The organism is Nonomuraea sp. NPDC003201 (genome assembly GCF_053590415.1).
The window spans coordinates 1-54,022 of the sequence record NZ_JBSFTC010000044.1; the positions used below are offsets into that span (position 1 = coordinate 1).

The 54,022-nt window shown below is 68.8% G+C and carries 49 protein-coding genes and 1 pseudogene; 25 read left to right on the forward strand and 25 right to left on the reverse strand.

What is annotated here, in order from left to right; genetic code table 11:
- The first annotated feature begins 318 nt into the window (after nucleotides 1-318).
- Nucleotides 319-567, forward strand: coding sequence for a hypothetical protein (locus ACWDX9_RS18620; protein ID WP_449955229.1), 249 nt, complete (start codon nucleotides 319-321; stop codon nucleotides 565-567).
- Between the two features lie 170 nt (nucleotides 568-737).
- On the opposite strand, the gene ACWDX9_RS18625 is transcribed toward ACWDX9_RS18620, so the two are convergent.
- Nucleotides 738-1,265, reverse strand: coding sequence for a hypothetical protein (locus ACWDX9_RS18625; RefSeq protein WP_449955232.1), 528 nt, complete (start codon nucleotides 1,263-1,265; stop codon nucleotides 738-740).
- Between the two features lie 159 nt (nucleotides 1,266-1,424).
- On the reverse strand, nucleotides 1,425-7,343 hold the full coding sequence (locus tag ACWDX9_RS18630; RefSeq protein ID WP_449955235.1) for a DNRLRE domain-containing protein: 5,919 nt from the start codon (nucleotides 7,341-7,343) through the stop codon (nucleotides 1,425-1,427).
- Nucleotides 7,344-8,072: 729 nt separating this feature from the next.
- Between ACWDX9_RS18630 and ACWDX9_RS18635 the strand changes: the two genes are divergently transcribed.
- A complete protein-coding gene (locus tag ACWDX9_RS18635; RefSeq protein WP_449955239.1) occupies nucleotides 8,073-8,318 on the forward strand; it encodes a hypothetical protein in 246 nt (81 codons plus the stop codon).
- Nucleotides 8,319-8,330: 12 nt separating this feature from the next.
- On the opposite strand, the gene ACWDX9_RS18640 is transcribed toward ACWDX9_RS18635, so the two are convergent.
- Nucleotides 8,331-8,918 carry a site-specific integrase gene (locus ACWDX9_RS18640; RefSeq protein ID WP_449955352.1) on the reverse strand — a complete coding sequence of 196 codons (588 nt, stop codon included), beginning with the start codon at nucleotides 8,916-8,918 and terminating at the stop codon, nucleotides 8,331-8,333.
- 75 nt (nucleotides 8,919-8,993) lie between these two features.
- The gene (locus tag ACWDX9_RS18645; RefSeq protein ID WP_449955242.1) at nucleotides 8,994-9,650 is read right to left on the reverse strand and encodes a GntR family transcriptional regulator; all 657 of its coding nucleotides are present in this window, start codon (nucleotides 9,648-9,650) and stop codon (nucleotides 8,994-8,996) included.
- 108 nt (nucleotides 9,651-9,758) lie between these two features.
- Here ACWDX9_RS18645 and ACWDX9_RS18650 point away from each other — a divergent pair, with 108 nt between their 5' ends.
- The 5 genes from ACWDX9_RS18650 to ACWDX9_RS18670 are packed head-to-tail and all read left to right on the forward strand — an operon-like array spanning nucleotide 9,759 to nucleotide 15,060.
- Nucleotides 9,759-11,051 carry an extracellular solute-binding protein gene (locus ACWDX9_RS18650; RefSeq protein WP_449955245.1) on the forward strand — a complete coding sequence of 431 codons (1,293 nt, stop codon included), beginning with the start codon at nucleotides 9,759-9,761 and terminating at the stop codon, nucleotides 11,049-11,051.
- Nucleotides 11,038-11,883 (forward strand): carbohydrate ABC transporter permease, encoded by an 846-nt coding sequence (locus ACWDX9_RS18655; protein WP_350727271.1) that lies wholly within the window; start codon nucleotides 11,038-11,040, stop codon nucleotides 11,881-11,883. Before ACWDX9_RS18650 ends, ACWDX9_RS18655 begins: the two co-directional genes overlap by 14 nt.
- Nucleotides 11,880-12,764: a carbohydrate ABC transporter permease gene (locus ACWDX9_RS18660; protein WP_350727272.1), complete on the forward strand. Its 885-nt coding sequence runs from the start codon at nucleotides 11,880-11,882 to the stop codon at nucleotides 12,762-12,764. The genes ACWDX9_RS18655 and ACWDX9_RS18660 overlap by 4 nt, the downstream gene beginning before the upstream one ends.
- A 16-nt stretch (nucleotides 12,765-12,780) precedes the next feature.
- A complete protein-coding gene (locus ACWDX9_RS18665; protein ID WP_355199997.1) occupies nucleotides 12,781-13,866 on the forward strand; it encodes an enolase C-terminal domain-like protein in 1,086 nt (361 codons plus the stop codon).
- A 27-nt stretch (nucleotides 13,867-13,893) separates the two neighbouring features.
- On the forward strand, nucleotides 13,894-15,060 hold the full coding sequence (locus ACWDX9_RS18670) for a hypothetical protein (protein ID WP_366317353.1): 1,167 nt from the start codon (nucleotides 13,894-13,896) through the stop codon (nucleotides 15,058-15,060).
- A gap of 269 nt (nucleotides 15,061-15,329) precedes the next feature.
- On the opposite strand, the gene ACWDX9_RS18675 is transcribed toward ACWDX9_RS18670, so the two are convergent.
- Complete coding sequence (locus tag ACWDX9_RS18675) at nucleotides 15,330-15,707, reverse strand: tyrosine-type recombinase/integrase (RefSeq protein ID WP_449955355.1); 378 nt, start codon at nucleotides 15,705-15,707, stop codon at nucleotides 15,330-15,332.
- Nucleotides 15,620-15,859: a hypothetical protein gene (locus ACWDX9_RS18680; RefSeq protein ID WP_449955360.1), complete on the reverse strand. Its 240-nt coding sequence runs from the start codon at nucleotides 15,857-15,859 to the stop codon at nucleotides 15,620-15,622. Before ACWDX9_RS18680 ends, ACWDX9_RS18675 begins: the two co-directional genes overlap by 88 nt.
- Nucleotides 15,860-15,936: 77 nt before the next feature.
- Here ACWDX9_RS18680 and ACWDX9_RS18685 point away from each other — a divergent pair, with 77 nt between their 5' ends.
- The 6 genes from ACWDX9_RS18685 to ACWDX9_RS18710 all read left to right on the forward strand — a co-directional run bounded on the left by ACWDX9_RS18685 (nucleotide 15,937) and on the right by ACWDX9_RS18710 (nucleotide 26,014).
- On the forward strand, nucleotides 15,937-16,632 hold the full coding sequence (locus ACWDX9_RS18685; RefSeq protein WP_449955250.1) for an NUDIX hydrolase: 696 nt from the start codon (nucleotides 15,937-15,939) through the stop codon (nucleotides 16,630-16,632).
- Nucleotides 16,633-16,639: 7 nt separating this feature from the next.
- Complete coding sequence (locus ACWDX9_RS18690; protein WP_449955252.1) at nucleotides 16,640-17,788, forward strand: 5'-methylthioadenosine/S-adenosylhomocysteine nucleosidase family protein; 1,149 nt, start codon at nucleotides 16,640-16,642, stop codon at nucleotides 17,786-17,788.
- Nucleotides 17,785-19,776, forward strand: coding sequence for a hypothetical protein (locus tag ACWDX9_RS18695; RefSeq protein ID WP_449955255.1), 1,992 nt, complete (start codon nucleotides 17,785-17,787; stop codon nucleotides 19,774-19,776). The genes ACWDX9_RS18690 and ACWDX9_RS18695 overlap by 4 nt, the downstream gene beginning before the upstream one ends.
- Nucleotides 19,777-20,092: 316 nt before the next feature.
- The gene (locus ACWDX9_RS18700) at nucleotides 20,093-23,302 is read left to right on the forward strand and encodes a tetratricopeptide repeat protein (protein WP_449955258.1); all 3,210 of its coding nucleotides are present in this window, start codon (nucleotides 20,093-20,095) and stop codon (nucleotides 23,300-23,302) included.
- Between the two features lie 835 nt (nucleotides 23,303-24,137).
- Nucleotides 24,138-25,445 (forward strand): aspartyl protease family protein, encoded by a 1,308-nt coding sequence (locus ACWDX9_RS18705; protein ID WP_449955260.1) that lies wholly within the window; start codon nucleotides 24,138-24,140, stop codon nucleotides 25,443-25,445.
- A 218-nt stretch (nucleotides 25,446-25,663) separates the two neighbouring features.
- Nucleotides 25,664-26,014: a hypothetical protein gene (locus tag ACWDX9_RS18710; RefSeq protein WP_449955263.1), complete on the forward strand. Its 351-nt coding sequence runs from the start codon at nucleotides 25,664-25,666 to the stop codon at nucleotides 26,012-26,014.
- Here ACWDX9_RS18710 and ACWDX9_RS18715 read toward each other — a convergent pair.
- Nucleotides 25,950-26,393 (reverse strand): tyrosine-type recombinase/integrase, encoded by a 444-nt coding sequence (locus ACWDX9_RS18715; RefSeq protein ID WP_449955266.1) that lies wholly within the window; start codon nucleotides 26,391-26,393, stop codon nucleotides 25,950-25,952. The genes ACWDX9_RS18710 and ACWDX9_RS18715 overlap by 65 nt on opposite strands.
- On the opposite strand from ACWDX9_RS18715, the gene ACWDX9_RS18720 reads away from it, so the two are divergent.
- The gene (locus ACWDX9_RS18720) at nucleotides 26,304-26,816 is read left to right on the forward strand and encodes an NUDIX hydrolase (protein ID WP_449955269.1); all 513 of its coding nucleotides are present in this window, start codon (nucleotides 26,304-26,306) and stop codon (nucleotides 26,814-26,816) included. The genes ACWDX9_RS18715 and ACWDX9_RS18720 overlap by 90 nt on opposite strands.
- 386 nt (nucleotides 26,817-27,202) lie before the next feature.
- Here ACWDX9_RS18720 and ACWDX9_RS18725 read toward each other — a convergent pair whose 3' ends face one another.
- Nucleotides 27,203-27,421: a hypothetical protein gene (locus ACWDX9_RS18725; protein ID WP_449955272.1), complete on the reverse strand. Its 219-nt coding sequence runs from the start codon at nucleotides 27,419-27,421 to the stop codon at nucleotides 27,203-27,205.
- 11 nt (nucleotides 27,422-27,432) lie between these two features.
- Between ACWDX9_RS18725 and ACWDX9_RS18730 the strand changes: the two genes are divergently transcribed.
- Complete coding sequence (locus ACWDX9_RS18730; protein WP_449955275.1) at nucleotides 27,433-27,564, forward strand: hypothetical protein; 132 nt, start codon at nucleotides 27,433-27,435, stop codon at nucleotides 27,562-27,564.
- A gap of 198 nt (nucleotides 27,565-27,762) precedes the next feature.
- Here ACWDX9_RS18730 and ACWDX9_RS18735 read toward each other — a convergent pair whose 3' ends face one another.
- The 3 genes from ACWDX9_RS18735 to ACWDX9_RS18745 all read right to left on the reverse strand — a co-directional run bounded on the left by ACWDX9_RS18735 (nucleotide 27,763) and on the right by ACWDX9_RS18745 (nucleotide 32,624).
- The gene (locus ACWDX9_RS18735) at nucleotides 27,763-29,145 is read right to left on the reverse strand and encodes an FAD-dependent oxidoreductase (RefSeq protein ID WP_449955278.1); all 1,383 of its coding nucleotides are present in this window, start codon (nucleotides 29,143-29,145) and stop codon (nucleotides 27,763-27,765) included.
- 96 nt (nucleotides 29,146-29,241) lie between these two features.
- Entirely contained in the window at nucleotides 29,242-31,233 is a 1,992-nt protein-coding gene (locus ACWDX9_RS18740) for an FHA domain-containing protein (RefSeq protein ID WP_449955281.1), read from the reverse strand.
- A 518-nt stretch (nucleotides 31,234-31,751) separates the two neighbouring features.
- Nucleotides 31,752-32,624, reverse strand: a complete 873-nt coding sequence (locus tag ACWDX9_RS18745) for an NADP-dependent oxidoreductase (protein WP_449955284.1) — start codon at nucleotides 32,622-32,624, stop codon at nucleotides 31,752-31,754.
- Between the two features lie 465 nt (nucleotides 32,625-33,089).
- On the opposite strand from ACWDX9_RS18745, the gene ACWDX9_RS18750 reads away from it, so the two are divergent.
- Nucleotides 33,090-33,725, forward strand: coding sequence for an MATE family efflux transporter (locus tag ACWDX9_RS18750; protein WP_449955287.1), 636 nt, complete (start codon nucleotides 33,090-33,092; stop codon nucleotides 33,723-33,725).
- A 7-nt stretch (nucleotides 33,726-33,732) separates the two neighbouring features.
- On the opposite strand, the gene ACWDX9_RS18755 is transcribed toward ACWDX9_RS18750, so the two are convergent.
- The 6 genes from ACWDX9_RS18755 to ACWDX9_RS18780 form a co-directional block, all read right to left on the reverse strand.
- The gene (locus tag ACWDX9_RS18755) at nucleotides 33,733-34,332 is read right to left on the reverse strand and encodes a TetR/AcrR family transcriptional regulator (protein WP_449955290.1); all 600 of its coding nucleotides are present in this window, start codon (nucleotides 34,330-34,332) and stop codon (nucleotides 33,733-33,735) included.
- A 197-nt stretch (nucleotides 34,333-34,529) separates the two neighbouring features.
- Complete coding sequence (locus tag ACWDX9_RS18760) at nucleotides 34,530-35,387, reverse strand: carbohydrate ABC transporter permease (protein ID WP_449955292.1); 858 nt, start codon at nucleotides 35,385-35,387, stop codon at nucleotides 34,530-34,532.
- Nucleotides 35,384-36,319: a carbohydrate ABC transporter permease gene (locus ACWDX9_RS18765; RefSeq protein ID WP_449955295.1), complete on the reverse strand. Its 936-nt coding sequence runs from the start codon at nucleotides 36,317-36,319 to the stop codon at nucleotides 35,384-35,386. Before ACWDX9_RS18765 ends, ACWDX9_RS18760 begins: the two co-directional genes overlap by 4 nt.
- On the reverse strand, nucleotides 36,316-37,608 hold the full coding sequence (locus tag ACWDX9_RS18770; protein ID WP_449955298.1) for an ABC transporter substrate-binding protein: 1,293 nt from the start codon (nucleotides 37,606-37,608) through the stop codon (nucleotides 36,316-36,318). The genes ACWDX9_RS18765 and ACWDX9_RS18770 overlap by 4 nt, the downstream gene beginning before the upstream one ends.
- Before the next feature lie 141 nt (nucleotides 37,609-37,749).
- Complete coding sequence (locus ACWDX9_RS18775) at nucleotides 37,750-39,900, reverse strand: hypothetical protein (protein WP_449955301.1); 2,151 nt, start codon at nucleotides 39,898-39,900, stop codon at nucleotides 37,750-37,752.
- Between the two features lie 43 nt (nucleotides 39,901-39,943).
- Nucleotides 39,944-40,285, reverse strand: coding sequence for a family 1 glycosylhydrolase (locus ACWDX9_RS18780; RefSeq protein WP_449955304.1), 342 nt, complete (start codon nucleotides 40,283-40,285; stop codon nucleotides 39,944-39,946).
- Between the two features lie 15 nt (nucleotides 40,286-40,300).
- On the opposite strand from ACWDX9_RS18780, the gene ACWDX9_RS18785 reads away from it, so the two are divergent.
- The 8 genes and pseudogenes from ACWDX9_RS18785 (at nucleotide 40,301) to ACWDX9_RS18820 (ending at nucleotide 49,743) form a co-directional block, all read left to right on the forward strand.
- Nucleotides 40,301-40,795 carry a hypothetical protein gene (locus ACWDX9_RS18785; protein ID WP_449955307.1) on the forward strand — a complete coding sequence of 165 codons (495 nt, stop codon included), beginning with the start codon at nucleotides 40,301-40,303 and terminating at the stop codon, nucleotides 40,793-40,795.
- Nucleotides 40,796-41,014: 219 nt separating this feature from the next.
- Nucleotides 41,015-42,046, forward strand: coding sequence for a LacI family DNA-binding transcriptional regulator (locus ACWDX9_RS18790; RefSeq protein WP_449955310.1), 1,032 nt, complete (start codon nucleotides 41,015-41,017; stop codon nucleotides 42,044-42,046).
- Nucleotides 42,047-42,100: 54 nt separating this feature from the next.
- Nucleotides 42,101-42,550: a hypothetical protein gene (locus ACWDX9_RS18795; protein ID WP_449955313.1), complete on the forward strand. Its 450-nt coding sequence runs from the start codon at nucleotides 42,101-42,103 to the stop codon at nucleotides 42,548-42,550.
- 41 nt (nucleotides 42,551-42,591) lie between these two features.
- Nucleotides 42,592-42,831: pseudogene (locus ACWDX9_RS18800) on the forward strand (glycoside hydrolase family 3 C-terminal domain-containing protein); the annotation flags it as partial.
- Nucleotides 42,832-42,942: 111 nt separating this feature from the next.
- Complete coding sequence (locus ACWDX9_RS18805; protein ID WP_449955358.1) at nucleotides 42,943-43,479, forward strand: fibronectin type III-like domain-contianing protein; 537 nt, start codon at nucleotides 42,943-42,945, stop codon at nucleotides 43,477-43,479.
- On the forward strand, nucleotides 43,367-45,667 hold the full coding sequence (locus tag ACWDX9_RS18810; RefSeq protein ID WP_449955316.1) for a glycoside hydrolase family 2 TIM barrel-domain containing protein: 2,301 nt from the start codon (nucleotides 43,367-43,369) through the stop codon (nucleotides 45,665-45,667). The genes ACWDX9_RS18805 and ACWDX9_RS18810 overlap by 113 nt, the downstream gene beginning before the upstream one ends.
- 315 nt (nucleotides 45,668-45,982) lie before the next feature.
- Complete coding sequence (locus tag ACWDX9_RS18815; protein WP_449955319.1) at nucleotides 45,983-46,954, forward strand: hypothetical protein; 972 nt, start codon at nucleotides 45,983-45,985, stop codon at nucleotides 46,952-46,954.
- Nucleotides 46,955-46,956: 2 nt separating this feature from the next.
- Nucleotides 46,957-49,743, forward strand: coding sequence for an outer membrane protein assembly factor BamB family protein (locus ACWDX9_RS18820; protein ID WP_449955322.1), 2,787 nt, complete (start codon nucleotides 46,957-46,959; stop codon nucleotides 49,741-49,743).
- A gap of 260 nt (nucleotides 49,744-50,003) precedes the next feature.
- Here ACWDX9_RS18820 and ACWDX9_RS18825 read toward each other — a convergent pair whose 3' ends face one another.
- The 7 genes from ACWDX9_RS18825 to ACWDX9_RS18855 all read right to left on the reverse strand — a co-directional run bounded on the left by ACWDX9_RS18825 (nucleotide 50,004) and on the right by ACWDX9_RS18855 (nucleotide 53,156).
- The gene (locus ACWDX9_RS18825) at nucleotides 50,004-50,411 is read right to left on the reverse strand and encodes an RNA-binding S4 domain-containing protein (protein ID WP_449955325.1); all 408 of its coding nucleotides are present in this window, start codon (nucleotides 50,409-50,411) and stop codon (nucleotides 50,004-50,006) included.
- A 52-nt stretch (nucleotides 50,412-50,463) separates the two neighbouring features.
- Nucleotides 50,464-50,772, reverse strand: a complete 309-nt coding sequence (locus ACWDX9_RS18830; protein WP_449955328.1) for a hypothetical protein — start codon at nucleotides 50,770-50,772, stop codon at nucleotides 50,464-50,466.
- 25 nt (nucleotides 50,773-50,797) lie between these two features.
- Complete coding sequence (locus tag ACWDX9_RS18835) at nucleotides 50,798-51,028, reverse strand: hypothetical protein (protein WP_449955331.1); 231 nt, start codon at nucleotides 51,026-51,028, stop codon at nucleotides 50,798-50,800.
- A 41-nt stretch (nucleotides 51,029-51,069) separates the two neighbouring features.
- Entirely contained in the window at nucleotides 51,070-51,363 is a 294-nt protein-coding gene (locus ACWDX9_RS18840; protein ID WP_449955334.1) for an SET domain-containing protein-lysine N-methyltransferase, read from the reverse strand.
- 77 nt (nucleotides 51,364-51,440) lie between these two features.
- The gene (locus tag ACWDX9_RS18845; RefSeq protein ID WP_449955337.1) at nucleotides 51,441-52,049 is read right to left on the reverse strand and encodes a TetR/AcrR family transcriptional regulator; all 609 of its coding nucleotides are present in this window, start codon (nucleotides 52,047-52,049) and stop codon (nucleotides 51,441-51,443) included.
- Nucleotides 52,050-52,098: 49 nt separating this feature from the next.
- Nucleotides 52,099-52,821 (reverse strand): sulfotransferase family protein, encoded by a 723-nt coding sequence (locus ACWDX9_RS18850; protein WP_449955340.1) that lies wholly within the window; start codon nucleotides 52,819-52,821, stop codon nucleotides 52,099-52,101.
- A 41-nt stretch (nucleotides 52,822-52,862) separates the two neighbouring features.
- Entirely contained in the window at nucleotides 52,863-53,156 is a 294-nt protein-coding gene (locus ACWDX9_RS18855) for a hypothetical protein (protein WP_449955343.1), read from the reverse strand.
- Between ACWDX9_RS18855 and ACWDX9_RS18860 the strand changes: the two genes are divergently transcribed.
- Complete coding sequence (locus tag ACWDX9_RS18860; protein ID WP_449955346.1) at nucleotides 53,146-53,379, forward strand: hypothetical protein; 234 nt, start codon at nucleotides 53,146-53,148, stop codon at nucleotides 53,377-53,379. The genes ACWDX9_RS18855 and ACWDX9_RS18860 overlap by 11 nt on opposite strands.
- A 9-nt stretch (nucleotides 53,380-53,388) precedes the next feature.
- Here the strand turns inward: ACWDX9_RS18860 and ACWDX9_RS18865 are convergent.
- A partial coding sequence (locus ACWDX9_RS18865; protein ID WP_449955349.1) for a helix-turn-helix transcriptional regulator occupies nucleotides 53,389-54,022 on the reverse strand: 634 nt, incomplete at its 5' end.

Genomic DNA, 54,022 nt, shown 5'->3' on the forward strand with positions numbered 1-54,022 from the left:
CCTTCATCGCGGCCCAATCGGTCGGGTAGTTCGGCCGGATCTCCGCGACCATACGGACCGCACGCTCACGAAGCTCGGGAGGGTAGGGGGACGGAGGTGCCATGACTCGATCCTCTCAAGGAATCGAGTCTCCATCAGACCCGGAGCGGTTCACTGCCGCCGTTGAAGATGGTGGGGCTCGTGACCCGGCCGGATCCCGCCTGGATCAGGGATACGTCGCCGTAGTAGGTCGGCTGGTTCGGCAGTTTGACCGTCCCGCCAGTTCGTCCATTTGATGATGCCGGCGAACAGCTCGGCTGCTCGCCGGTAGGACGGGGGTTGAGGAGGAACTCCTCAACCCCCGATCCGGCGTGGGCGAAACCCGGCCACGCCTCGTCCCGGGAGCTCGCCGTCGCCACGGCCGACATCGGCTGCAGGCGGGCAACCGGGCTGGTCGCCGCCCGGTCCGCCGCTGACAAGGCCGTTCAGCTCGACGCCATCGCCGCCCACCGCCGGGACTTCGACCGGTTCCGGCGTGCCCGCGACGCCGAGCTGCGCGTGGCCCGGCAGGTCATCGGGAACGGATAGCGGCTGCTGCCGCCGGGCTCTGCCGGAAAATAGCCGACCCAGGTGTCAGCAGGGGTGATCGCCGCTGGTCACCGCGCTGCACCGCGATCTTCACCGGTACCAAGCCGGCCGCCCACCCCACCATCTCCCTGGCCCGTGGGCGGGCATGGCGGCTCCAGCGCCCGCGAGGCTCAGTCGATCTCCAGGGAGGGCTGAGGATGATCGAGCCATTCCCTCTCCAGCCGGACGTTCGTCCGTTGCTCCACGATCGCCATGGCCTTCGCCCGGACAGTGAACGCGTCCCGGGTGCCACCGAGCAGAGCCGCCTCTTCCCGGAGAGCCTCGGCGTTCGTGCCGTGAATCCCTTTCGGATCGAAGTCGCGGACCTCGGCCACGACCCCGCCGTCGGCGGCATAGAGCAGCCTGCGGGCTCCGGTGATGTTCCACTGCACATGCCAGACCTGCGCGCCCGAACTGACGCGCCCCAGCATCGGCTGCTCCCCGACAGGCGTGAAACCCTCGGCTTGGAAGAGCATCACCGACGTTCCGGACCGCCGGAAGGCCGTCAGGTCCGCGTAACCGGGCTCGTACTCCTGGAACTGCGGAGTCGCGCCACCGGTGACTCGGCGCCCCACCTCGTCGAGAGAAAGGCTTCCGGACTCCGGCACGATCACCGTCCATGCCATCCCTTCGCCCATCCATGCCACCTCTTTCAACAAGCTTCGATAGCGCCGCACTGACTCTTGGAAATCTGAAGGATTCAAGCGGGGTTCCCTCCTATATGCGCCTCCGTCGCCGTGCGGCAGGCTGGCTGCCGTACGGCGACGGAGGCTGCTTCTCATGAACGCTGATTCTGCGACACGCGCGTCACGTCCCGGTTATGGCCACTTCGTGTATCCGCCCACAGCAGGTTTCCAGCAGTTGGAATCCATCGACGGGTTGGACGGTGTGGCCGGATAGGGGAGTAGCTTGGAGGCGAACCGCGAGAACCATGGATCGTCCTTGTACAGGAGCCGGTCCCGATTGTAGAAGCGCGTCATGGCCTTGCCGGCTTTACCGTTGGGGCCGGCCGCCGTGCCCGGCATGGCGCACACCGACAAGTTCCTTGCCTTGTCCCCGGCCGGTGTCCGCTCCACGGCGGATGCCGGCGGAAACTCATCGCACTCCATGTGGACCATGGGAGGTACGGGAGTGCCGTAGTTCGGCCAGAGACTTCTGCATCTGGTGGTGGCTCGTCCGCGGTTCCGATCGATCTCCGGCTGGCCTATCCGATGCAGGTAGTTCTGTGCTCCGGGGTTCTCGTTGGCCGAGGTCGCGCAGCCCTTGATGATCTTGTCGGGCCTCTTGGGGTAGGTGTCGCCCTTGTCGTAACAGGCCTTCCAGTAATGGATGTAGGCTTCGTCGTAACCAGCCCCGAGCTCCCATTTGATGGACGCTGCCGCGGGCATCACACACCCTCCCGGAAACTGCTTCGAGATGTATGTGGCGGAGTCGCACCGGATGGTGAACTGCTGCGGCGTGGCGCCATGGCCCCATTCGAACTTGATGGGATCTGCCCACTCGTCGCTGTCGGTCTTGATCCATGGGCTGAAGTTGCAGTTCGAGATGAGATCGGCTCCGCTCGTGTCTCCGGGAGCGGCGCGGAACCGCCAGGTGGCGAGCTTGGGCCACTTGTCGTCGATCGGATTGCTGAGGGCCCGCAGCTCGTCGCCTTCTTTGGTGATGTTGTTGTGCTGTGCGCTCCCGTTCCATGAGGTGATGTGACGGCACGCCGTCTGCCCTCGTGCCGGGCTCAGGCCGAGCGTATAGTTCGCGTCCAGGAAATCGTAGTCAGTGAACCTGAACTCATTGACATAGACGTCGAAGTACATGTCCCGGCTGGTTCCGCCGGAGGGAACTCCGTCCGGACCGTTGAAGGTGCTGGCGACGAGCATCAGGTAGAACTGCCCGGTATCCGCGCCGTCACCGGCGAATTTGATGCTGTGCACCTGACATCCGCTGAAGCGGTTCTTCCGCCAGGTCGCTTTGTATCTGTCGTTGTCCTCGAATTTCTTCCAGCATTCTTCCGGGTCGACGCGATCGTAGGTCATGGGTTGCGGAGCGGCCATGGCTGTCGTGGACCGTCTGTCACCCTGGCCGGCGAGCGGAGCGAACTCCTCGGAACTGCTGCCGTCCACCAGCTCAGCGATCTCCGAGTGGGACAGGGCGCGATCGTAGGCCCACACCTCGTCGAGAGTGCCGTTCATGCTGGTGCCGAGGGTGAGCGGCCCGGTGGAATTCCAGGTCGGGAAACTGATCGGCGCGCTTGCCGACACCTCCGTGTCTTCTTGGCTCTCGTCCAGCACCGGCAACCCGATGGTGTTGCCGTTGAGGTAGAGAGTCGCAGTGCTGCTCTGCTTGTCGTACACGGCCGCGATGTGGAACCAGGAGTTCGCGGGAGCTTTGACGCCTGACACGACGCCTTCCGATCTCGCGTCGGCGGCATCAGACGACGTCAAGCTGAAGGTCAGGCCGTCTTCCGGGTCGTTTCCCAGCCGGAATGGCGCCGTATTTACGCCATTTTGTCCAACAATGGTGTACGCGCCGTTCTGGTCGTCCCACCTCACCCATGCCGCGACGGTGAAACTTTGATCGGTGCGTAGCACCGGCCCGGCCGTTCGCGCCATCGGTCCTGGTCCGGCTTGAGTCAGATCGAGCGTGACGTAGTGCCACGCGGCCCAGCCGCTCGGCACCTCTCCGGCGATCGCCCTGGCACGCCACCGGATGGTCCATCCGTCCGACAACTCTCCGTGGGGCACCGTGATGCTCGCCTGCGTGCCCGATGCGAGGCCGTCGACGGATCCAGCCCAGATCTGCCCAGTGCCTTGCCCGGTGGTGTCCGGGTCGTGCTCGACTTCGAACTCGGCCCGGACCGTTTGCCCGGCGGGCCCGGTCACAGTCGCCTTGAGCGTCGGGCTCAGTACGTTCGTGATCGTTTGGCCGTCTATGACCGTTGACGGGGTGAGGACGAGATCGGCCACGGCCGGCTTGGGCACTGCGACAGTGGCCGAGTGCCACTCAGACCAGGGAGAACTCGTTTCTCCCGCAACGGCACGAGCACGCCAGCGCACCTTCCACCCGTCGGTCAGTACCCCGGCGGGGACATTGACGGTGGCCTGCGCGCCGGAGGCCACGTTGTCGACGGCTCCATCCCAGATGGGGCCGCTGCCTTGCTCCGTGGCTTCTGGATCGTGTTCCACCACGAACTCGGCACGAAGGGTTCCACCGATCGGGTTGCCGACCTCGGCGCGGAGCGTCGGAGTGAGCGTGGTGACGATGGTGGTGCCGTTCACCTGCTCTGACGGAGAGATCTGCAGAGCTCCGATCGCGGGCTCGGAAGCGGGCGGCGGAACGTCGACGCTCAGGCTCTGCCAGCCGGACCACGGTGAGCTGACCGTGGTGGCGGAGTTGATCGCGCGGACCCGCCACCGGACGTTCCAGCCATCGGTCAGCTTGCCCGCAGGAACGGTGAGCGCGGCCTGGGTCCCGGAGGCGACGTTGTCGACGCCACCGGCCCAGATCTGCCCGGTACCCTGCCCCGCCGAGGCCGGGTCGTGTTCGACATCGAACTCCGCGCGAACCGGTTGACCCGCCGGGTCGCTCACCATGGTATGCAGGGTGGGCGTCAGGCTGCTCGTGACCGTCTGACCGTCGACTACCTGTGACGGCGTGACGCCGAAAGGGCCGACGCTGGGATTCGGCACGTCCACGGTGGCCGTCTGCCACTCCGACCACGCAGAGGTGGTGGAGGCGGCGGCGTTGGCCGCGCGGGCTCGCCAGCGGATCTTCCAGCCGTCGGCCAGCTTCCCGGCGGGGACGCTGACAGTGGCCTGGCCGCCGGAGGTGACCGTCTGCGAGGCGCCGGTCCAGATCTGGCCGGTGCCCTGCCCAGGCGCAGCCGGGTCGTGCTCGACCTCGAACTGGCCGGTGAGGTTGCCGCCGGCGGGGTCGGCGACGGTCGCGGCGAGCTGCGGGGTGAGCGAGCCGGTCACGGTGACACCGTCCACGGTCTGCGCCGGTGTGATGGCCGGGGCGGAGACGGCCGGTTGCGAGGCCGGTCCGCTGGTGGTGATGGTCAGCGTGGGCGGCTGGTTGAAGTCGGTGTCTTCGGAGGAGGTGAACACCCGGTAGTTGTTGATGTTCGCCTCGCCGGGCGACTTGAGCACGAGGCCGTGGTTGGCGGCGCCGGCGGCCCAGTCTTGTGTGATGCCGGTGACGTTCCAGTCCATGCTGTCCGGCCAGGTGGCGCAGTCGGAGTTGACGCCCTTGAAGTTGGTGGAGGCGTCCTCGGTGGTGAAGGCAGGCTTGGTGGCCCAGTACAGGTTGTCCGGGTCCCATGCGCTGGTCAGCCGGGCGACCTGGATGCCGTTGGTGAGTGCGGTGCCGCAGTTGTGGCTGTCGATGGTGTTCATCGACAGCTTGGCGTCGGTCACCGTGCTGCCCTGCAGGCCCGTGGTGTCGAACTTCAGGTGCGTCCGAATCTTCATCCCGCCGGTCATGGTGCCGGCCAGGAGGTTCGGGCCGCTCGGGTAGGCGGGCGAGTCCACGTCGAGCGTGCTGACATCGACGTCGGCGCCGACGGGCAGCGTGACGGCCGCGGCCACCCGCACCGGGTAGGTGGTGCCGGCGTCGGCCAGGAACGCCTGGTCGAGCTTGACCACCAGGTCCGTGCGGCCGTCCTTGGTGACCACGTCCGTGCCGGCCTCGGCGCGCTTGGCCAGTGGGCCCTTGGCGCTGCCGTCCGACACGATCGGCCGTGTTCCTGCGGCGACCAGCTTCTTGCCCTTGCCCTTCAGCAGCAGCCGGCCGCCCTTGCCCTCGGTCAGGGTCAGGCCCTCGTCATCTACGCCGATCCGCAGCTCCAGCGGCTTCGACGGCCGCTGGCGCAGCACCACCTCATACCGGAACCCGGTCGACAATGCCGTCACCACCAGGTCGGCGCCCACTCCGGCGGCGTCGGTGTAGGTGGCCACACTGCCCTTGACGGTCGGCTTGGGCAGCGGCGTCGGCCAGCGCAGCGCGTACGAGTGCCCGTCGACCTTCATCTTGACGAAGGCGTCCTCGCCGCCATTGGAGATCTCCACGACGGCGCCCTGGGCCATTGCCTTCGGCTTCAGCTTTCCGGCCTGCTCGACGAGCGTCGGGTCGATCGGGATCCACGTGCCATCCCGCTTGACTCGGACCGGCTTCGCGTGGGCTTCGGTCGTGAACCGCGTTCCGTCCGGTTGTGCGTAGGTGACGCTCATCTCAGTGGTCGCTTCAACGACCTCTACCGGCTTGCCCGCGGCGACCGCCCTTCGCGCCGCGGATCGCAGCGCCGGCGCCAGGCTCTGGATGGCAGTGGTCTCGCCCGCTGAGTCGCCGGCTCCTGTGTTCGTCAGCGCGGAGTTCGTCACGCCAGGTGTCCAGGTGGCGCCGTCGCCGACGGCCGCATCGTGCCCGCTCCCGGAAGAATCCGCGGCGGTGCTGCCGGTTCCTTCAGTGAACGACCAGCGGGCCGCCACTCCGTCGACGGGTGGCGGCAGCGGCGATTGGAGCTCATCAGCGGACGTCACGCTGTCGTCCACGGCGTTCGCCAGCTCCGCCTGCATCGCTGCAGGAGTGATCGGCTCCGGCGACGGAACCGTCGCTTGCAGCCGCCCCTGTGCGGCGAACGCTTCCAACTCCTCCGCGGTGCGCGGTGTCGGCTCGCCGGGGGCCAGGATCACGACCGCTCGTGCCGGCTTCACTTTGGGCTCGAAATCGACCGTGAGCCTGGGGCCGTGGGCGGGGTAGCCGCTGGTCTGCTCGCGGCTGCGGTAGCGGCGCCAGTTCCGCAATTCGGATTCGTCACCGGCGCGGAGTTGGAACCCGTAGTTCGTTTCCCCGTCCGCCCAGTCCTGGACGATGGTGTCGACCGAGTGGATGAGGTCGTGCTCGTAGTTCATCGAGCCGGCGCAGTCGGGGCTGTACGCCCCGTACTCGGTGTCCGCGCCCACGTTGGTGACCGATGGCTGGTCGCCCCATGCCAGGGTCAGATGGTCCCAGTCGGAGGTGACCCGCCGGGCGGTGATTCCGGAGCCGACGAACTCGCCGCAGTCGTTGGACAGGTAGTTCCACAACTCCAGGTCGGCGTTCTGGATGTTCGAGCCCCAGAACGGGTCGGTCGCCTTCGGCAGCGGGAACTGAATGTAGGCGCGCCAGCGCTTGGCGATGCCGCTGGCGTAGGACTTGCCGACCCACATCTGGTCGCGGTAGTGCATGTCCCAGCTGTCGGTGAGGTCCACGTCATTGATGTACGTGTCCATCGGATCGCCGGGGGGGCAGGGGTCGCCCCCGAGCGTGCACTCGTACCAGTCGTCGTCGACGGCGGCCATGGTCACCGGGAATGTGGTCGCCGGGTCGGCGAGGAAGGCGGCGTCGGGGCTGTACACCAGCGACGATCCGTCCAGGCTCACCTGGGCCCTGCCGACCCTGACGGCGCCGAGGTCGGCGTTCGCGTCGGCGGCCTTCGCGTCCAGCAGTGCCGCGGGGCGGATGTCGAGGTTGTGCTTACCGTCCTGGTTCTTCAGCGTCGGCTGCCCCTTGGCGTTCTTGCCGAAGGAGACGCCCTTGGGCAGATCCACGGGGATGCGGAACGTTACCGGCTCGGCCGGGCGTTGCCGGATGACGATCTGCTGGCGGAACCCGGTCGGAGTGGCGGTGACGACCAGGTCGATGCCCTTGCCGTACGCGGACGGGTAGGTGGCGGTGCTGCCGTTGAGCGTGGGCTCGGGCAACGTGCGGGGGGCGTCGATCCGGGCGGCGAGGTCGCCGCTCTTGCTCTTGATCGCTTCGGTGTCGCCGCCTGCGGACAGTGTCAGGGCGCCCTTGGCCGCCTTGGGCTTGATGACTCCGTTCGCCTCGATGAGCGTGGTGTCGATCGGTGTGAACCCTTTGCCGTCGGCGTTCTTGACCCGGATGGGCTCCAGGTACTGCTCCATCCGCAGGGTCTTGCCGTCGGGGTTGGCGTAGTAGGTGGTGTTCTCCGAGCGCAGCGACTCGATCTCGATGCGCCGGTTGTCCTTCTTGGCCTGCGCCAGCGCCTTACCGGTGGGGGTGGCGGGAGCGCTCGGCGGGGTTGCGGGGGGTGGCGTGGGGTCCTGGGCGAGCGCGGGTGCGCTGATGAGCGAGAGCGGCATGGCGACGGCTGCGATCAGGGCAGCGCGACGTCGCGTCCGGCTGGATAAGCCGGACGCTGTTCGTGATGGTTTCACTCGAGCCTTTCGAACAGATGTGGCAAAACGGAGTGATCATCACATGTGTTGCGGTCTTATGTAAAGATCCTTTTTGGTACGAAGGCGGGCTCCGTCAGCGCCAGCCGCACTGCCGGGCCTGTACGACCCTGCTGGTTAACTCGGATTAGTGGCTCCGGTTCGTGATCTGATGGTGTTTGTCCTGATCATGAATGGTTTGGCAACAGTCGTCGTGGTCTTCGTCCTGGCTGCCCGGGGTGGATGGAGACGGCGATGTCGATGCAGCCGATGCGGTGGCCGGAGCCGGCGCCCGAGGTCGCTGCGGCGATCCGGGCGATCTATCGAGGTAAGAGGCAGGTGCCGTTACTGGTTCAGGTGCGTGATGAGTTGGGCGAGGTGTTCGCCGATGAGGCGTTCGCGGGCGCTTTCGGGCGGGAGGGCAGGCCGGGCGGGCGCGCTTCTCCACCTGCGGAACCTCCAGCCGCGGTTGCGGCCAGCGGCGGCATGGGGCAAACATGAGGCAAAGCTGAGTCACACACTGAGCTCCTGCCCGAGCTTGGACGCTGCTCTCAGCACCAGCCGCGCCGTCTCCCGGGCGGCTTGGTGGGCCACCTCCGGCAGCACCGAGACGTAGGTGTCGTAGGTGTCGGCGGTCAGCACGATGCTGGCGTGCCCGAGCATGGCCTGCACCACCTTGAGATCGGTGTGCGCGGCCAGCGCGAGGGTGGCGGCGCCGTGTCGCAAGTCGTGCAGCCGGATCGCGGGTTGTCCGGAGGTCGCCACCAGTCGGCGGAACCGGCCGGTGAGGTAGTCCGGCCGCAGCGGCGCGCCGTCGGCGGTGGTGAACACGTATCCCGAGTCCCGCCAGTGTGTTCCTGCTGCCGCGCTCACCTTTTCTTGCCGCTCGCGGTGCTGGGTCAGCACTCGCACGGTCTCCGCGTCCAGAGCCACCACCCGGCAGCTGGCGGCGCTCTTCGGCGGCCCGACCACGACCTGGCCGTCGGCGTGCACCCGTTGCTGCGTCACCGTCAGTTCCGCCGCCTGCAGGTCGACGTCCGTCCAGCGCAACCCGGCCAATTCACCGCGGCGCAGGCCCCGTAGCGCGGGCAGCCACCAGATGGGCCTTGACGTGGGTGACCTCGCCGCCGTCGGCCACCAGAGCCCCTAGCATCGGCGGCCGCGGACCTCTGGATCTCACGGCAGTGACGCGAGCATTCGCTCTCCCGCCGATCGCAGATGGGCGGTCATCGCGGCCGCCGCAGCCGGGCTGTCGCCCGCCACGACTGCTCGTACGATGGCTTCGTGCTCGTCCCGGGTGAGCTCGGCGGCGCCTTCCCGGGCGTAGAAGATCCGGAAAGCGCGCGAACGGACGAACAGCCGCTCCAGCGTCTCGGCCACGACCAGGTTCCTGGCCATCTCGGCGAGTTTGCCGTGCAGTAGTTCGTCGGCCTTGGCCAGCATGGTGAGGTCGCCGCCGGGAACGTCGACCTGTCGGCGCAGGAACGCCCGGTCCTCCGCGCGGAACTCCCGGGCGGCACGGGCGGCCGTGGGAGGTTCGAGCAGCAGCCTGCACTCGTACAGGTCGGAGATCGTCTTGTGGTCGGGCAGGTCGGCGGCGACGAAGCCGCGGTAGGGGTGCTTGCTGACCAGGCCGTCGGCCTCCAGGCGGCCCAAGGCCTGGCGGATCGGCGTGTTGGAGATCTTCAGCTGGGCCGCCAGGGCGTCGATCTTGACCCGGCTGCCATGTGGGATATGGCCACTGAGCAGCATTTCTCGCAACACGTCGTACACGTCGTCGGCCAGCACTTGCCGGCGGGGGAGCGCCGGTGCCGGCGCGGGTGAGTCGGTCATCCAAGCCTCCTGACGTTCACAACATAGCGACAAATGGGGGTTGACGTCGCCGTAACATGCATGCAACATCTGACTTCAGACATCGTACACGATTTTGTCGAGGCAGCTGTGATCAGATTTCGCATCCCCCTAACGGCGTGCCTCGCAGGCGCCCTGCTCGCCGCCTGTTCGTCCAACACGCCCGCAGCCGTCAGCGGTGCCATCACCGAGGATCGTGACGCGACATTGCTGGTGTGGAGTGACCCCACCCGGCTGGCCGGATTCGAACAGTTCAAGAAGACGCACCCGAACCTGAAGATGAAGGTCGAGACCTACGACGGGCAGAGCCTGCTGACGAAGATCCAGCTGTTCAACCGCACCGGCAAGGGCTGGCCGGACGTCATCTTCGCCGGGCAGCCCAACATGGTCTCCCAGTTCGCCGGGAAGCTCGACTATGCCCAGCCCCTCGACTCACTGGTGCAGGAGCAGATCCGGAAGGACTTCGGCACGGCCAACGCGCCCTGCGAGGTGGGGGGCAAGCTGTACTGCCTGCGCAACGACCTGGCCCAGACCGTGCTGTGGTACAACAAGCCGCTCATGGAGCGCTTCGGCTACCAGCTCCCCAAGACCTGGAACAACTACCGGGCGCTGGGCGAGCGGGTGGCCAAGGAGCACCCCGGCTACGTCATCGGCAGCGCGGGCAGCTTCTTCACCTATTACGACTACTTCTGGTCCAGCGGCTGCCCGATCCAGCAGGTGACCGGGCCGGACAAGGTGCACATCGACCTGAAGGATCCCAAGTGCACCCGGGTCGCGGACGTGCTCGACCCGCTGGTCAAGAACGGCTCGGTCACCAAGGCGGGGCTCTTCGACCCGGAGATGGCCAAGCTGGGCAAGGAGGGCAAAGTCCTCATGCTGCCCGGGGCCTCCTGGCTCGGCGACTACCTGTTCAAGCCCAAGGACCTGTTCGCCACCCCCAACGGGCAGATCGCCGCGGCGGCGTACCCGTCCTGGGACGGCGAGACGACCAACTGGTCCGGCAGCGCGGGTGGCGGCGTCTACCTGGTCTCGCGCCACTCCAAGAACATGAAGGGGGCCGCCGAGATCATCCAGTGGATGACCACCGACGCCGGCTACCAGAAGGGCGCGCCGACCTACCCTGCCTACGGCCCCTCGGCAGACGCGTGGGCCAAGAGGCTGGCCGGTGACCCGTTCTACGCGTCCGACCCGTTCCCGGTGATGCGGGAGCAGGCGGCCAAGGTCAACCCGGTGCAGCAGCCCACCCGCTACGACGTCGAGGGCGCGTTCACCCAGACGGTGGTCCCCGCGATCCGCTCCGGCGGCAGTGTCCGGGCCGGCCTGGACGCGTTGCAGGCCGAGCTGGTGAATTTGGCGAAGGCACAGGGCTATGACGTCGGGTAAGTTGTTCGGCTGGCTGTGCGTGACGCCGTACCTGGTGCTGCTCGCGGTCTTCGGGATCGGCCCCGTGATGTACGCCCTCTACGAGTCCCTGAGCGACCCGCGGGCCTACGGCAACGCGATCGCCGACTTCCGCTTCCTGCCCGCGCTGGGCAACGTGTCGCTGTTCATGGCGCTGTACCTGCCGGTCATGGTGATCGGCGTGCTGCTGCTGGCGCTGTTCGTCCAGGACCAGCGTCCCCTGTACGGCACGGCGCTGCGCCTGGTCTACATGCTGCCGGGTGCGGTCACCGGCTCGGCCAGCGTGCTCCTCTGGTACGTCATGCTCCAGCCCGCGCTCAGCCCCTTCGCTCCGCTGTTGCACGGCCTGGGCATGCGCACCGGCAACGACGTGCTGAAACCGTCGTACCTGGTGATGATCTTCGCGTTGATGGCCTTCGCCACCGGCTTCGGTCAGTGGGTGGTCATCATGTACGGCGCCCTGCAGGGAGTGCCGCGCGAGGTGCTGGAGGCCGCCAAGGTGGACGGCTGCACCTGGTGGCAGACGGCCCTGCGGATCAAGCTGCCGCTCATCTCCAAGTACGTGGTCTACATGGTCATCCTGGCCTTCACCGCCGGACTGCAGATCTTCATCGAGCCGCAACTGCTGTACGGCGTGGCCTTCACCGGCTCCAAGTCGTGGTCGCTGAACCAGCTCGGCCTGCTGTTCGCCTTCGACAACGGCGACTTCGCCGCGGCCGCCGCGCTGTGCCTGATGCTCCTGGCCGTCTGCACCGTGGCCGCCTGCTTCCTGGTCTTCAAGGCCAAGTTCTTCGAGACGGAGGTCGACCGATGACCGAGCGGCTCGGCGGGCCGTGGGTGTGGCGGACGTCCGTGTCCGTCGTGCTCGGCCTGGTGGCCCTGGCCTGCGCACTGCCGCTGGTGTGGCTGGTGCTGGCGCCGACCAAGTCCGATGCCCAGATCACCGGCGGGCATCCGCTGTCCTTCGGTTCGCTCGACGGCTACCTGACCGCCTGGCGGAACCTGACCACCTTCAACGACGGCGTCATCTATCAGTGGATCGTCAACTCGGCGGTCTACACCGGCGGCGCGGTGCTGCTGTCGGTGACCACGTCCCTGCTGGCCGGGTACGCGCTGGCGGCGACGAGGATCGCCGGCCGGCGGGTCATCCTCATCGCCACGCTGCTGGCGATGATCGTGCCACCCGCCGCGCTCGTGCTCCCGCTCTTCCTCGAGGTGAACGCGGTCCAGCTCACCGGCACCGCCTGGTCGGTGATCCTGCCCGCCAGCCTCTACCCGTTCGGGGTCTACCTCGCCTTCATCTACTTCTCCACCCTGCTGCCTCGCGAGGTGCTGGAGGCCGCCAGGATCGACGGCTGCTCGGAGGCCGCCCTGTTCGCCAGGGTCGCCCTGCCGCTGGGCAAGCCGCTGATCGCGCTGCTGACCTTCTTCGCCTTCATTGGCAACTGGAACAACTACTTCCTCCCGTTCGTGATGCTCGGCGACGACGAGACCTTCAACCTCCCGGTCGGGCTCGGCGTGCTGATCTCCGGCTCACCGGCGCTCAACCCGGCACTGGGAGGCAGCGATCTCCCCATCCACCGACCAGAAGCCGCGATAACGGGCGTGCTCACCGTGGTGCCCGTGGCGCTCGTCTTCCTGTTCGCCCAGCGCCACCTCGTGCGCGGACTGCTCGACGGCGCCGTCAAGAACTGAACCGCAACGGAGTGAAATGAAGATCACCGCTGTCGACGTCGTCCTGTGCGCGCAGCCCGCCGTCACACCCGCCTTCCGCTGGCGCGACGGCCTGCCGGGGTCCGAGCCCGCGCACACCGGCGGCTGGCTCGTGCTGTCCACCGACGACGGGCACACCGGCTACGCCTACAGCCAACGCGGCGCCATCCTGGCCGACATCGCCGACCGGCGGCTGCGCTCCGAACTGCTCGGCGCCGACCCGCTGCAGCGTGAGTGGTTGTGGCACCGCGTCTGGGAGCTGGACCGCATCGAGGAGATGCCGCTCTACATCCACGGCCTGGTCGACGTGGCGCTGTGGGACATCGCGGGGAAGGCCGCCGGGCTGCCGGTGCACCAACTGCTCGGCGGGTACCGCACCGCCATCCCCGCGTACGCCTCCACCTCGACCTTCGCCACCGTCAGCGAGTACCTCGACGTCGCCGACCAGTGCCTGGAACTGGGCTACCCGGCCATCAAGCTGCACGCCTGGGGGAACGTCGACCGCGACATCGCCCTGTGCGCGGCACTGCGCGAGCACGTCGGCGACTCGGTGCCGCTGATGTACGACGGATCCGCCGGGTTCGACCTGCTCGACGCGATCAAGCTGGGCAGAGTCCTGTCCGAGGCCGGATACCTCTGGTACGAGGAGCCGATGCGCGAGTTCAGCGCGACCGCCTACCAGCGCCTGGCCGAGAAAGTGAACGTACCCCTGATCGTCGCCGAGACCAGCGACGGCGCCCACATGAACACCGCCGACTTCATCGCCAACGGCTCCGCCACCGCGGTGCGCACCAGCGCGGGCCTGCGCGGCGGCGTCACCGGGGCGATGCGGATCGCCCACCTGGCCGACGCCTACCGGATGCGCGCCGAGGTCCACGGCGGCGGCATCGTGCACACCCACCTGTGCATGGCCATCCCCAACACCACCTACTACGAGTCGTTCGTCCCCGCCAACCCCGTGACCAGGGAAGAGGCGGTCGACGCCAACGGGCTCGTCCACGCGGGAACCGCGCCCGGCATCGGATACGAGGCCGAATGGGAGCGCACTGCCGTACCGGCCGGGCTGGAGCCCTACACCTCCTGAATTCCCCCCACAAAGGAGAACACCAACATGAGCGACAAACGGAGCACCGGCCTGAGCAGGCGTGCCGTTCTGGCGACCGCCGCGACGCTACCCCTGATCGCGGCGACGCCCGCCGCGGCGGCGGCCAAGGGCTGGACGTGGAAGCTGCTCACCGAGGGCACGGACGTGTGGCAGCGCAACTCCTGGAAAGGCAGGGAGCAGTTCGACTTCCGGCTCGGCGGTGGCGGCTGCATCCCGCAGATGCGGCACTGCCCGACCGGCTACCGGCCACTGCTCTCGCCCACCTACGAGGGCGAGGAGACCGACCGGGTCATGCAGGCCGTCCTGTGGGGCCTGAACGTCGAAGCCGCGACCAACGTCCTCGACCGGCGCTGGAACGTCAACCAGGCGGGCACCCGCCCCGGCGCCTACCAGCGCACGGTCCGCGTCGAGCGGACCACCCCGACCGCGACCGACGTGTGGACCATCGCCGACCGGCAGTGGTACGCCGAACTCGTCGCCGACTTCGCGGGATCGGACGCCGTCCCGCAGCTCACCCGCTACACCAGACTGTCCAACGGCACGCTGGAGATCCGCCGCGTCATCCGGCTGCCCAAGGTCGTCAACGCCGGGACGACAGTCGCGAACGTCGAGTTCTACCTGGAGAACTGGCTGCCGTTCCTGCGCTCCGCCGACGCCTTCACCGCCCTGGCGCTGCGACTCGACGCCAACGGCGACCCGAGCGAGTGGTACCGGGCGGGCCAGAACATCCCCTACTACCCGTGGACGCCGACCAGCACCACCAGCGGCTACGCCATGGTCTACCAGGAAGGCACGCACCGGACGACCCCCAACGTGGCCGTGGTCTTCTCCAAGAACCCGGGCACGAAGCACGCCACCTCGGCCGTGTTCGAGAATGTGCGCAACTCGATGGACTGGGACACCGGCATCGGCATCCTGCCCGGCGCCCACATCATCGGCGGGGAAGCCGACAGCATCCTGGACTACACGATCCGCATCGTGCCCAACGGCGGCACCAGCGCCGGCCTGGTCACCGACCTCAACGCACAGGTCGCCGCGATCCGGCCACCCGCTCTGTACGGCCCGTCGTACGCGCTGTCCGGCGAACTGGGCAGCATCGCGGGGCGGCTGCGCGGTTACCTGACCTCCGCCGAGGGAACGCGAACCAACCACCTCGCCCCGCTCCTGGTCTGAGTCCGGCGATCCCGGGCGTCGAGCAGGGATCGTGGGTACCGGCTCCGGCCCGTCCTCCTCTCCAACCGATGGTGCCGTCGGTTCCGACATAGGTGACCGAGACCAGGCCGGCGCTGTCGATGATCGCGGCGGGGCCGATGGCGATGGCGGGGCGCTGAGGTGTAGCGGTGGGGGTCGTCGCCGAACTCTGCGAGCACCCGGGCGCGGAGGATCGCTCCCAGCCCGGCGCGCTGGATCGACGGCCAGCACCCTTACCGCGTAGAGATCAGTCACGACGCCATTCTCTGCTTGGGCACCCCCGCATCGTCAAAGGCCTCATACGCAGCCTCCGCGCCCTGCGAGCACACACCGCCGCGGAACTCAAGCAATCCTGGCGAGCCCTGCAGCGCGTCACCATCAGCCCCAGCCGCAACGGCGAGAGAGTTTCCCGGGCGCAGTCTCGCCGAACAGCAGGGCGGCGGTCTTCTCGGCCGTGGCGTGGCCGCCTGCGGGTAGACGGAGGTGTAGGTGTCGGTGGTGAAGGCGCTGGAGGTGTGTCCCAGCGTTTCCTGGACCACCTTCATCTCCACCCCGGCCGCCAGCAGCAGCGAGGCCGCGCTATGGCGGAGGTCATGCAGCCGGACGGGTGGTAGCCCGGCCAGAGGAATTGGTCGGAGACGTGCTGGGGATGCAGGCGGTTGCCGTCGGGCTGGGTGAAGACGAACCCGCTGTCGGTCCACGCCTCGCCCATGGCCAGGCGTTCCTGGAGTTGCTGCTGCCGGTGCGCGTGCAGCACCTGGGTGGCTGTAGGCCGGCGCATGAATCGAATATTCGAGCCCCACACCCGTACTCAACAAGGGACTTCCTGTCGATCTGACAAAAAGCTATGGTGTGGTCATGTCCGACGACCCATGGCAGCCGCCGCGCATCCTGCTCGCGGTCGACCTGGTGATCCTGACCCTGCGCGACGCGCGCCTGCACGTCCTGCTCGTGGAACGTGGCATCGACCCGTTCCTCGGGGCACGCGCCCTGCCGGGCGGCTTCCTGCGCGACGAGCACGAGGACATCGAGGCGGCGGCGCGGCGCGAACTGGCGGAGGAGGCGGGCCTGTCCGACGTACATCTGGAGCCCCTGGCCGTGTACGGCGAGCCGGGCCGCGACCCGCGCGGCCGCGTCGTGTCCGTCGCCTACCTGGCCATCGCACCCCGCCTGCCGGAGCCCATCGCCGGCACCGACGCCGCCGACGCCTCCTGGACCCCGGTGGACGACGCCCTGGCCCCGGGCACGAAGCTGGCGTTCGACCATCGCCGCATCGTCATCGACGGGGTCGAACGCGCGCGTACCAAGCTGGAGCACACCGCCCTGGCCACCGCGTTCTGCGCCGAGACCTTCACCATCTCGGAGCTCCAGCAGGTGTACGAGGCGGTCTGGGGCGTCCGCCTCGATCCCCGCAACTTCTACCGCAAGGTCCAGGGCGCCCGCGACTTCATCATCGCCGACGGCCCGATGCGCAAGACCCCGAACGGGAGGCCCGCCCGGCTCTTCAAGGCGGGTCCGGCCCACGTCCTCAATCCCCCGATGACTCGGCCTTAGGAGGTCGATGGTCGTGATCGTGATCCTCACCGCGCTGGATCTGGAGTATCAGGCCGTCCGCGAACACCTGACCGACCCGCGCGTGCACCGCCACACCGCGGGCACCCGCTTCGAGCTCGGCCGCCTCTCCGGCGACGGACGCCGGGTGGTCCTGGGCCTGGTCGGCAAGGGCAACCATCCGGCGGCGGTGATCGCCGAGCGGGCGATCGCCGCGTTCTCGCCGTCGGCGCTGCTGTTCGTGGGGGTCGCCGGGGTCCTGTGGCCCGGCATCGGCCTGGGCGACGTGGTGGTGGCCACGCACGTGTACGCCTACCACGGCGGCACCAGCGAGGACGACGGCCTCAAAGCCCGCCCGCGCGTCTGGGAGATCGACCACGAGACCGACCAGATCGCCCGCCACCTCTACCGCACCGAGACCTGGACCCGCCGCCTGCCCGCGGGCGCGGCCGTGCCCGCGGTGCGCTTCGGCCCGATCGCGGCCGGCGAGGTCGTACAGGACTCCGCGATCTCCGCGCACGCCCAGTGGGTGCGCCAGACCTACAACGACGCGCTCGCGATCGAGATGGAGTCGGCCGGCGTGGCGCAGGCCGCCCATCACAACAGGTCGCTGCCCATGGCCGTGGTGCGCGGCATCAGCGACCGCGCCGACGGCACCAAGACCGCGACCGACGGCCTGAACTGGCAGCCGAAGGCGGCGGCCAACGCCGCCGCCTTCGCCGTGGCCCTCGCTCAGGAACTGGCCGTGGAGCACGAGAACCATCCGGCGAGCAAGGCGAGAGAGGCGAACAGCATGTCCGACAGCGTGAAGAACGTCGCCCGCGACAACGCCCGGGTGGGCGTGCAGGCCGGGCACATCCACGGGAACATCACCATCGGTCACCCGCCTCAGACCCCGGCAGCCGACCCGGCCGCCCAGCTCGCCGAGCTGCGCGACCGGCTCGCCAGGGCGCGTAAGGCCCAGGAGGTGGACGAGGACACGTTCACCGCGGCGGAGCAGGAGATCGCCGTCGCCGCCGAGTCGCTGTCCGAGAGCACCGAGGCGGGCAGGAGCAAAGCGGTGATCGCGCTCAAGAAACTCCGCGGGCTCCTGGCGGACGTGGCGGAGCTGGCGGCGCACGTGTCAGCCGTCATCGCGGCCATCCGGGGCGTCCTGTGAACGATTCCCCCTCCGGCCCGACCAACCTCGCCCAGGACTCGGCCAACGTCGCCGTCCAGGCGGAGGCCATCCATGGACCCGTCAACGTCTACCAGGTCGCGGCCTCCCCATCACCCGAGGAGACCTTCGAGGCGGGGCTCAATTCCCTGCGCGCCGGGATGGCTCCGGAGGCGCGCGAGCACATCCGCGACGCCGTGGTCCTGCGCAACTACGTCAACGGCCACTCCTGCTTCTACCTGCTGCTGGCCCTGCTCAGCGGACGCACCCTGCAGCAGGTCCCGCCGAACGAGATCGCCATGCTGCGCTGCGTGCGCGGCGCCGTCAACGACGACGACGAATGGGCCGACGCGATCAAGCTGGTCGACCACCTCCTGACGTCCCGTCCTGCGAATGGCGGGGCTGCCGACATAGAGCAGGAGCTCCAGAAGCTGACCGACGAGCAGCGCAACGACGTCCTGCAGCACATGGAGATGTTCCTGGACAGCTCCGCCGAGGACGCCCTCTGGGCGCGCGCCTTCGACGCGGCCCGGAGCGACCGCTGCGCGAAGGACCGGCTGGGCCGGGCCTGGAAGTTCTTCCAGCCGGAGCCCATCGGCGCACGGGTACGGCCGGCGGATCCTGTTCTCATCGGGTTCGGCATCTGGACCGGAGCCACGGCGACCACCGCGCTGGCCCTGGCGACCGTCGGCTTCATCGGCGCCACGGCATGGCAGGACAACGGGCCGGCGGCGGTGTCCGCCCTGCTGGCTCTTGCGGCCGGCTGCTACGCGAGCGTGCGCAGCGGCGTGGAGTGGCGGTGCAGGAAGGAGCGCCGCCAGGCGAAGGATCGCGAGGATCTGCGCCGGCCGGCGACCACGCGCGGCGATGGTTTCGCGAGCAAGATCGACCGGCAGTTCAACCACTATTTCGCGCTGTACACCCCGTCCGGCGAGGACAGGGCCCGCTGGCTCTCGGAGACGGCGGGCGTCCGCCGGGCCTTGCGTGACGAGGTCGTCACCATGTACCGGGAGAGCACGGTCAACGCCAAGCGAGTCGCCTGGCTCACCAGATACCTGGTCGCCGACGTCGCGCGGCGCTGGCAGGCGGGCAAGCTGTGGGACTACCGCAAGGAGTTGCGCGTCCCCTTGCTCGTGAAAGCGATGTGCGTGCTCGCCGCGATCGCGGCGGCCGCGGCAGGCGGCTTTCTGATCTGGAGCGGCGCGCACGTCAGGCCGTTGCTCGTGTCGCCGGCCGCGGTCGCCGCCCTGGCCTCGGTCTGGTCCGCGGCTCGCCTGTGGCTGCGCATCGCCGCGGAGTACAGGCGCCACTCCGCCGACAAGGCGGAAAAGGAGGGACTGCTGGCCGGCCGCCAGGCGGCTTTCGACCGGTGGAAACGCAAACTCGCCGACAGACCGGACGATCTCGAGATGGCCCGCTGGCTGGAGTGCGACCGCAAGGCGCTGATGGAGCAGGCGATGAGCCTCTACAGGCTGAAGCGGCAGGACGTCCTCGCCCACGCCTTCATCGAGGCGCCCGCCACGCCCTTCTATGACAGGGCACGCATCGAGAACGGGCCATGGCGCTATTCGAAATACAAGATCCTGCTCTTCCTGCTCACCAAGGACGGCGTGCGGCAGTTGACCGTGCACCTCGACTTCCAGAAGGCCACCTTCCGCAGCCGGGCCCGCACCAACTACCGCTACGACGCGTTCACCTTCGTCCAGGTGGCCGAGACCGACAACGGAGAGAACGTCTTCGAGCTGACGCTGACCAACGGCGATCCGATCAAGGTCAAGGTGACCGACCCGCCTACAGATGTCACCGAGAACGAGGACAAGGATCCGCAGGGCGCGTCACAGTTGACCCTCGGCACGGCGGGGCTCGGCAACGCCCTGCACGTACTGGAAGGGGTCGCCGCGGAGGGCAAGGAGTGGATCGCCTTCGAACGCCAACGTGAGAAGGTCCCCCTCGCGGAGGTGAGCAAGGCCGTGAACGCCATCTTCGCCTGACGAACCATGACCGGTCGGTGAACCACTTCCGATGATCGCTCGTTCACCAGACACGAGCTGGGTGGCCGATCTGTGAGGCGTCATCGGGGCGTTGATCCGCCGGCCTGCGTTCTGGCGGGCGGATCCGCCGCTGCCGATCGTGCCGGTGACCGGGGAGTACACGGGCGAGACGGCCCCATGGAATTGCGGCTGTCGCGGTCGGCTTAGCCCTGATGACCTTGGTGAAGCCGAACACCTCCGGTGGAAGGGGTCAGACGTCAGACGAAGCGGATGGGCCGCTTGCCCGAGGTCCCGGGTACGGCCGATGATGACCGTCATGAGCGGTCCAGAAGGGGTGCGCCGGGTTCACCAGCGCGCAACCGGCTCGGGGTTCGCGCGCATCTACCAGGCCGCCGGGGACATGATCGTTCATGACGGCGGGGAGCCGTACCGGCTGGCGGTCTGGCCGGCCCCTGCCGCCGCCCCACCGCCGGAGCAGGCGCGGGCGCGGCCCAGCGGCCTGCTGCAGGCGGCGAACGGGCTGATCGCGTTCACCGGACGCCGCGACCTGCTGGACGACCTGCGGCGCTGGCGGGACGGGCCGGGCCTCGCGGTGCGGCTGATCCACGGAGCGGGCGGGCAGGGCAAGACGCGCCTGGCCCATGAGGTGGCGCGGACATGGCGGCAAGACGGGTGGGTGGTGCTGGCGGCACATCACCGGCGCGACCGCTCCGCGCCCGAGCCCTTCGTCGTTCCCGATCTGGCGCGGGCCGCCGGGGTGCTGCTGGTGGTGGACTACGCCGAGCGGTGGGACACCGCCGACGTGCTGTCGCTGCTGGCCGACACCCGCGTCGGCACGGGGCTGCCGGTACGCGTGCTGCTGCTGGCCCGCCCGTCCGGCACCTGGTGGCAGGGCCTGGCGTACCGGATCCAGCGTGACGTCCACCTGACGCCCGGCCGTACGGAGCTGGGGCCGCTGGAGGACGGGCCTGACGTCACGCGCGCCGGGCTGTTCGATGCCGCGCGTGACCGGTTCGCCGAGCTGCTCGGAATACCGGACGCCGGGAATGTGGACCCGCCACCCGCGTGGGCCCGTCACGAGGCTTACCGGCTGGTACTGACCGTGCACATGGCCGCACTGGCCGCGGTGCTGGCCTACGATCGCGGTGATCCCCCGCCCGCCGACCCCGTGACCGTGTCGGCCTTCCTCCTGGCCCGCGAGCGCGATCACTGGGAGGCGATGTCCGCACCCTCTCGCGACAACCCGCTCCGTACGACTCCCGACGCGCTGGGGCAGCTCGTCTACACCGCCACGCTGACCGGCCGGCTCGGCCACGCCGACGGGAGGGCGGCGCTGGCCCTGGCCGGGATCGACTCCAGAGAGGCTCCCGGGCAGCTTCTTAAGGATCACGCGGTCTGCTACCCGGGGGCGCGGGACACGGTCTTGGAGCCCTTGTACCCGGACCGGTTGGGCGAGGACTTCGTCGCCTTGATGACCTCCGGCCATTCTCATGAGTTCCCGGCCGACCCATGGGCCGACGGCGCACCGGCCCGGCTGCTCGCGCCAGCGGAGGAGGAGCCGGTGGAGGAGGCGCCGGTGGAGGACCCCGGCCGTGTGTGGGCGCCCCACGCGCTGGCCACTCTGGTGGAGGCCGCGCGCCGATGGCCGCATCTGGCCGGCGGCCAGCTGTACCCGCTGCTGGATGCGTACCCCGAGCTGGCCCTGCAGGCCGGGGGCGCCACCCTGGCCGCCCTGGCCGCGCTGGACGGGATCGATCCCTATCTCCTGGAGGGCATCGCGGCCGTCCTGCCGGATCACCGGCACATCGACCTGGACATCGGCATCGCCGCCGTGACCTCCCGGCTCGCCGGGCATCGGCTGACGGCCACCACGGAGCCCGCCCTGCAGGCCCGCGTCCACGAGGATCTGGCCATCCGCCTGGGCTATGCCGGGCTGCACGCTCGCGCCCTCGCCGAGGGCGAGCAGGCCGTCCAGATCATGCGCGAGCTGGCGGCGCTCGACCGCGCCAGGCATCTGCCCAACCTGGCCGCCTCCCTGAACAACCAGGCCACGAGGCTGATGTCGCTGGGCCGGCGGGACGAAGGGCTCCCGCTGCTCGAAGAGGCCATCGCGTTCCGGCGTGAGCTGGCCGCCGCCGACCCGGCCACCCACCTGCCGGACCTGGCAACCGCCCTGGCGAACCACGCTGCCTCGCTGGCCGATGCGCGGCGGCTGGACGAGGCGCTCCCGCACTCCGAGGAGGCCCTTCTCCTGCGGCGGCGGCTGGTGGCGCTCAACCCCGCCGCCCACCTGCCCAACCTGCCCCCATCGTTGATCAACCACGCCCTCCAGCTCGCGGACATGGGGCGGCCGGCCGAAGCGGTCCTGCTCTCGGAGGAGGCCGTCACCATCGGCCGGGAGCTGGCCGCACTCAACCCCGCCGCCTACCTGCCCGACCTGGCCACCGCCCTGGAGAGGCACGCTGGACGGCTGGCTGAGGTAGGGCGGCTGGACGAGGCACTTCCCCTCTCCGAGGAGAGCCTCACCCTGTGCCGGGAGCTGGCCGAGCTCAACCGGGCGGCCCACCTGCCCGACCTGTCCGTGTCGCTGAACAACCACATCGGGCTGTTGGCACAGGCCGGACGGATGGACGAGGCCATCCGGCTCTCGGTGGAGACGATCGACGTGTGCCGGGAGCTGGCCGATTCCGACCGGAGGGCCTACTTGCCCCTGCTGGCCGCCTCGCTGCACAACTACGCGCTCAAGCTCGTCCCGCCCGGGCGCGAGGCGGAGGCGGTCGGGTTCTTCTCGGAGGCAGTCTCGCTGCGGCGGGAGCTGGCCGGGCGGGACCCGGCCGTTCGCCTTCCTGAGCTGGTGTCCACGCTGAGGAGCCTGGCGGACCTGTCATCCAGGCACGCGCTGCGGCTCGTGGGCGAGGAGCGGCGGGCCGAGGCGCTCCCGTACTCGGAAGTGGCGGTCGCCTCGTGGCGGGAGCTGGCCGAGCTCGATCGCCCGCCTCACCTGCCCATGTTGGCGAGCGCGTTGAACAACCACGCCGGGCGGCTGGCCGAGGCAGGGCGGGCGGCGGAGGCGGCCCCGGTCGCCGGGGAGGCGGTGGCCCTGTGGCGGGAGATGGTGGGGCTCGACCGGGCCGAGTATCTGCCGGATCTGGCGCTCTCGCTACGCAACTGTGCGCTTCGGCTGGCGGAGGCCGGGCGGCGCGCCGAGGCCGTCCCGCTCGCGCAGGAGGCCGTTGTCCTGTACGCGCAGCTGGCCGAACTCGACTCGGTTGCTCATATGCCGTCGTATGTGCAGGCTCTGACAGTCCTCGGGCTCATGCTGGTGGAGGAGGCCAGGTTTCGCGAAGCGGTCGCACCCCTGCTGCATGCCTTGCCGGCCAGTCGCTACCTGCCCGACCGCGACCGGGACATCATCATCACGATCATGGCACAGCTGTACCTTGCCTACGCGGGCGACTCCGCGGGGGTCTCCCGCGAGTACCGCGCGATCACCGGCCAGGACGTTCCCGGCTGGATGCGTGGGTGATCCGCCTCGCTGTCATCCGCCGTCGGGCAACCTGAAGGCACGACACGAGCGAGTACTTCCTGTGACTGACACTGCGGCTTCGCCTCGTCAAGGCAAGCGTGACCGCGTATGCGGACGGCCGTCCAGGTCGTCCCGCATCGACCATTTGCGAGACGGTCTTTCGAGCGGCTCAGGTGCGGATCTCGGGGGCGTAGTCCAGCGCTGCTCCCGGCACTGGTGGTTGGGATTCTGACCATCACCGGAATCGCACAACCGACCGCCGCCGACTCCCGAAGGGAGAGCACCTCCTTCTTCTCGGCCCCACCCAACGAGGTCCTGGTCGGCCGCCGGCACAGCGGAGACGCGAACGGCCAGACCCGATGCCAATACGCCAGGATCGCCGAATAGACCTGTCGGGTGAACGTCCTGCCCGGGTGTCGAGATGGCGGAGTGAATCGGCCGAGTCGGAGATGTCGGGAACCGGCAGTGGGAGGGGGAAGACGCCGGGGGTGGAGGGGTGTGGGTCGTTCGTTGTCAACGGACCACGATGGGTGCCGGATGTGCGCGCGTTGCCTGCCGCGTGTCTCGGTTTGTTGACGGCTGCCACCGTCGGTTGCGGCCGTGACACGACCATGACACGGCGCGGACGAGGCGGGGACACGGCTGGCCGACAGTGGACGGGGTCGGCCGGCGGGCGAGTTACCGAGCGTGCTGCGAAGCGATCCGGTCGCCCGCATCGGGACGACGCTGTACGGCCCCGTCTCATCCAGCAGGGGGAGACGAACCGGCCGGAGGTGTTGTGACCGTCTGCCGGGACGGAAAGTCACGGCGAAGGTGATCACGAAAAGGAGCAGACATGGCTGATGACGGAGGATGGGACCGGCGTTCGGTGCTGCGGGGCGCCGCCGTGCTGGCCGGTGCCGCCGCGGCCGCACCGCTGCTGGGGAAGGCCGCCACGGCGTTAGCCGACGCCGGTGACGCGGACGCGCTGTTCAAGGCCGGCAAGTTCGAGCAGGCGGGCCGCGCGTACGAGGAGATCCTGAAAAAGGACCCCACGAACCTGCGGGCGGCCCGCCAGCGCGGCTATGTGGGGCTGCTGTCCAACCGGTTCCCCGAGGCTGAGAAGTACCTCAAGATGGCCCTCGCCCTGGCGCCCGGCGACAAGGACACCAACTACTTCCTGGCCGACTGCTACATGCGGCAGGACAAATTCGCCCTGTCCGCACCATGCTGGCAGGCGGCCGGCGGCACCACCTACGCCAAGTGGTTCGCGGCGATCAGCGGCGAGGCGTATCAGATCCACGGCGACACCGCGCGGGTGGAGTTCACGCAGATGGACCCGTTTCCACTGGTGGAAGCCTCGCTCAACGGCGGACCGGCGAAGCGCTTCCTGCCCTACACCGGCGCCCCGAATCTGAACCTGCGCGGGTCGGTGGCCAAGGAGGCCGGGCTGAGCCCTGTCTTCAGCGAGGAGGTCGATTTCGGGCAGGGCACCGTATGGGCGCACTACGGGATACTGGACTCCTTCAAGCTGGGCGGCATCGAACTGCGCAACATCCCTGTCGGCTGGTCGGAGACGGAGTCGGGCGAAGACGTCGACACTGACAGCGACGGCCTGATCGGCACGTGGGTGTTCTACCACCTGTTGACCACCTTCGACTACGCGGGCCGGTCGCTGATCCTGCGCCGCCCGACCCCCGCGGCGGCCGGTAAGGCACGCGCCGCCGCCCAACGGGCGGGTGCCGAGCCTCTGCCGCTGTGGCTGGCCCGTGAGCACCAGTTGCACAGCCTGGGCAGCATCGCCGGCATCGCCAACTCCGGCCCACGGGTGGTGGGCGTGAACTTCGGCGGAGTCGGCGAGACCATCGCGGGCATGCATGGGGACACGGCCAAACAGTTGCAGATCCGCACCGACTACGACCGCCCGGTCGAGACCGCTGCCCACAACCACCCAGTCGTCGTCTACCCCTGCTACCCGAAGGAGATCCGCCTCGGCGACGCCGTCGCCAAGGACGTCTACTGCTTCACGAACCCACAGGCCGCGCTCGCCCCCTTCGGGTTCGACCTGCTGGCCCACTTCGCCCACTGCTTCTGGAAGCCCTACAACATCACCCTCGACTTCACCGACATGAACCTCTACATCGCCCGCGGCAAGGCCGCCTGATCACCACGACCGCACGCTGTTCCTGGGTTCCCCGACTCCGAACGTGCACGTGCTGACCAGCCCGCACCGCTCCCTCGGCAGCTACCGGCCCCCGGCGATGAGGTCCTGGCCGCCCTGACCCTCCTGGCGGACCGGCGTGACTGGCCGGCCGATGTCGAGCCCGGCCAGATCGCCGCCGCCCGCGATGGCGGCGTCACCTGGGAGGGGCCCTGGCGCCCGTGCTGCGGGTCGGTGACCGCCGCGCCGCCCAGCGCCGCCACGCCCACCTGACCTTGGTCCGCGACCGCCAGGACGCCGACCACGCCGACCATGCCGGCCAAGACGTCCCCCAGGACGTCCAGGACGTCCCAGCGCAGTCGTCCCCGAGCCCGTTCGACCTGGGCCTGTGGCGCGATGAGGTGGAGATGACGGCCCTGTGTCTGAGGATCTCGCAAGCCTCGCTCGTCATGGTGAATGTCCTGATGCTGTACGACGTCCTCGCCGATCCCAGGTGCTCCGGCCTGCTCACCCCGGTCGACCGGCGCGGATTGACCCCGCTGTTCTGGCTGCACGTCCGCCCGCCTGGGTGAGCAGGGTGTACCGGCGGGTGGTGTCCGGACGGGCATGCCCCATCAGCTCGGCGACCACGACGATGTTGATGCCCTGGCGCAGCAGGTTGGTGGCGGAGGTGTGTCTTCTGCCCGCACTCGCTGTGTGCGGTTGTGTTCGTATGGCGATCGAGCAGGTGGCTTTCCATCGGGGTGTTCGCGCTGGGGGTCGTCGCTCGTGTGGCGTTTCCAAGTAGGTCAGGTGATGCAGGTCACTGGCTTGGGGTGCTCGTAGAGCAGATTGTCGGTGGTGCCTGCGATCGTGTCCTGCGTGGGCGAGCTGGTCGAGCGGGTGGATGAACGGGACCGCGTGCTGGGGGTCGTGGACCGGGCAGAGGCGGAGCGTCGGCGATGGATGCATCGGATCGCGACGACGATCTGTCGCGATCCGATGCGGCGGATCCTCGTGCTGCGCCGAGCTGAACAGCTCACTCGCTTTCCCGGCCACTATGACGTGATGGTCGGCGGTGCCGTGGACGTGGGCGAGTCGTATGAGGACGCGGCGGCCCGCGAGCTGTCCGAGGAGCTGGGCGCCGACGTCCCTGTGCGTTTCATGTTCAAGTTCCTGTGCCGGGAGGGGGTCGGCCCTGTCTGGTTCGGGGTGCATGAGGCCATGATCACCGAGCCATTGGTTCCGGATGCGTCCGAGATCGCTTGGCATGCCTGGCTCACAGAGCACGAACTGCGGGAGGCCGTTGATCGATGGCCTTTCGTTCCCGGTGGGCGAGAGGCGTTGCGCCGATATTTGACATCCGGGAAGGAGGGCCGGCCGTCGGCTGGCTGATCGGCGGCATCAGGTCGAGTGGGTGGCTCAGCTGCATGGCCCGATGCCCGTCGTCCGGGCCGGCAGCCGACGTACTCCGGTGTCGGGGCCGCACTGGCGGCGGAGTTGGAGGATCCCTTCGTGTTGGGCAGCGATTCGAAGTCTTCGCGCAGGTGGGCGTAGGGCGGGTGCCGTGGAAGGCGGTGCGGTCAACGCCGGATTCACGGGCGAGGGTCTTGATGTCGCATCGTCCGCCGGGTGGCGGGTCGCCGAGGAGGAGCCGGTCCATGGCGGCCCGGATTCGGGTTTCGTTGTGGTGGCGTTGCTGGGGAGTAGGTCTCACGGGTGTGCTCCGGCAGCGGTGTCGATCGCGGCGATAACGCGTCTTGCGCGGTCGTGTTCGGCTTTCAGGCGGGTGCGTTCGGTTCGGCGGGTCGGGCCGGGTTCGCCGAGGAATGCCATGGTCCGGTCGGCGTGGTCGGCCCAAACGGGCCGGTGGCAGGGGTGGTGGGTGGCTTGGGAGTGGTGCCGTGCTCGATGAAGATCAGCACATACAGCCGTTTGAGCAGTATCGTCTCGACCACGAGGAAGTCGCATGCGATGATCGCGTGGGCTTGAGCGGACAAGAACTGCCGCCATGACCCCACCGCGGTCGGCCATCGAGCTGATGGCGCAGCACCTGATTCTCGTGACGGAGCACCAGCAGCTCAACGTCCTTCGACAGATCAGCGCGGGCCGGCACCGTCAGCAAGCCGAACAAAGCACCTGACCAACCGGTAGATCAGCGGCAACAACACCTCGCGATGGTTGCCGCCGCCGCCCTGGTCATGCAGCAGAATCCCCGTTCAGAGTACGAAATCGTGTCTCCGAGCGGGACACGTTCAGCCGTGCCATGAACGGGCATGAAGCGCACCTCTACCAGCTCCTGCGGGAGATGGATGACGGCCAGGGCCCGCACCCCGGTGGCTTACAGTTGGTCGGCCAGCCGCCGGGCCGCGACCTGTACGATGTCCCACGCGGTGGCGAACGGCGGCGCGTAGGACAAGTCAGACCAGGCTAAGTCATCAACGGTCGCGCCGTGCCACAACGCGGTGGCAACGGTGTCGATACGTTTGCCCGCGCCACGCCCGCCAACGATCTGCGCGCCCAGCAGCCGATGATCCGACGGCGCTGCCAGCAACTTCACCGCGACCGGGTCGGCCTCGCTCATGTAGCCGCTGGCCGTGCTGCCTTCGGTGACCAGGGACGTCACCTCGATGCCGGCGGCGGCTGCCTCACGCTCATTCAGACCGGTGCGGGCGATCTCCAAGTAGGTCGTGCCCTCAGCGAATCGGGTGATCGCAGTGCCCAGCACGCCGCCGAACCGCAGCGCGCCTGGTGTGACGAGGTTGGTGCCGACGATCCGGCCCTGTTTGTTGGCATGGGTGCCGAGCGGCATGTAGGTCCACGTGCCGGTGAGCCGATGCCGGGTCTCGCAGCAATCACCGGCGGCCCAGATCCCGTCGGCCAGGCTCCCGTCCGGCTCGGGTCGCAAACCGCCATTCGGGCCGCTCGGCAACTGGTCGAGGTCGAGGTAACCGGTGTTCGGCGTGATCCCCAGCGCCAGCACGACCAGGTCCGCCGGATAGCGCTCGCCTTCTGCGGTGTACACGCCACGCACTCGTCCGTCCGCCACGTCCAGCCGCACGACCGGTGAGCCGACCACGACCCGGACTCCCGCCTCGCGCATCCCCTTCTCGATGCGAGCGGACAGGTCCGGGTCCAAGGAACTCATCACCCGAGTCCGGGTGATCACGGTGACCTCGTAGCCACGCCTCCTGGCGGCCTCGGCCATCTCGACGCCGATGTAGCCGCCGCCGGCGACAACCACCCGGCCACTGCCCTTGGGCAGTCTCACGAGCAGGTCCAACCAGGCAGCGCCGTCGGTGAGCGTTTTGACCGGCGCGACGCCGGCATACCGTTGCCCTGTGCTGGGGTGGACGGCCCAGTCCGGCACCACGGCCGATGCACCGGTCGCGATCACCAGGTCGTCGTAGCCCAACACCTTCTCACCGTCGGCATCCTGGTAGGTGACGGTGCGGGCCTGTCGGTCGATGCCGGTCGCGGTGGCGCCGAGCCGCAGGTCGATCCCGGCTGCCCGGTGCTCCTCGGCGGTGCGGGCCACCAGGGCGTCGCCACTGGACACGTCTCCGGCGACCCAGTAGGGGATGCCACAGGCGGAGTACGACGTATCGCCGGTCGCCTCCAGCGCGGTCACAGCCAGCTTGGTCCCGGCCGCCCGGATCGCCTGGTGCGCCGCACTCATCCCTGCTGCATCGGCTCCGATGACCAGCAGACGGGTGGCGCTCACCGAGTCACGTCAATCGAGGCCATGGCTTGGAGCCTATCCAGCTCCGGACGGAGGCGGAGCCCTAGAGAGAAGCAGCGAGTTGACCTGCGGCGATGTCTACCGGGGGGCCTGCGCCGTTGGCCGTGGCGATCGGCTTGCCGACCTGGAGATCAGCCTGGTGTGCTGTTCGCGCTCGCTGGCGAGTCGTGGAGCCCACACAGGTTCTCCACCCGAAGCGGACGCGGGCTCCTCGCGGTAGAAGATGTCGATGTCGACCTCTTCACCGCCCATGACCACCGTGTCCCACGCGTCGCTGATGACCAGGATGCGCAGGGTCTCAGCCGACAGTCGGCCGAGGTGGGCACGCAGGGCGACGTCGTCGGGCAGGCCGGAGACGCGCTGTGACAGACGGCCCCGGACGATCCCGAGCCGGTTCATCAGTGTGTCGATGTCCGCCGCGACCTGCGCGTCGGAACTCGGAGCGGCCTGCGCGTCGGCGCAGCCTTTGGCGATGTTGTCCTTGATGGCACGGGTGACGCCATCCTCGTCGGTAGTGACCATCGCCTGCCAGGCACGGCTCTTGTGCCGGTACTGGAGCATCGCCATGGCTGCCTCGTGGCGGATGAAGTCCGCGTCGCGGAAGGCCCGCCCGCGCCAGGCCTGGCTGAGCGACCGGGCCAGAGAGATGGCCGAGGCCAGCCCGCTGTTGAGCCCGCGCCCCGGCCAGAAGTGGATGGCGTTGGCGGCGTCGCCGAGCAGGAAGCCGTAGGTGCCCGGAGTGGCGGACGTAGGGGCCTGCAGGCGCGCGGTGAAGCGCGGCCGCTGCACCATGTCGAGCCGGAAGGCGGTGACGGCGCTGAGGTTGTACTCGGCCACGCCGAACATCGCCAGCCCTTCCTGCACCCGCCGCCACAGGGCGGACCCTTTGATCAGGGCGGGCAGGAACAAGGTGCCGTGCGTGGAGCAGTGGAAGTCGCCGTCGTCGGTGCGGCCCATCATGCACGGGCTCGCGGCGACACACTCCTCGAACACGCGACGGACGGGATCGATGCCGATGACCTCCTCGGCCTCCTCGTCGGTGAGTCGCATGTTGAGGAAACCCTCGCCGCCCAGGGCGTTGAGCAGGTAGCGGTTCTGGGCCACGGTCAGCAGGACCGACATGGCGTCAGGCAGGTCGGACTTGACGCGTAAGCCCAGCACGACATCCTGCAGGTGCTTGCCGTTCAGGGAGTAGATCGAGCTGTCGGCGGTGCCGAACTTGCCGGTGAAATGCTCCCGCGTGCGCGAACGGCCACCTTCGCAGATGGCGAGCACATGATCCTGCTTCGCGCTGTCGCCATGCTCGTCGGGATCGAAGCGGGTGGGGACGAGCCGGATGCGGTCGGACTTCTCGCCGGCCATCTGCAGGAGCGTGTCCTCGATGTAGGCGATGCGGAGGTTGCGCGGGGCTTGTCCTCGGATGGAGTCGGGGCCGGGCGGCCACATCTCGGAGTACGCCCCGGGCTTGAACAGCCGAGCCTGCACCGGGTCGGGGAGGTTCAGGTACTGGCGGCTCTGAACCGTGACGACCTGCTGGCGCCGTACATTTCCCTGATCTTGCCCCTTCCACGCGACCTGAGCACCGTCCTGGGTCCAGCGGCCGTCGTAAACAGTGACGACGACCCGTGATCCCATGAGGTGCTCCAGGAGGAGCGCGAAGCTCAGCCCGACGGGCCCGCCGCCGGAGACGGTCACCCGGAGTACCGGCCCCGGATCGACCGATGGGGCGGGTACCCTCGCCTGTGGCAGCGGGGACGCGCCGTAGACCGTCGCGACGTCGTCGGAGGGCAGGAAGCGGAACTGCTCGTCGCCGATCGTGATCAGGTCGCCCGGTTGGAGCACCTGTGAGGTGACGCGCCTGCCGTTGACCAGCGTTCCGTTTCGGCTTCCCAGGTCGTGCAGGATGTAACGCCCCGCCTCGTGGCGTATCTCGGCGTGGCGGCGCGAAGCTCGTTCGCTGGAGAGCACCACGCTGCAGTCTTGCCTGCGGCCGAAGGTGGTCGGCGTGTCACCGAGCGGGAAGTGGCGGTCGGTGAGGGGGCCGTCGTGTCCGACGATGGAAGGGGGCATGATGCCTTCCTTATCGTGACAGGAGATCTGGTCATCGATGAGTCCACGTCCATCATGTGCGACCAGACGCAGCCGCGTAAGTGGGAAGTACGCACATCGGCAGCTGGGACTTCTCTGTTCCGCGCGGGTTGATGGTCAGCGGGCGTGAGGACAGGATCCCTGCGCGGGCATAACTGGGTGTCCGTTTTCGGGTGCGACGCCATGGTGAGGGTGAGCGCCTGGCTTGCGGGGATTCGATCGCCTTCTCGATGACGGTTGGAGGTCGATCGTTCCGTCTTGGTTGAGCGCGTGCCGCAGCGAGGTCGCGGGCCTGCCCGGAGCAGCTGGTTCTCGTGACGGAGCACCAGCAGCTCGGCATCCTTCGACAGGTCAGAGCGGATCAGCACCGCCGGCAAGCCGAACAAGCACCTCACCAACCGGTAGACCAGCGACGACAACACCGCGCGACGGTCGCGGCCGCTGCCCTGATCATGCAGCAAAATCCCGACCTGCCGCCCGATGATCGCGTCCTCGAGTCCTCACGGACGAACGCGGATGACCGTCTTCCCCCTGCGTCGCTCGGTCGGGTTGAGGGCGGCGACGGCATCGTCGAGGGTCGCGACGTTGCCGATGTTCGTCCGCAGTCGTCCGTCCCGCACCCGCTGGACGATCTCACTCAGTTGGGCGCGATCGGACTCGACAACGAAGTCGATCGCCAGGCCGTCGGCAGGCCGCGCCTCGGGCGGCCCGACGACGGACACCAGTGTTCCTCCGGCTCGAATCAGGCCTGCGGACCGCCGCCCGATGTCGCCGCCGATGACATCGAAAACCAGATCGACCGCGCCCACGTCCTCCAGCGCGTCGGTCTCAAGGTCGACGAACTCCTGCGCGCCGAAGTCGAGCGCCTTCTGACGGTCGGCGGCGCGTCCGGTGCCGATGACGTAGGCGCCGGCCTCTCGTGCGAGTTGCGTCACCATCGACCCGACTGCGCCGGCCGCGCCGTGCACGAGGACGCTCTGCCCTGCCTGGAGGCGGCCGTGCTCGAACAGTCCCTGCCACGCGGTCAGTCCCGAGATCGGCAGGCTCGCGCCCACCGTGAAGTCGACGTCGCCGGGCAGCGGGGCGAGGTTGCGTGCCTCGACGGCCACATACTCCGCCAGGGTGCCGTCGCGAGTCCAGTCCGTGATGCCGAACACCCGCTGTCCCACCGACCTGCCCCTGGTGCCGTAGCCGAGAGCGGTGACCACTCCGGCCAGCTCGTGCCCAGGGATTGACGGTGTCCGGTCACGGCCGAGGCGATCGGTCCAGGTCGAGGGCCACTCCATCTCAGTCGGGACGAATCCCGACGCATGAACCTGAACGACGACGTCGTTCAGCGCTGCCTGCGGCTCGGGCCGTTCCACCAGCGTCATCCCGGCCGTTCCCGCGGCCTTGTCCGTCACCACAATCGCCTTCATCCGGAATCCCCCTATGTCCCGTCCTCGCCTACACATGTCCGCGTACGACCGTCGTACCCGAACACAAGTGGACCTTCACCGACAGACGGCGCCCGGGACGGCCCGGCACCCGCCGGCCGGCCGGTCAAGGCGTTCATGGTGCGGATGGCTCGGGAGAACCCCGACCTGGGGGAATAGGCGGATTCAGGGCGAGTTGGCCCGGCTGGGCTATCGGATCGCGGCCTTCACGGTGTGGGAGATCTGGCGAGGCGCCGGTGTCGATCCGGCGCCTCGCCGGGCTGGGCGGACTTGGCGGCAGTTCCTGGCCGCTCAGGCCCACGCGATCAACGCGTGCGACTTCCTGGTGGTCGAGACGGTACTGCTCAAGCGGCTGTATGTGCCGGTCTTCATCGAGCACGGCACCCGGCGACGATCGGGGCCGTGCTCGCGGTGGGCGCCCCCTCCTTCCTTGCCGGCTTCGGCGCCACGCTGCTGGCAGCCCTGATCAACATGTCTCTTGCCGCGACCGGCGCGGTCGTCCTGGCCGCCTACGCGGTGTGCGCGCGGCTGCAGACCTTCGTGTTCACGCCGCAGATCGGCATCACCCAGGCTATTCAGCCGATCGTCGGCTACAACGCCGGCCGCGGGTTGACCGGCCGTGTCGACCGGACCCTCACGCTCGCCATGCGAGCCACCGTCATCTACGGGGCGGTGACAGCGGCGCTCATCGCCCTGCTCGCGCAGCCGCTGGTGGGGCTGTTCATCGGCGATCAGGCAACCACGGCCGTCACGGTCGATGCGCTGCGCGTCATCGCGATCGGATTCGTCTTCGCCGGCGTCCCGCCTCTGATCTCCGCCTACTTCCAGTCCCTCGGCAAAGCCGCGCCGTCGTATCTGATCTCGATCGGCACGCTGATGGTCATCAAGGTGCCGCTCGTCCTGGCGCTCGGGATGTCCGGGCCGGCAGGAATCTGGATCAGCCTGCCGATCGGCGAAGCGATCTCGGTCGTGGCCGCCGTCGTCCTTCTGCGGAGATTCGGCAAGCCCGGGACCCGGGTGGCACGAGCCGCCGCGTAGCCGTTCATCACGGCACCTCGACCAAGAACATCTCGCTGAGCCGTCGCCGGAAGCGGGCGCCCATGTCCACGCTGGTCGGGTCGAGGAGCCACTGCACCTGCAGGCCGTCGAGCAACGCCATGAGATCCGACTCGGCACCCGCGATGCTCACTCCCGGCCGCACGAGCCCTCGCGCATGAAGTTCCTCCAGCGCATCGCGAATGTCCCGGCGGATGTTCTTGTACCGTTCGACGAAGTACGCATGCGCGGGATGTGCTGGATCAGCGGCCTCGACCGACAGCATGGCGTACAGCCGCACGAGCTCCGGCACTGTCGCGTTGTATTCCACCAGTCGCGCCAGCCGAGAGAAATAGTCCAAGCCATCCGCCGTCGCGTCGAATCCGGCGAAGAACAACTCGCCGTTGACCCGATCCCGCTCTTCGAGCACGGCGGCGAGGAGAGCTTCCTTCGTCGGGAAGTGATGCGCCAGGCCCATCCGCGACACTCCGCAGTCCGCGGCGATCTGCACCATGCTGGCGTTGCGGTATCCGACCGAGGCGAACTTGGCGAAGGCGGCCTCGACGATCTCCGCACGTCGCCGTCGCCCCTTCGGATAGCCCGCGCTCATCGATCGACCCTCTCGGCTGCATGTCGGCCCCTGACCGGCTCGACTGCAGAACACGGCGGGTGGTCGGCACCATCGAAGATACCGGTCGAACGAGGGCCTTCAGCTTGTTCTGTGTCCACCGGAGTGGATTCTCGATGTGGAGGGGACATCGCTGGTGCCGCCTGTTGTGATGTCACGGGCAGCGCTCGTGGTCTCGCCTACTTGATCGCGCCCGCGCCGATGCCCTTCACGATGTGACGCTGAGCCATCAGATAGAAGATCACCACAGGCACGATCGAGATGGTGGTGGCGGCCAGGAGGATTTGCTGCTGTGGTGTCTCGGCGGAGGTGAAGGCGGTCAGGCCGCGCTGGACGGGCATGAGGGAGTTGTCCTCGAACAGGACGAGCGCCATGAGGTACTCGTTCCACGCTCCCAGCCCCTGGATGACCGCCACGGCGGCGAGGCCGGGCCGTGCCAGCGGGAGGATCACGTTCCAGAAGATGCGCAGCGGGCCGGCGCCGTCCAGCGCGGCCGCCTCCTCGACAGCACGGGGCTGGCTGATGAAGAAACTGCGCATGATGAGCGTCGACATCGGGATGCCCGAGGTGATCAGGATCAGTACGTAGCCGACGGGATTGTTCGTCAGGTTGAGTGAGATGAGCAGCTTGTACTGCGCGAGGAACATGGCGGGCGCGGGGATGATCATCACGGCGAGGATGACGAGCGTGAACACGCCCTTGCCCGCGAAGTCGAGCCGCGCGAGCGCGTACCCGGCGAGGCTGGACACCAGCAGGATGCCGATGACGGCGGATCCCGTGTAGAGCACGCTGTTGCGCAGGTAGATGCCGAGTTCTCCCTGGACCCATGCGGTCACGTAGTTGTGCCACTGCGGGTCGGCGGGCAGGAAGCTGTCGTTGGAGAGCAACTCCGTGAGGCTCTGCAGGGATCCGGACAGCATCCACAGCAGGGGGAACAGCGCGATCAGTGCGGCGACGCCGAGCAGCCCGTACAGGCCGATCTTGTCGAGGCGTATCCCTGGTCGAGGTGGACGGGTCCGGCTTGTCGGGTCGCTCATATGCGGGACCTCCGCCTGGCGATGGTGAGCTGGAGCACGGACAGCAGCACGAGTGCGCCGCCGAAGATGACCGACATGGCCGCGGCGCTGCCGTAACGCCAGTTGACGAACGCCTCGTTGTAGATCGCGAGGGTCGGCACCATCGTGTGGTGGCCGGGTCCGCCGTTGGTCAGCACCTGCACGGTGCCGAAGATCTGGAGTGCGGCGAGCAGCGTGAGCAGGCTGACGATCGAGGTGACCGGGGCCAGTTGCGGCCAGGTGACGTACCGGAACCTCGACCAGCGGTTCGCGCCGTCGAGCTCGGCGGCCTCGTACAGTTCCTTCGGCACGTCCTGCAGCCCGGCGAGGAAGAGCAGGAAGCCGAACCCCCAGTGGAACCAGACGAACACCGCCGCCACGACGGGCAGCGCGACGGCAGGGTCGCCCAGCCAGTTCTGCTGCAGCTCGCCCAGTCCTACCAGGCCGAGCAGCCGGTTGAGGACGCCGGATCCGGGAGCCAGGATGAACGAGAACAGCAGGCCGACGACGACGACCGACAGCACGCCCGGCAGATAGAAGACGGTGCGGAAGAACGTCTTGCCGCGGGTGACGCTGTTGACGGCCAGCGCCATGCCCAGGGCGACTCCGTTGCCGACGACGAAGCCGACGACCCCGAAGAACAGGACGTTGCGCATGGACGCCCAGAAGATCGGGTCGGAGGCGACGAAGGCGTAGTTGTCCAGCCCCACCCAGGGGGTGTCGGGGCTGACGCCGTCCCAGGACTGGAAGCTCAGCAGGATGGCCTGCGCGAACGGCGTGATCGTGAAGATCCCGATGAGCGCGATGGCCGGCGCCAGGAACAACCAGCCGATCAGATGGCGACGGAGAGTGCGCCTCCCGCGCGGCGCCCGGGAAGGACGCCGCGCGGGAATCGCGAGGTGCTGCGTCGTCATGACGTGCGGTCCTGCGCCGCCTGGATGGTGGCGAGCACCTCGTCCACCGTCGTCTCGCCCAGCACCAGGCGCTGAGACTCCGCCCTGATCGCGGTGTTCACGTCCGGTGTGAAGGTCGTCGACATGACCTGCATGTTCTTCACGCCGGCGGCGAAGCCGGTGAGCTGAGCCGGGATGTCCGTGCCGGCGAGGAGTTCCGGATTGCTGGGCAGGATGCGGGCGTCCTTGGCGAACACCGCCTGCTGCTCGGGCTCGGTCAGCCACTTCACGAACGCGAGCGCCTCCTTGGCGTGCTTGCCCCTCGGGTTGATCACCGCGCCCTTGCCGGGGATACCTGGCGAGCGCGGCTCGTGGACGCTTCCGGAGGCCTTGGGCAGCCCGGTGGAGAAGTAGTCCTCGAACTCCGGGTTCGTCCGCAGACCCACCGAAACGCCGGGGGCGGCGTCGAAGATGGCGCCCGTCGACCTGGTGAAGAAGGACGACTCCACGTTCGGATGGTCGTCCTGACCACCGGGGATGGAGTTGTCGGCGAGGACGCCGGCCTTTTTCAGGTCGAGCAGGAATTGGAAGGCGTTGCGCCAGCCGTCCTGTTTCCAGCTCGCTTTTCCGTTGAGGGTCGCCGCGATCTCGTCGTCGGTCAGCCAGTTCGAGGCGAGACCTTGGATGATGTTCGGCGTCTGCGAGGCGGCGATGGCGAATTTCGCTTTCTTCGCGGCGAGCGCGTCGATGAACTCGGCCGTCGTCGCGGGCGGCTTCTCCGCCGACATTCCGGTCAGCGCGGGGTTGACGAGGAAGCCGTACGTCTGCGTCTCCCAGTGCACCGAGTAGACGCCGGGCTTGACCCCGAGGTTGTTGCCTGCCACGAACGTCGACATCTTGAGCACGGCGGGGCTGAAGTTCTTGCTCCACCCGGCGTTCAACTCGGCGGAGAGGTCCATCGCCCAGCCGGCCTTGTAGAACGGCGCCATCTGGGTCGCGTCGAACGACGAATAGATGTCGGGCATGGACCTGGACTGTGCCTTCGCCTGCAGCTTGGGCAGGTAGTCGGCCGGGCCGGGCGAGTCGATGGTGACCTTGACGCCGGTCTTCGCGGTGTACTGTTTCGCGAGTTCGGTGAGCGCGGCCTCTTGCCCGCGTGACTGGTTCATGAAAGTCAGCCCGGCGTCCCCGGTGCCGGATTCGTCGGACGACGAGCAGCCTGCCAGGGCGAGTGCTCCGGCGATCGCCAATGATGCCGCCGCGATGCTGGTGCGGCGACGGGTGCCGCGTGCTGAAAGATTTATACCCATGGTCCTCACCTTTGGAAGCCTTGGATGGGGAAGCGGCCACTTCTCTATGCCCGCCCGGCATTTTCGGTGGACGCCGTACAATGCCATTGATGTGGTTCTTTTTATTTGTCGCCGGCGGCCGGCTGATAGGTCCTTCCGTAGCTACTCAGGTGCGGAAAGGGCGCGCGGGCGGGGAAGCGCGCCCAGTCCTTCTGACGTGATCATCCAGCCGTCGGGAAGCTCCGCCCCTTGGTTCACCGCCGTGGCAAGATGCGCCATCGCGGCCAGCAGTCCTCCGTTCGCCGGCAGATAAATGGTGAGAAATCCCGGCATTTGCGGATTGTGTCCGTTGGGGAGGAAGACGTTCTTGGGCGAGGGGAGCAGGAGGGCGTCGATCGCTCGGCCGACGTCGCCGAGGCGGGCCGCGGTCATCGCCATGACGGGGTAGTCCCAGCCCCAGCCGGACTGGAGGTCCCAGCGCTCCCATACGGCATCGAGCGTCGCGGACATCGTGGCCGGGTCCACGAGGTGCGTGTCCGGCAGCCACCCCAAGGCCATGAGCATGGATGGGTGATCCTTGCGGATGAGCAGCGGGGGCGTCGCGATCGCGGCGTAGGTTCCGTCGGGCAGCAAGGCGGGCCAGCTCATGTTCCGCGCCACCCGGTCCCATTCCTGGCGTGGTTCGAGACCGAGCCGGGTTCGCCATTCGTTGGCCACGCTGAGCGCCCATGACCAGTACGCCAGCTCGAAGGTCGGGTCGGCGACCGTCGTCCGGTCGGCGAGGTAGCTCTCCTGCGCGGGGATGAGCGGCGGCGGCAGCGTGAACGATCCGTCGCGTTCCTCGGCGAAGTCGGCCATGAAGTCGGCGGTCGCCTCGACGAGCGGGTAGTGCTCGCGCAGGAACGGCTCGTCGCGCCCCTCGCCGTGCAGCAACTCCAGCAGGTAGATCACGTGCGGCTGCTGCCACACGAGGAAGACGCCGATGTTGCTCGGCGACTCGCGCGCGGACGGATCGGTCTGCTTCGGCCAGCGGGCTCCGTGATATCCCTGCCGTCGGGCGGTCGCCTTCGCCGCCTCCAGCGCGCCGTGATACCAGCGCAGGCTGCGCTCCAGCAGCCGCCCCCGGCCCCACATCGGGAAATGCGCCGCATGCCACCAGTGCATCTCCAGGTGGAACTTGCCCGTCCAGGTGTTGTACGTCAGACCGGACTCCGCGGGAGGCGTGGCTCCGGCGCTGTTGACGGCTGTGAGGTACTGCGAGAGAACGATGCGCCGTTCGAGTTCCGGAGCGCGCGCGTCCGTGCTCCCGGCCAGGCTGACCGAGGCGCCGGTGCTCCAGTGCTCCGCCCACCAGGTCTTCGCGGAGTCGCTGACGGCGGCGAAGTCGTGCTCGTCCTGCTCCGGGCGGGGATCCGGCGTCAGGGTCACCACAACCTCAAGGCCACTGGTGTCGGTGCGCGCGACGACGGATCGGGCTCCTTCACGCAGGCTGCCGGTGGTGCGGACGCTGACGCCGTAGGTCAGCGTTTCCACCGTGCGCCGCGCGTTCCAGTGGCGCCGCGTCCGCTGGTCCCAGCTCGTTTCCTGCGCGAGCGGGAGTTCGAAGGCCGCCAGGTCGTCCGGCTGTTCGTCGAACACCCAGGCGACGCCCCATCCGCGGAGCAGCAGGGGGGACTCGACGCGCACGGCGAAGCGGTGCTCTCGTGGGTCGGCGACGGTGGTGACGCGGACGCGTTCGCCGTCGAGCACGTACGCGGCGTGGATCGTTCCCGTCCAAAGGTCGAGCTCGGTGCGGACGTCCGTCAACGCGGCCGGGTCGTCGAGTCCCGTCCCGCCGGGGCGGACCAGAGCGAGGCGGCCGAGGTGAGCGCGGCGGGGGTTGAAGTGGTACCAGGCGCCCGGGATGAACTCGTCGGCGATGGGGTCGCCGGCCCGTTGCAGGCCCATGCGGTCGAGGTAGGGCACCGGGCCGCGGGACGTCTCGTACAGGGTGGTCGTGTCCTCGATCCGGAGCTCCCGGTCGGTGCGCGTCTCGTACCAGCCCCAGATCGACTGGGTGCGCAGGGGGATCTGGAAGTCGTCGGCGTCGAAGACGCGCGGGCGCTGCTCGGGCAGGCCGGACAGCCCGTCGCCGGCGACGCGGTGCGGGTCGGGGACCAGCTCGTGGAAGGACGGGAACGTCTGCAGTCCGGAGACGTCGACCGTGAGCGCGATGTCACCGTTGCCGACCGTGAGGACGTCGGCGGGGTGCGCGGATGTCAGCACGGGGTTGTGCCGTCGTACGAGTCGGCGCCGGTCGATTGCTTCGGACATCCTCGCCTTTCCTTGGATCTTGAGTTTCAGCTGCTGAGGTCCCTCAGAGCGCGTTGGCCTTGGCGACGCCGCCCAGCCACGCGAGGCTCGGCTTGGGCCGGCGCTCGAACGTTTCCCGGTCGACGGCGACGAGGCCGAACGTCGGGTCCCAGCGCCCCCATTCGTAGTTGTCGAGCAGGCTCCAATGGAGGTAGCCCCGCACGTCCACGCCTTCTTTCATGGCCCCGGACAGCGCGGTGAGCGCGCCGGTGGTGCAGGCGATGCGGCGGGAGTCGTCGCCGGTCGCGATGCCGTTCTCGGTGACGACGATCGGGACGTCGGGCAGCATCTCGGCGATGTGCCGGACGGCGATGCCGAGGGCGTCGGGGCGGTAAGCCGTGCGCACGAGGGTGTTGTCCGGGTGGACGGGGTGCGGCTCTGGACCGACCATCCCACCCGGGCGCCGGTGCGCCCGCGCAGCACGTCCCGGGCCGCGTGGTGCGCCTCGACGATACGGCGTCCGATCTCCACCGGCGGGGCCGGCTTGACCGGCCTGGGTGTGTCGGCCTCCAGCGTGGGGCTCCGCCAGCCGCCCTCCTCGGCGAACCATCCCGGTGAGGTGAAGTGGTGGATCGTGACGAACGGGGTGACGCCCGCGCGCAAGACATTCGTCGATCATGCGCCGGTAGTGCGCGAGCGCCGCGCGGGACACCCGTCCAGCGGCCGGGCTGCGATCCGCTTCTGGCATGCGCTCCTCCTGCGCCCAGAAGTCGCTGTCGACGTTGTTGCCCTCGACCTGGTGCGCCGCGCCCCAGAGGAAGCCGTCGGGGAAGGTGTGCATTCGTCTCTCGATCAGGTGTCGGTGCCGCAGCAAGGGCCGGCAGAGGCGGGGGCGGGCCCCCGGAATGCGAGTTAACGTAGCCGTTACGCCGCGCGGAGGTCAAGGAGAAATGTGTACCGGTCTACGACACTGCTACTAGCCAATAGGGGCGCGTTGAGGATCGTTCGTTATTCTTCATAGACCGGTCCACGCGTGCGACGACGACTTCGGCACCGTAGGATCGGCAGAACTTCGGTTTGAGAAGGGAAGCCCATGGTCGCGCCTGACCGGCGACGAAGAGCAACCATTTCCGACGTGGCGAAACACGCCGGGGTGTCCAAAGCGGCGGTCTCCAAGGTGATCCGGAACGACTACGGCGTCAGCGACGCCATGCGCGAGCGCGTTCAGCGGGCCATCGACGAGCTGGGCTACCGCCCTCAGGCCGCCGCACGAGCGCTGCGCGGGCGGGCGTTCACCATCGGCGTGCTCCTGCGGCACATCGGCATCCCGTTCTACGCCGAGATCGTGACCGGCCTGGTGGACGAGCTCGCCGAGTCCGGCTATCAAGCGATCATGATCCAGGGCGGCACGCGCGACAAGACCGAGAAACGAGCCATCGACGCCCTCATCGACCGGCAGGTGGACGGCATTCTCATGATCGCCCCGCTCGCCGGCCGCACGCACCTGGAGCAGGTGGCACGTGAGATTCCTACCTTGGTGCTCGGCAGGCACGATCGGTCCCCGGCGTACGACTCGATCGTGGACGACGACCGGATCGGCTCCGAGCTCGTCATGGAACACCTGATCGGGCTCGGTCACCGGCGCATCGGGCACATCACTTTTGACAGGGAGCACGGGCCGGCCGCCGACCGGACGCCGCAGATCAGGGCCGAGACCTACGGGCGCGTGATGCGTGAGCACGGGTTGGCCGACGAGATCGTCGTTGCCACGACCTCTTACACCGAGGAGGGCGGCTACCGCGGCGCGCAGGAGTTGCTGAGCCGGTCGCCGCGCCCCACCGCGATCTTCGCCGGTTCCGACGAGGCGGCTCTCGGCGTCCTGGCCGCGCTGCACGAGGCCGGCCTGTCCGTCCCCGGCGACGTCTCCGTGGCCGGCTACGACAACACCAAGCTGGCCGCTCATCCCAACATCGCGCTGACCACCGTCAACCAGGACGGTGTCGTCATGGGCCGCACGGCCGGGCGGTTGCTGCTGGAGCGCATCGACGGCCGCACGTCGGCCGCGCACTTCTCGGTCATTCCGAGCCTGGTCGTGCGGGGCTCCACCGCTTCGCCCCGCCCATGCCCGGCAGATGCCGCAACACAGCGCGAATCGTTCGCGACCTGATCGCGGGTGATCGTGACGAGCCGCTTTGATCGGCAACCTACCTCAAGGGCCTGGATGGCTTTCCTGTCCCAGATCCCGCGCGGCCACCAGGACCCGCCTCGCCTCGTCGTGTGCGAGGACAAGGTCCTGGACTTCGACATCGACGACGTCGATGGCCGGTTGTTCATGCTCGATCGGGAGCTCGGCGGCTCGGTGACGGCGTCCTTCTCCAAGAGGATCGACCTGACAGCGCACGGGCGCGATCACACGCTGCACGTCGAAGGGTTCACCGACACCGACGGCATCACCATGGAGCCGGTCGACCTCGTCATCCGCACCCGGCCTCGCATGGCGCCGCAGCGGCAATTCGCCGAGCACGAGGAGATCGCGCGGAGAGTGGCCGAGGAGGGCATCGTCCTGCTGGAGAACCGCGATGACGTCCTGCCCCTTGCTCCGGGCACGCTCAACGTCTTCGGACATGCGCGGCACGCGTTCCGTACCTCGGTGGTGGGCGCTGACCGATGACGAGGACGCCCTCATCGGCGCCGTGAGCAGCGCGTTCGCGCACTGTCGTGGTGCTGAACACGCCGTACCCGATCGACACCTCGTTCGTCGCGCGGCACGACGTGGACGCGCTGCTGCCGGCGGGAGTCGGCGGCATGCTCGCCGGGCCGGCGCTCCTGCGGGTCCTCGACGGCACCGTCAACCCCTCAGGACGCTTGCCCGACACGTGGGCGAAGGCATATGCCGACATCCCCGCAAGCGGGACCTTCTACGACTGCGCGGGTGGCAGGCCACGCTTTCCCGCCGGGTTCGACATCACCCCCGAGCCGTTCACGGCGCTCGACCCCGCGCGCGAGCCGCTCGAGGTTGCCGTCAAGGTGACGAACACCGGCGAGGCCGCAGGGCGTCAGGTGGTGCAGGTCTACGTCTCCAAGCCCGAGGGAGCGCTGGAACGGCCTGCGCTGGAGCTCGCCGACTTCGCCAAGACCGGCGACCTGACCGCCGGGGCCTGTGAGACCGTCGTCCTCTCGATCGGGCCGGGCGCGCTCGCGAGCTACGACCCGGCCGGCAGCGCGTTCGTCGCCCAGCCCGGTGAGTACCTCGTCCACGTCGGATCCTCCGTGGCCGACGTGGTTCTGGCCGGTCGCCTCACGCTCGACAGCCCGGTGGTGGTGAGGCAGGCCGCGTCCCCGCTTCAGGAAACTCTCACGCCGAGGGAGACACGTGATCCGCGCATCGTTCAACGACAACTGGCAGTTCCGTCCGAAGGTCAATCCCTTCGCCGAACTGGCCGGAACCGCGGTCCCGTTCCAGCCGGTGACAGTGCCACACGATGCGATGATCGTCCGCGGCCGCGAGGCCACCATGGACGGCGCCGCGACCGCCTATTTCCCCGGCGGGGCGTACGAGTACCGCAAGACGTTCCTCGCGCCCGAGGAGCACCGGGGTAAGCGGATCATGCTGGAGTTCGAGGGTGTCTACCGGGACGCCACCGTGTTCATCAACGGGAACTACGCCGGGCAACGCCCGTACGGATACTCCCGGTTCTTCATCGACGCCGACCGGTTCCTGCGCTTCGGCGAGAACAACGAGATCCGGGTGGAGTGCCGCACCCACCAGGACTCGCGCTGGTACTCCGGCGCGGGCATCTACCGCGACACCTGGCTGCTCGTGGGCGACGTGGTCCGCGTCAGCCCGGACGGCGTCCGCGTCACCACCCCGGACATCGACACCGAACGCGCGGTCGTGGAGGTCGCCACCACGATCGAGAACGACTCCATCGGCATCCGCACCGTCGAACTGGTCACCGAGATCCGCGATGCCGCGGGGATTGTCGTCGCGTCCGACACCGCGCCGGTCACCGTACAGCCCCGCGAACCGGCCGTCGCTCGTCGGCGTCTCTACGTCCGCGACCCCTCGCTGTGGAGCCCGGACTCGCCCGCCCTGTACACGTGCGCGGTGTCCATCACCGACATCGACGCCGTGGAGGTCGCCTTCGGCATCCGGTCCCTGCGCCTGGACCCCGAGCACGGGCTGCGGATCAACGGCGAGACGGTCAAACTGCGCGGCGCGTGCGTGCACCACGACAACGGAGTGTTGGGTGCCGCGACGTTCGCCCGAGCCGAGGAGCGGCGGGTGCGACGGCTCAAGAACGCGGGATTCAACGCGCTCCGCATGTCGCACCACCCCATGAGCACCGCGATGCTCGACGCCTGCGACCGTCTCGGCATGCTGGTGGTCGACGAGGCGTTCGACATGTGGACCTGGAGCAAGAGCCCGTTCGACTACAGCCTCAACTTCCCCGAATGGTGGGAACGCGACATCGAGGCGATGGTGGCCAAGGACTACAACCATCCCAGCGTCGTCCTCTACTCGCTCGGCAACGAGATTCCCGAAGCCGGCACGGTGACCGGAGCCATGTGGGGCCGCAGGCTCGCCGAGAAGGTTCGCGCGCTGGACGACACCCGCTTCCTCACCAACGGGATCAACAATCTCCTGGCCCTGCTGCCCGACCTGCGAGGCCAGGAAGGCGACGACACCGGCATCAACACCCTGATGGCCGACAGCGGATTCGACGTGAACGCCGTCGCCGGCTCCGACCTGGTGACCGCCCGCACCGCCGAGTCCTACAGCGTGCTCGACGTGGCCGGGATGAACTACTCGGAGATCCGCTATGCGACCGACCGCACGCTGTTCCCGAACCGGGTCATCCTGGGCACCGAGACCTTCCCGCCCCGCATCGACCACAACTGGCGACTGGTCAAACAGCACAGCCACGTCATCGGCGACTTCACCTGGACCGGCTGGGACTACCTGGGCGAGGTCGGTCTCGGCCGGCCGCAGTACGCCACACCGGATACCCCGCGCCCCACGTTCATGGCGCCGTATCCGTACCTGCTGGCCGACTGCGGAGACCTCGACATCACCGGCCACCGGCTCCCCGTCTCCTACTACCGGGAGATCGTCTTCGGCCTGCGCCCTCAGCCCTACCTCGCCGTCCAGCGGCCGCAACACCATGGCAAGACCGTCATCAGCAGCCGGTGGGCCTGGAGTGACAGCATCGCCAGTTGGACCTGGCCCGGCCACGAAAGCGCCCCGATCATCATCGAGGTGTACAGCAACGCGGACGAGGTCGAACTTCTGGTCAACGGCCGCTCCCTCGGACGCAACCCGGTCGGCGAACAACACCGCTTCCGCACCGCGTTCGAGACCGCCTACCAACCAGGCGAACTGCTCGCCATCTCCTACCGCGACGGCGTCGAAACCGGCCGCGACATCCTCCACACCGCGACCGGCCCCGTCGTGCTGCACGCCGAACCCGAGCGGCCGGTTGTCACCGCCGATGGCGGCGACCTCGCCTACATCACCTTCACCCTGGTCGATTCGGCCGGGACCGTACACACCGCATCAGACCGCCCTGTCCGGGTGGAAGTCTCCGGCGACGGAACACTGCTCGGCTTCGGCAGCGCCGACCCGTCGAACAAGGAACGCTTCGAGGCGACCGAACACCGCACCTACCAGGGTCGCGCCCTCGCCGTGGTCAAGCCGACCGCACCCGGCGCCATCCGCCTGACCGCCTCCGCCCCAGACTGCGACCCTGCCGAAGTGCTGGTCACGGTCGAAAAGCCGGCCCGGTGACCACGGCGGATGGCGACGGGGCCGCCCCGGGCACCCGGGCCTTTCTTGTGAGCCTCAATGCGCTTGCAGCGGCAGACGACCCAAGTCCAGCGCACCGCCGCGCGGGCGGTCGTGCTGCGCCCCGATCGCATTGACACGTACGGCCGGGTCCAGGTCGGCCGCAGGAGACGGTGAACGTGGTTGACGTCACAGAACTGACCGCCCGTTAAATCGAGCGCAGGAACTGGCGAGTGCCCCGTGGTCTGCCATGGCTACCGTCTCGAGGCGACTGTGCAGCGCGTGCCGGTGGGTGTTCGCGAAGTGATCCCGTCGGCGATGGCGACTCCGCTGGCGGCGGTGATGCCTTGTGCTGCGCAACACCGCGATGGGTGCGCCGATATACAACCAGGGAGGAACGACCGGTGGGGGACGTTCATGGCTAAAAGGCGTCGTGGCAAGAGTAGGAAAAATCAAACGAATCCCGCGCCACCACAGGATCAGGAGGCCGCGGGGGCGGGGGCCGGGCGGTGGAAGGGTGTGCGGGCGTGGCTGGCTGGGATCTTGAGTGCGGTGATCATCGCCGCGGTCGGGGTCGTGTTCGCCACCTGGTTCAACGCCCGTGGACTCGAGGCAATCGACAAGGTCGGCGGCGAGCCCGCCATCAAAATCGGTCACGTGGCCCTCGAGTACTCCAAGCGGGACATCGCGCTGAGGGAGCCGGTGACCGACGCCAGAGAGCGGGCGATCCTCCTGGGCACAGGAGCAGCCGACTCCCAGCGAAACGCCGTCCTGACCCGCCATCAAAGAGCCCTGCTCGACCACGCGGACATCACCGTCGTCCTCATCGGCAACCGCACCAGTCTGCGCATCGTCGACATCGAGCCGCGCGTGCTCACCCGCGAACCCGTCTCGGACGGCGCGCTGGCCTTCCTCAGCACCGCCGGCGAAGTCGACACCATCGAGCTCGCCGCCGATCTCGATGCGCCGGCTCCTCGATTCACCACCGTGAAGGATCGGGACGTCTCGTACTTCAGGAAGAAGCAGATCGATCTGAAGTGGAACGAACCAGTCACACTGTCCTTGTCGGTCACCGGGAAGAAGAGGTACTACGAGTTCGATTTCCTGGTCACCGTGCTGGCGGAGGACCGGATTGAGAAGATAGAGGTCAAGGCGCCCGACAAGGGCCCGTTCCGGCTGACCGGTTTCGCCGGCTCCTACCGCTCCTACTACGACGGGACCGCGAACGGCGACTGGCGGCCGATCTCGCAAGATGAGGCCTGCACGCGGCGAAAGCTCGAAGGATGTTGACCGTGCCGCGGCGTCGCACGGTCGCCGTCCTGCTCGCGATGGTCGTGGTGGCCTGCTCGACCGTGGCAGCGGACGCCCCGCGACTCTCGATCGTGCCCGTCGAGTGGCGTGCGACATGGTCGATGCCCGTCGACCTGGATATCGGCGGGACGCCGACCCTTGATTTCGCGACCCCACTCATCGCCGTGTCGGATCGGGCGGTCGCCGTGGCGAGCCGGCAGGGCAGCGTGACGGTTCACGATCCGCGTACGGGCACGCTGATGCGCACCATCCCGGCCGCCTCAGGGCTTCCCTCATCCGTGAGCGGCGTCTGGATCGTGACCGGGACGCTCGTCGTGTCGCGGGGGACGCGAGACGCCGCCGGCCACACTCTGTCCGGCTACGACCTGCTCACGGGCGTCAAGCTGTGGCAGCGCACGATCATCGTCTCCATGCAGTCCCCAACGCAGGACGCCGGCCTGTACGACGGCCCGCGGATCATGGCGACCGAGCGCGGCATCGTGGTCGTCGAGCGCTCGTTCGAGCCCCTTGCCATCCACGCCCTCGATCCGCGGACCGGGGCGACCACGGCGCGCATGACTCACCCACGACGCTGCCATGTGCAAGGCGCCGCCACGGTCCGTTCGGTGATGCTTTTGAGTTACTGCTTGGAGACTCGGTTCCAACTCGCCTCGTTGGATCCGCATGCGCTGCGCTACGAATGGACGCGCCGGCTGTCCTCCTTCCCCCCGCCGGTCGACGACTCGCCTGGCGACGACGAACCGGAGCTGGGCAGCCCTCCTGATATGGACATCGAGAGCGGCGCGGACGGATACGTCTACGTCTGGGGAGGCAGCGACGCGCTGTTCTATGCGGCGGACGGCAGGTTGTTGTCCACCGTTCGGGAAGCCGTCGAGGTCACCGACTCCAGCCGTTGGAGTCTGCCCCTGTTCGCCGGGTCGAACCCCACTGTGGGCGAGAAGGGGGAGCTCGTTCTGCACAGCAAGTGGCCGATGCCCGCGTACTTGCTGTCTCTGGACACCGTCACCGGCCACCTCGGCGGACTGCCCATCGACATACCCTACGAGTTCGCGTCCCTTGCCGGAGCGACCCGGAGCATGGCATTCGTCTACAGCGACATCGCCAAGACCGAGTGGATCAGCGCGTACACCCTGGTGCGCGGGCTGCCCACCGGTCCCGCCGTGTTCGGCGGCGTCGCACCGCAGGCCTGGCCGGACGCTTGCGCCCTGCTGACCGAACGCGACCTACGAACCGTCGGGGACGGCTACCGCGCCGTGCCCCTGGGAAACGACCGGGCGGGGGCGGGGTTACCCGAAGCCCCGCAGTGTAACTGGGTACCGCCCAGGGACGATGACGCGGTGATCTCGCTTTCCGTGGACTGGGTCTCCCCGTCGACCACGGTCGCACGCAAGCTGTTCGCCGCCGAGGCGGACGAGATCAAGAACAGCAGCGCCCTGCCGCCCGCCCGCTTCGACCCCAGCACCGAAGGCCCGGATTTCCTCACCTACAGTGTGACCGGGCCGAACGGAGACAGCGGCGGCACGATCCTCACTGTGGGCCCTGTCGTGGCCACACTGCGGTCTTCCTCGCGGCTGGCGGTGCGGCTCCTCTCCACGCGGCTGCGGGACAACCTGCTGACCCGGTACCGGCCGGGCGTCCGCGCCACGCCGCCCGCGAACACCGGTCACTGGAGCTACCCGACGGACTCAGCGATCGCGACCAGGCCGGTGGTGGTCCATGGCGTCGTCTACGTCGGCAGCGACGACGGCAAGGTGTACGCGCTGGACGCCACCACCGGCAGGGCCCGATGGAGTTTCCAGACGGGCGAGTCCATCAGCGACGAACTGGCGGTCACGGGCGGGGTCGTTTACGCGATCAACACCGCCGGCAAGACGGTGGCGCTCGACGCCGCCGGCGGCGGGAAATTGTGGATCCGCCGGACCGGTGCGAGCCTCGGCCCCGTGGCGGCGGGGCGCAGCGTGTACATCTCGACGGACGACTCCGAAGTCGTGGCGCTGGACGCCGGCACCGGCAAGGAGCAGTGGCGGTTCCGGCCCGACCGTACCGTCCTCGAACACCGCCTGATCCCGGGTGTCGTCCCCTTCGGCCCTGTGGTGGCCGGTGGAGTCGTCTACGTCGGCGGCGACCACGGCATGGTGTATGCCCTGGATGCCAGGTCGGGCGCTCAGCGGTGGAGGTTCCGGCCCGTTGACCCCCAGGCCCGTATGGAACTGGTGGTGGCAGGCAGAGTCGTCTACGCCTTCAGCACGGACGGCAAGGTGTACGCGCTGGACGCCGCCACCGGCACGGCCCGATGGAGTTCACGGCTCGGCTCGCGCGTCTTCGACCGGCTCGTGGTGGCGAACGGCATCGTTCACCTCGGCGGCACGAACGGGATGACGTATGCCCTGGACGCGGCCACCGGCAAGCGACTGTGGAGGTTCCGGGCCGGACACGGCGGCCAGGACTACGAGTGGTACCTCGCGGGGGCCCGGGGGGTCGCGTATGTCAGCGGCGCCGACAGCAAGGTGTACGCGCTGGACGCCTCCTCGGGAGCGACCCGCTGGAGCTTCCCCGTGAGAGGCGGTGTCGGCTCCCACCCTGCGGTGCAAAGGGGCACCCTATACGTTTGCGGCCGCGACGGGACGCTTCATGCGCTGGACGCCGTATCCGGCGCCCTCCGGTGGAGCTTCCAGACCGGCGGCGTCGGCGAGTCCACCGCGGTGGTGTCCGACGGCGTGGTGTACGTCGGCAGCGCGAACGGCATTCTGTACGCGTTGCCGGCGTGAGGTTTCTCCCGCACCTGCCTGGTGGCGCCGTGGCGTGTCCTGGGGCGGAGGCGTCGGCCGTGCCCAGACGCGCATCGTGGTACGGTCCTCAGTCGCGGCCACGTGAAAGGGCTCAAGACCCTGACGGTGCAGGCCTGCTTATTGATCGGGCTGCCGTGCCAGGCGCAGCACCAAGTCCCGAACCTCCGTGCTCATCCTCGGGCGGCCGGACCGGCTCGGATGCGTCCACCGATCTCGAACCAAGCGCCAACGTCAACCGTTCACTCGGGGGCGGGCCCCCGCCCCTCCGCCGCCCGGCGCCCGAGCAGCTTTTCGATGCTGCGGCGCTCGCGTTTGGTGGGACGGCCCGCCCCACGAGCCCGGACGGCCACCGTCACCGTCTCCTCGCGCGGAGGAGGCGGAGGGCTCTTGTCGACGTAGCACTCGGCGGCCACGGCGGCGCCGACGCGCTTGGTGATGATCCGGGAGACGACCACGATGCGTTCGCGCCCCTCGTGCCGCAGCCGGACCTCGTCACCGGCCCGGACGACGTGCGCGGGCTTGACCCGTACCCCGTTGACCCGGACGTGACCGCCCCGGCAGGCGTCGGACGCGATCGAACGGGTCCTGGTCAGCCGCACCGACCAGATCCAGCTGTCCACCCGCGCACTCGCCTGCTCACCTGACACCCCGACACTGTACTGAGTGACGTGACAAGCCGTCGATCGCGCGAGAGGAGGCTCACGGCTCGGACGGCGTGCCGAGTTCCGGGACGGCGCCCTGGATCTCGGTCTCGATGACGGCGATGTCGTTCCGGATCCCGATGACGAGCACGCCGCGCTCGCCGCGGGCGAATCCCCGGCAGGTGTCGGGCAGCCGGACCTCGTCCAGGGCCGTGCCGGTCGTCAGGTCCCCCGTGGTCACGGGGCCGTCGTGGCTCGCGGCGAGCACGACCGGACGCCCGTGCAGCACACCGGCGGCGAGAAAGCGGACGCGGCCCGCGCCGGTCGGGATCGTGCGCAGGGCCTGCCGCCCGGCCGCGTCCCACACGCGGAGGGTTCCCTCGCGCCGGCCGTCACCACCACCGGCCGACCGGCGCGTGCTCCCCGAGCAGTACGCCGGCCGTGCCGTCGGACAGACGGGCCAACCACGACGGCCGCTCAGCCGCCCGGCTCCGCGGCGAGGCGGAGCGGTGCGACGGCATGTGGACGTGGACGCCGCCGCTGACGGACCCGGCCTGGACGAGGGCCCCGTGTACGTCGCCGGTCACGACGTTGACCGTGTGGTCCTGGCCCCTCCCGTCCATGCGGCCATCGTCGCAGAAAGCACTTCCCCCCGCCGGAGCGGTCACTCCGGTTGGTCGCTGACCCCAGAGGTCGCCTCGATGCGTTCGAGCAGGGGCGGGCTCCAATGGGTGCCGTAGGCGGCCTGCAGCCGTGACAGCCGCCAGTCGTGGCCGGTGACGACGCGACGGCACGAAGGCGTGTCACAACGGCAGGCCATCGACCAGGCTTCGACGCCGGTGTGCGTGGCGTAGTCGATGGTGAGCTCCTCGCCTGGATCGATGTCGCGTCGTGCGATCACCGTTGTCGCGTCACGGTGCCAGAGAGTGGGGTCGCAGGAGTGGTTGCCGTAGCGCACCGGGTGAGCGGGATCGAGAAGCAGGTGGACGCCTTCGGCGACGGTGAGGCTGCTGTAGGGCGGCGCGAGGCGGGCCGTCAGGGCTCCTGTGTGGCGGTCGCGGGCGGCGGTGCGAGGAGTTCGTGGATGAGCGGGACGGCCAGGCGCAGGACGTCGTCCAGCGGGGCGGCGGCCAGATCCGGGGTGCGCAGCAGGTGGCGGTGGAAGGTGATGCCGAACATGACGGCCCCGGCCAGGGCCGCCCGCAGCCGCGGGTCCGGGCCCTCCAGGTGGAAGGCGATGCGGTCGATGGCCTCGGCGGTGATGTGCCTGCGTAGCAGGTCGGCGGCCTCCTCGCTGGTCAGGCTGGTACGCAGGAGCACGGCCATGGGGCTGTCGGGGGCGGCGGCCCAGCGTTCGAGCATGGCGCGCAGGTATCTTTCCGCCGAGGCCGCCGGGTCGCCCTCGACAGTGAGCGCGTCCACGTTGATGCGGAGGTCGAGGGCTTCGCGGAAGAGCTGCTCCTTGGTGCCGAAATACTGGATCACCGAGGACTTGTCCACCTGCGCCTCGGCGGCGATGGCCCGGATGGTGGCGCGGTCGTAGCCCACCTCGCCGAACACCCGCCGCCCTGCCTCCAGGATGCGGCGGCGGGTGCGTTCGCCCTTTCTCTCACCGTTTCCGGCCTGGTCGATGACATCGGTCACTGCTGGTCACCTCTTCCTGCGCAGGCCGATGCTATCGACTACCGGCCTGTCAGCCGCCGGGCCGGCCGAGCGGGAAGCCGGACATGTCGCCCACCTTCATCCGCTCGAACGCCTGCCGCATCGACTCGGCGTCGTTCAGATGCGGGAACGGCTCGCCGGCCGGGACGTCCACGCCGAGGAAGGCGCACAGCGGCTCCCACCCCTCCCGCACGTCGAACACCAGCAGCCGCTCCGCCGGAATGCTCTGCTTCACCGTCTCCACGTGCCGGTTGAAGGCCGCGACGACCAGTTCCTCGTCGCCGAGGTCGCTCCCGAAGGTCCAGTCGGGGCCGAAAAGGGAGCGCCCCATCTGGTCCAGAGCGGGCCGCATGCGCTGCATGGTCGTCAGGAGCTGGCGGATCTGCTCGGGCATCTCGTCCGAAGGGGCCGGACGGTTCTCGCCGGAGAACAGCATCCGGATGCTCGGGTGCCACTTGAGCGGGTCCCGTACGGTGAGGATGACTTTCGCCTCGGGATAGGCGTCGGCCAGCTCCCGCCAGTAGAAGCTGGCGGGCCAGTCCACCTCCGCCTGGTAGCCGTCCTCGAAGACCCGGTCCCAGTCCTCCCGGGTCCGGACCTTCCCTGCGGAGGCCTCCAGCCAGTGATCGACGTGGCCGGGATGGGTCATCACCTCGACCATGTGGTAGCAGGGGGTGAAGCCCAGCCGCTCCAACGCGGCTTTCATTGACGTGGTGCCGGTGCGTGGAAGGCCCGCGCCGATGACTTTCATCATGCCGAGTTCCCCTGTCGTCCGCGATGACGGTCGCCCTCAGGCTAGGAGGACGGGCGAAAAAACTCAACGGCTGTACATTTTTCCGCCGGTAGGGGATCATGCCGCGATGCCCGTGATCTTTGTTGCGCTTCGATCACGATTGCCGCCTCGACCGGCGCGAGTGCGGGCGTCAGCGCGAGGTTCTCCACGCCGACGTGGTTCCACTCCTGCAACGACGTCTGGGTCTTCCCGAGCGCGGACGACGCGGCCGCCTTCGAGCGGCAGTGGCGGGCCGAGCTGGCGACCTGCGTCGACCGCAACCAGCCGGGCGAGAGCGGCTCGGCGGTGTTCGACATCACCCGGGCGGGTGAGGCGGACGGCGTGGAGGTCCTGCGGGTCACCGCCGCCACCAACCCGTACTCGACCCTGACGTACCACTTCTGGGTCGCCGTGGTTCGCCAAGGTCGCGCCGTGTACGCCGTCCGGCTCCTCGACTACCGGCGCGGCGACCCGCAGCTCATGCCCTTCGACGGCACCGTCGCCACGATCAAGGGCAAGCTGGCCGCGTACTACCCCTGAAGGCCGCCCCTACAGCAGGTTCGCCAGCTCGGTCCGCGAGGTGATGCCGAGCTTGGGGAAGGCGCGGTAGAGGTGGTAGCCGACCGTCCGCGGGCTGAGGAAGAGCCGGGCGGCGATCTCCCGGTTGGACGCCCCCCGCGCGGCGAGGAACACCACGTGCCGCTCCTGCGGCGTCAGCCCGCGCAGGGCCTCCGGCAGCGGCTCCGCCGGGCTCGGCTCCCCGGCCGCGCTCAGCTCGGTCGCGGCGCGCTCCGCCCAGGGGAGCCCGCCTAGCTGCTCGAACGCGGCATGCGCGGCCCGCAGGTGAGAGCGGGCTTCGGACCTGCGCCTGGTACGGCGGAGCCACTGCCCGTAGGCGAGCTCGGTCCTGGCCCGCTGGAAGGACGCCTGGGACGGGCCGTGCAGGTCGAGCGCGCCGACGAAGAGCGGTTCCGCCTCGCCGTCCGGCGCGACCAGCGCCCGGCACCGGAGCGCCACCGCGCCTATCCAGCGCTGGCGCGTGTCCTTCGCCCACTGCTCCAGCAGGGCGAGGGGCTCGACGGCGGCACCGGGCAGGTCGGCCTGGACCGCCGCGTCGACCAGGTCGGCCGCGCAGCGGACCGCGATCACGGGGTGGTGCGCGGGGCCGGCGACCACGCGCTCG

Bases quoted from the DNA above. Each gene is read 5' to 3' on its own strand.
- ACWDX9_RS18635 (WP_449955239.1), top strand. From the start codon at position 8,073: ATGTCGATGCAGCCGATGCGGTGGCCGGAGCCGGCGCCCGAGGTCGCT.
- ACWDX9_RS18645 (WP_449955242.1), bottom strand. From the start codon at position 9,650: ATGACCGACTCACCCGCGCCGGCACCGGCGCTCCCCCGCCGGCAAGTG.
- ACWDX9_RS18655 (WP_350727271.1), top strand. From the start codon at position 11,038: ATGACGTCGGGTAAGTTGTTCGGCTGGCTGTGCGTGACGCCGTACCTG.
- ACWDX9_RS18660 (WP_350727272.1), top strand. From the start codon at position 11,880: ATGACCGAGCGGCTCGGCGGGCCGTGGGTGTGGCGGACGTCCGTGTCC.
- ACWDX9_RS18665 (WP_355199997.1), top strand. From the start codon at position 12,781: ATGAAGATCACCGCTGTCGACGTCGTCCTGTGCGCGCAGCCCGCCGTC.
- ACWDX9_RS18670 (WP_366317353.1), top strand. From the start codon at position 13,894: ATGAGCGACAAACGGAGCACCGGCCTGAGCAGGCGTGCCGTTCTGGCG.
- ACWDX9_RS18680 (WP_449955360.1), bottom strand. From the start codon at position 15,859: ATGCGCCGGCCTACAGCCACCCAGGTGCTGCACGCGCACCGGCAGCAG.
- ACWDX9_RS18685 (WP_449955250.1), top strand. From the start codon at position 15,937: ATGTCCGACGACCCATGGCAGCCGCCGCGCATCCTGCTCGCGGTCGAC.
- ACWDX9_RS18690 (WP_449955252.1), top strand. From the start codon at position 16,640: ATGGTCGTGATCGTGATCCTCACCGCGCTGGATCTGGAGTATCAGGCC.
- ACWDX9_RS18700 (WP_449955258.1), top strand. From the start codon at position 20,093: ATGAGCGGTCCAGAAGGGGTGCGCCGGGTTCACCAGCGCGCAACCGGC.
- ACWDX9_RS18705 (WP_449955260.1), top strand. From the start codon at position 24,138: ATGGCTGATGACGGAGGATGGGACCGGCGTTCGGTGCTGCGGGGCGCC.
- ACWDX9_RS18715 (WP_449955266.1), bottom strand. From the start codon at position 26,393: ATGCATCCATCGCCGACGCTCCGCCTCTGCCCGGTCCACGACCCCCAG.
- ACWDX9_RS18730 (WP_449955275.1), top strand. From the start codon at position 27,433: ATGACCCCACCGCGGTCGGCCATCGAGCTGATGGCGCAGCACCTGATT.
- ACWDX9_RS18740 (WP_449955281.1), bottom strand. From the start codon at position 31,233: ATGCCCCCTTCCATCGTCGGACACGACGGCCCCCTCACCGACCGCCAC.
- ACWDX9_RS18745 (WP_449955284.1), bottom strand. From the start codon at position 32,624: ATGACGCTGGTGGAACGGCCCGAGCCGCAGGCAGCGCTGAACGACGTC.
- ACWDX9_RS18755 (WP_449955290.1), bottom strand. From the start codon at position 34,332: ATGAGCGCGGGCTATCCGAAGGGGCGACGGCGACGTGCGGAGATCGTC.
- ACWDX9_RS18760 (WP_449955292.1), bottom strand. From the start codon at position 35,387: ATGAGCGACCCGACAAGCCGGACCCGTCCACCTCGACCAGGGATACGC.
- ACWDX9_RS18765 (WP_449955295.1), bottom strand. From the start codon at position 36,319: ATGACGACGCAGCACCTCGCGATTCCCGCGCGGCGTCCTTCCCGGGCG.
- ACWDX9_RS18770 (WP_449955298.1), bottom strand. From the start codon at position 37,608: ATGGGTATAAATCTTTCAGCACGCGGCACCCGTCGCCGCACCAGCATC.
- ACWDX9_RS18775 (WP_449955301.1), bottom strand. From the start codon at position 39,900: ATGTCCGAAGCAATCGACCGGCGCCGACTCGTACGACGGCACAACCCC.
- ACWDX9_RS18795 (WP_449955313.1), top strand. From the start codon at position 42,101: ATGGCTTTCCTGTCCCAGATCCCGCGCGGCCACCAGGACCCGCCTCGC.
- ACWDX9_RS18810 (WP_449955316.1), top strand. From the start codon at position 43,367: ATGATCGTCCGCGGCCGCGAGGCCACCATGGACGGCGCCGCGACCGCC.
- ACWDX9_RS18815 (WP_449955319.1), top strand. From the start codon at position 45,983: ATGGCGACTCCGCTGGCGGCGGTGATGCCTTGTGCTGCGCAACACCGC.
- ACWDX9_RS18835 (WP_449955331.1), bottom strand. From the start codon at position 51,028: ATGGACGGGAGGGGCCAGGACCACACGGTCAACGTCGTGACCGGCGAC.
- ACWDX9_RS18850 (WP_449955340.1), bottom strand. From the start codon at position 52,821: ATGATGAAAGTCATCGGCGCGGGCCTTCCACGCACCGGCACCACGTCA.
- ACWDX9_RS18855 (WP_449955343.1), bottom strand. From the start codon at position 53,156: ATGTCGAACACCGCCGAGCCGCTCTCGCCCGGCTGGTTGCGGTCGACG.